This window comes from Clostridium estertheticum, assembly GCF_011065935.2.
Taxonomy (GTDB): domain Bacteria; phylum Bacillota; class Clostridia; order Clostridiales; family Clostridiaceae; genus Clostridium_AD; species Clostridium_AD estertheticum_A.
Map to the genome: position 1 here is coordinate 4,528,026 of NZ_JAAMNH020000001.1, position 57,671 is coordinate 4,585,696.

Genomic DNA, 57,671 nt, shown 5'->3' on the forward strand with positions numbered 1-57,671 from the left:
ACCGGGGATTTAATTTTGGGGTGAAGCTTTATAATAAAGCGGGGTTCCTCTACCCTAACCCGTCAACTAACCTGGGAGGCATAAGGAGGATACATAATGATCAATTTTAGACCACTAAAAACAATTTTTCTAACATCAGTATTAACAATCGGTATCCCAATGATTGCATCACAAAATGTATTTGCAGATACATTAACAACCAAACCTTATACTGTAAAAAGTGGGGATTGCTTGTCTGTGATAGCTCATAATTTTGGAGAATCATTAAATAATTTAAGGGAAGCTAATAACAAGTGGAACGATCTTATTTTTCCGGGACAAGTTCTCAAGGTTCCTGAAACAACTAGCTCTACTGCAGCGCAAACCAAATCTACGGCTATAAAATATACAGCAAGTGATTTGGACATGCTAGCTAGATTAATAACGGCCGAAGCACAAGGAGAGCCTTATAATGCTCAAGTTGCTGTAGGTGCAGTAGTTGTAAACAGAGTTAAGCACAACCTCTTTCCAAATTCAATAAGTGCTGTTATTAATCAAAAAACAAATGGTAATTATGAATTTACGCCGGTACTGAATGGTAACATTAATAGACCTGCAAGTGAAAGTGCTGTGAAGGCTGCACAGGAAGCACTTAGTGGAAACGATCCAACAAATAGTGCATTGTTTTTTTACGATGGGGTTACTCCCAAGGCATTGACTTCACCACAACCAGTTTCCATAGTAATAGGGAATATGACATTTGTATACTTGATAAAATAATAAAAAAAGGGATAGAAGATTCATAGTTTACTATGAATCTTCTATCCCTTTTTCAAGTTAATTGCACGCCACTAGTGTGAGAAACATTATCTTTACATTTTTCTCATCTATTTGTATAAGATCTCTATTAGATAAGTTTTCTAATAAACCTTTTACAATCTCTATAAAAGCTTCGATGTTACCATTCATTCTCATTTCATTTACTGCAATTCTAATCTTTTGAATTTCAATATTATAATCTTCACCTATCTTTTGAAAATACTGTTCCCAATAAATCGTTTTTATCACATAATTAGGTATCTTTAATACAGTTCCAAGAGGACCTGATTCTTTTATCGTAAGCATTCCAACCCCTAAATATAGGATACAATCCACTTTAAATCCGCATAAAATGACCCATTCTCAGAGCCTTTCAGTCTTTCGTTATCCTGTTAAATGTCCTCTACCCTTTTGTGGACTTTGCCAATGATGTAAGTTTGTTATTTATTATATACCTTCTGCTACTTCAACTTCTATAGTATATAAGTTTCCCTTATAGAAACCTGTTACAGTTGTTTTACCAGGTTTTACTGCTGTAACGATACCAGTTGCATTTACTGTAGCTACTTCATCATTAGTAGAGGCCCAAGTTGTCTCAGCTTGTACTTCTTTTTCAATTCCGTACTGATCTTTACCTAATAAAACAATCTGTCCTGTTGTCTCGAGATTAGCATTTCCATCTTCATCTTTACCAATTAATAACTGTACTCCTGCTACATCTTTTCTTTCATCCACAGTGTCTTTGATTACAACTGTTGATTTATCAACTATTAATGCATCATCAGAGAATGTTAAATATATTGAAGATGTTTTTCCATTAGCTGTAAGAATGCTTATTGTTATAAGTGAATCTTTATCCCCAATACCTGTTGTAGCATCATTTGCTTTAGCTTTAACGCTTATTGTTGAACCAGCTTTAGTTACAGTAACTAAACTTGAATCAGCAATTACACTAATTGCACTTGCAGGAACGTCTATTGCTCCACCATTTACTTTATAAGTTAATAATACTGTTTGATCCTTAGTATCATCAGTTGAATTGTATACTTTGTAATTATTCGCATCAAATGCTATTGAGTTTATATTTGTGTTATCCCCAATAGTTACATTTACAGTTAATTTTATAGCATCATCAGCCATTGATTTTACTACTATTGTATCAGTTCCTGTTTTTTTACCAGTGTATGTTACATACATCTTCTTAGCTAATACATCATAAGAAACTACTGCGCTAACTTTTGTTCCATCTGCGGTTGTAGCTGTTACCATTGCAGGATCAGTTATAGCTCTTGCATATTGATCAAGTATGACTATTTCTTTTTTAACAGTAGCTCCAGGAATTATTGCAATGGTGGTGTCTGCTAATGTTATAGTTTTTACTGTACTCTTAGCTTTTACAGTTACATTTAATGTATCTTTAATGACCCCCGCTCCGTCTATTGCCTTACTTCCAACGATTACCGCTAATGTTGTGTCTACAGCATAATTATTTACTGATGCTGCATTTGGAGCGAATTTTACAGCTATTCCTTCAGCATCCACTGATGTAGCATCTATAATAAGTCCTTTTTCATTATGCTTATAATAAACAATACTTGCAAAACTCGCAATAACATTTGCACCATTTTTAGTTGAGATAGTCCAATCTTTAGTATCAGGAGTTATTTTATCACCTTTGTTATCTTTTACACTTATTACTCTGTAAACAGGGGCTACCGCATTAGCTACTATACTATAGTCTGCAATGTTATCCCCAAGTTCTATTGATTGAAGTGATGTAACTTCTGCAGAAACTACTACATCATAAGTTGCAGCTGTTCCATTAACATTTACACGTACTGTATAGTCTCCAGCCTCTATAGCCGCAAACCTTAATGATTTAACTGCCTCTGTAGTTGCTATCTTGCCATCTTTATCTAATTTTTCGACTATTACTTTGTTAGATACTACCCCATTTTTTAAAACTGAAACGTTAACATTATTAGAAGTTACGTCTATAACTTCATTATGAGTATTTCTTATCACTAAATTTGATGTTTGTTTTATATCAACTTTAAGTTTTGATAATGTTATTGCATTAATCTTTGTTGCAACTGGATTTAATGTAGTTACTACCTCAAATTTTTCAGATTTTATAGTTGCTTCTGCATCAAAGGCCGTCCCTACATATGGAGTAACTTCATATCTTCCGACTTTTGCTGTTTTAGCACTGATTACTATATCACTTTTATCAGCACTAGTACCACCTCTCAGTGTGGCTGTAACTGTTATATCACTTGCAACTGTATTCACAGTTTTAGCGGTTACATTGAATTTAATCATATTTGGTGTTAATAAAACACCATCATTTCGAGCTATTTTATTATATTTAATATCTTCATTATTAAACTTAGTAACTGGATTTTCTGAAGTTAACCTAACTGCTGTAAGTTTAGCTTGTCCTACTTGAACTGTATAAGTAGCTTTAGCGCCATTAGCAATATTATATGCACTTATTGTTATTTTGCCTGGTTTTATAGCTTTGAATGTTACTTTATTTAATTGTGTATCATTGTCAGTTTGCGATTCATTTCCCAGTATTCCAGTATCATCAATTAAATCCATACCTGCATCTACTACCCATCTTACTAAGGTTTTATCTGTACCTGCATCTGACATTGGGTTGTTAAATTGATTTCTTATATCAGCTGTTAAAGTTACCCCTGCATCCCCTGCTAAGATAGTATCTACGGATGAAGATACCCCTATAATTGACTTAGGAGAAATGATTCCATCTTTTGCCACTATGTATGCAGAGCTTATTGAAGTTATTAATTTAGCCGTTTTATCTGTTGCATCTTTATCAAATTTTTCTACTTTAACAACTACAGCGTCATTTTCAACCAATTCTTTTGCTATTGTGATTTTTGCCATATTATTCTCTGCCCCTAATGTTACTTCTCTTGTTAAAGGCATGCCATTTACTGTTGCTGTTACTTTATAAGAAGAATCTGTTACTATATTATAAGTCTTTCCATATTGATCTACTGCTGTAAAATAAACAACATTGGATGTATTGGTAATTGCATTTGTTATATTAGTAAATGTTGCTAGGTATGATGTATCCTTAACACCTGCTGCATCTTTATCTGCAGCATCAAATTTAATTTCTTTTTCAGCATTCTTATAAACTACAGCTGGTATAACACTAGCTTCTACTTTTAATCCATTTGTATTGTTAATCCAATCCCCTTGAAAATTTTTAACATAAACTGCTCCACCTGCAACTATCGCACTACCTATTTCAACAAGGTTTGCTTGGTCATTAACATAAGCTAAGTCAAAAGCTTTGCTACCTATTACAACTGTACCACTCGGCATTGCAGCAAAAGCTGAGAAAGATGTTGATCCCGCTATCATTAAAGCAGTAAGAACAGAACTTGTAATTCTCTTGTTCATATATTTGTACCCCCATTTATTTAAGTTTAATTTATATACTTTATTAACTATCACTAATCAAATATTAATTATTGTTTTCAGTTCTTTTAATTTAAGTTAGTTATATTTTGTGTCTTATACTCAATATCTAATTTTTAAAACTAGTTTTCTCTACTTCAGAATTAGCTATGTTACCTTATGCTCCAACACCTATTACTAATATAACTCAAATTATACCATTAAAGTTTAAATTATACTATACCCAAACTTCACACAACTTTTATATGATTTATGTAGTGAGCTAGAAAAAGAGACCCGCCACCGAAATTCGGTTTTGAGGTGCATGGTGACTAAATAGCCTGTGAAATATCGTTATATTTCACAGGCTATTTAGCATAGATATTGGCATTTAAAGAAGAGTAATTTTTACAATAAAAAATTGTATGAATAGTAAATTTATGGTATATTTAATTTACAAAGTCAATTAGAATCTGAATAGTATCTTATGAAAATAAATATTGCAGGAGGATAAGTTAATGGAACGAGAAAAGAAATGTCCAGACTGTGGCTGTGAAAAAATTGCACAGGCTAAACTTGATATTAATGCAAAAGTATACCCTATTGACGCATTTTTCAAAATTATGAATGGTTCAGAAGTGAGTGCAGAGATATGTACAAAAAAATCAACTTCACTAAATTTACATTTATTTGACGATGAAGAACCTACCCTCCCATATTTTTTTCTTTTATAACTTATACCAAACATAATTAACTATCCTTTATTTATTCTATTATTCAGCTTAATCAATGGATTTTTATCGTTGCACACTATCTGGGTCACCACCTGTTAATATTGCTAGTGATGCCTTGTGGAGTCCATTGAGTCATACCTTCAACTTCCATAATAGATAGTGTTTCTATTATAACCTCCCTTTTTCCTTTTATTAAAAATAAAATTTCTTCTAAGTTCTTAGGCTTATTTCTTAGTAAACTCAATATTTGATTTTGCAATATTGATAAATTATAAGAATCCACATCTTGGCAAGTACTTATATTCAAACAATTTTTCTTATCTACTAATTGATTCGGTGTTAAATATATTTTAGCTCCTTCTTCAATTAACTTGTTAGTTCCTTTACCTTCTTCAGCATAAATATTATTTGGTGCTGCATAAATCTCAGTTTTATTTTCTTTGGCGAATTTAGCAGTTGTTAATGCTCCACTTCTTTCACTTGCTTCAACAACCAGCAGCTTTTCACACCATGCACTTAATAGGTAGTTTCTCATTATAAAATTGCTTTGAATTGGCTTTGTAGATGGTAAAAACCCAGAAATCACAGCTCCATTTTCTATTATCCTATTCATTAAGACTGAATGTTCGCAAGGATAACATATATCCACACCACTTCCTAAAAAAGCAAGAGTGTACCCACCACTTTTTAGGCAACCTGTGTGAGCGTAGCTATCAATTCCCTTTGCCATTCCACTTATTACAGTTACATTATTTTGAGCTAAATATTCGCCTGTTTCTGCTGCGACCTTTTTACCATACTCTGTACATCTTCTTGCTCCTACAATTCCAACACTTAAATTTTCTTTTATAATAGTACCCCTGTAAAATAACACAATTGGTGATTTCGAGCATAGTTTCGCTTTTTCTTTATACAATTCATCACTACAAGTAAGTACTTTTATTTCTCTTGCTTTACATTCTTTAATTATATTCTGTGCATTTTCCAAGGATTTTGAAGTAATTAATTCTTCAAGTTGATTTATATTTAATACATTAATATTTTCTAATTCATCTTTAGTTGCATTGTAAATACAATAGGGGTTTTTGTAATGTTGTAAAAGTTTTTTAGCTGTAACAGGTCCTATTCCCTTTATTAAGCTTAGCCATAGCCAATATACTTCCATAATGTTCTCCTTAAGTTATAAATTAAATCATAGCAATCATTTTTGATTGTTCCTTATCCAAATCTCTGCACATTAATGCTTTCGCTACATGGGTCTTTTTAATATCCTTAGAATTGTCCATATCTGCAAAGGTACGTGATAACTTTAAAAATTTATGATAGCTTCTCGCACTAAAATTAAATCTATCAAAAGCTTTTTTCAAAAATTCTATACTCTCTTTGTCTAATGAACAAAATTCTTTAATGTGAGAGGTTGTCATTTGTGCATTACGATTTATGTTCTCTATTTTTTCAAATCTTTTCTGTTGAATCTTTCTTGCATTCTCTACTTTTTCTCTTAGCTCTTTTGATGTACTACTTGATTTACTATTTGAAATATCTATGAAATTAACTGGCTGAACATATTTTTGTATATCTATTCTATCTAATATTGGTCCTGAAATTTTTTCTCTATATCTAAGCACTTCATAATCAGTGCACCGACATCTACTTGTTCCACGATAACCACAGGGGCAGGGGTTCATTGCTGCAATCAGCATAAAATTAGATGGATATGTATTGGTATATTTTACTCTTGATATAGTTACATTACCATCTTCTAATGGCTGTCTTAATGAATCTAGAGCTTGTTTATTAAATTCTGCTATCTCATCTAAAAATAAAACCCCATTATGTGCTAGAGATATTTCTCCTGGCATAGCGTTATTGCCCCCACCTATAATTGAATTCATTGATGCATTGTGATGTGGCGCTCTAAAAGGCCTTTCTGTTATTAGATTACCTTTACTTTTCAAAAGTCCTGAAACACTATATATTTTTGTTACTTCTAATGCTTCCTGCTCATTCATGCCTGGAAGTATTGTTGGAATCCGCTTTGCAATCATTGACTTTCCACAGCCCGGTGTTCCTGTCATAAGCATATTATGTCCTCCTGCAGCTGCTACTAATATAAATTCTATAATTCCTTCTTGCCCTTTTACATCTTCAAAATCTAGCAAATTTGTTCTTTTTATCTTTTGATTAGCTTTGCCGCTTATTACAGGTTTATATGGATTAACCCTCTCTATAAATTCAATAACTTCTTGTAGAGTTTCAAAAGCAAATATATTAACATCTTTAACTAAGGATGCCTCTTCCATATTTTCTTTAGCTACCACTATATTATTTATTCCACTATTTTTAGCAGCAATAACCATGGGCAAAATTCCACTGCATGCTCTTAAATCTGCATTTAAAGAAAGTTCTCCAATAAATCCGATTTTTTCTATTTCATTAACAGTTATTTGTTTTGAACGTATTAAAATCCCTATAGCCATACCTAAATCAAAATGGGATCCACTCTTTTTTATATCACTTGGAGATAAATTAATTACTATTTTCATTTTCGGTAATTCATATTTAGCATTTTTTATTGCAGCTTCTAACCTTTCTTTTGATTCTTTTACTGTGGTATCTCCAAGCCCTACAATATTAATGCTTGGCTTTCCATATATAGTGTCTGTTTCTATTTTAACAGTATAAGCATCTATACCTGCTAACGAAAAACTATTAACTACTGATGCCATCTATCTCATCTTCTCCCTTTTTTAATTTATCCATTATAGCGGTTTCCACAAATTTTTTATATAATTCTCTTTCTTTGCCTTTTTTAAAATATGAAAGCACGTCTTTTGATGTTATTAATTTCTCTTCTTTTTCTCCGATGTACATACTATAGCTACTCCAGTTATAATCCTCAGGTTTTTCAACCATATTGGCTTTAACAGGGTTAAGATGAATATATCTGCTTGTATCAAGCATTTGTGAGTCCGATTCTATAAGCTCTGCAAAATATCTATCTTGATATAAATGGCCGATATAATTATATTTATCATTAAAAAACTTAGCGTAGATACTGCTTACCCTGGCCATAAAGTCTTTCATATGTCTTTCTTTTGTTTTTAAAAGTATATGTATATGATTATCCATTAGGCAGTAGCAAGTTATTTCGTAATCATTATTAAAGTGTTCTATAGCTTCTTTAATAATTTCTAAGTATACCTGGAAATCTTCATCATCTTTAAAAATATCACTTCTTCTATTACCTCTACATGTTATATGATAGCTTGTGTTTCGATACCAAATACGTGCAAGATTTGTCATGCTGTTTATTCCTTTCTTTAGATTTACATTTTAATTCTTGACACCTTTTTCTTTTTTATACCTTGAAAAAATAAAAAATCACCCTCATGGCGAAATCCATAAGAGTGAATTAATTCGTGTGTTTTCATGTCTTTCTTTCATTATTCATTTTGCTATTCTTGCTAAGTTTAGACACCTTTCAGTTTACCCTAGAGGGTTTTAAACTTGCTACCTAAAATAAAAACAAGGCCTGTACAAGCCTTGTAATGGAGCTTAAATTTTGTTGTTAAACTGGTCTACGCTTTAATATTTCAATAATCTATTTGATTTCTACCTAGTAGATCTTTCATTACATCTATGTTTTCTTTGACTTCCTTAACGTCCTTTGAAATGCTCTTTATTGAGGTTCCTTGAGGTTCCAAATAAATCCACTTTTTCTTCTGTTAATGAACTTGAATCTTTGAAAGCTATTTCATTTTGTTCTTTATGTGCTGTTTGTATTTCTGCTATCACATCTATCTTTGCTTCTATGGATTCAAGTTTAATTGAGTTCTTTTTTACTTCGGTTTCAACCCTGTTTTGTCCTTCTAGTAGTTTTACAAACATAGCTTTTATTTCATCATCCATTTTCTTCACCTCTCATTATAGTATATCTTCAAAATTCTTTTAAAATATAATTTATTAACAAACTTTTCACAAATTATTTTAAATGCCTTTCGGGTTACCCCGGGGGTTTTTGTGAGACCCGAAGGGTTAAACTTGCTACTAGTTTAATATTATATTTGAGCGAAATTGCTAGTTGATATCTCTATTCCGGTTTTTAATATTTCTTCAACTATACCAATAGGTTCTTTATAATCTGCTGATGTAAATGCAAGAGGTTCTAAATCTGCATCATATTCAAGAGTCTGCATGAATAGAAATTTAAAGGCATCAACACCTTTCATTCCTTCAAAATAGTCAGAGAAAATTGCCAAATCTATATCACTGTCTTTGTCATAAGTTCCCTTCGCATAAGAACCAAACAATATTACTTTACTTATTGGAATCTGTGCACCTATTTTTTGCACATACTTCTCTTCTATATTTTGTACTGATTCAGAGACTTTAACCATTTAAATACCTCCTCTGTTCTATCCAATACTTTTTTTCCATTATCCTTAGAAATAGTTGATGATAATTTTTCTTTATAGGATGGATACCTTTCAGCTATATAATTATATAATAATATAGTAACTCTCCAAAGAATTCCATGTACTCTTGTGACTTATTATTGAATTTTTGATCATTAATAACTTTTATATTTTTATCCTCATTGAATATTTTATTATATACCCTTGCTATATTGTGAGTTCTATCTGCCTCTTCTCCTGTATATAGAACATAAAGACCCTTAACTAGTTTTTCTACTGCTTGTTGGCACATAAATACTACATATAGATATCACTATTATATCGTCTTTTCTTACATTATTCACTATTTACCTAGACACTATAATCAATCAATATTCTATAAATGTCGTGAAATAGAACTTTAACGACGAAAAAACTGCTCAAATATATTTTCATATATTTGAGCAGTTCCCATTCCTGGCTTCCGCCAAGTTTTTTTGTCCTTATTCTTTTCTAAGTCTCTCAACTTTTCTAACCAACTTCACATCTGCTAAATCCGCATCAGATGTCCCATCTTCGCCTAGCTTTCGCTTGCCCTCCACGACAAATACAGAAAAAGAGAACCATCATTTCTGACGGTTCTCTCTCTTCTTAATATTATTGTTTAATTGTTGTTAACATTCTAACTCTCTCGTTTTGACACCTTTCGGGTTACCCTCGGGGGTCTTTGTGAGCGAAGTGAGCTTGCTACGAGGGAGGTATGACTGAGCTTGCTCCTATTTTGAAATTGTCATTGTCAATGTTGCTGTTGTAGCTGTTGCAGCACCTTTTGACAATCCTACTGTGAATGTGTAAGTTCCATCTGTTGTACCTGCTACAGCTGGTGTGTAAAGAACTTTTGTTACTGTTGCTGTTACGCCATCCATTGCCAATGTTGCAATTTTAGCTTCAATCGCTGCTTTTACTGCAGGTTCATCTATAGCTAATATTGTAGTCATTGAATATGGTGCTGCAGCTACTAAGCCTTTAACTGTTGATACTGATGCTGCTGCTGATGCTGCTGCTGCTCTTGCGTCTGATGCTGTTTTTGCTGTTGCTATTGCTGGAGTTACTGCATCTTGTATTTTTGTTTTTGTTGTTAATGTTGCTTTAGCTGTAAATAATGCTGTTGCTACTTCCGTTTTACCAGTTGCATCTAATCCAGCATAATTTGTTAATGTTAATGTCATTTCATTTGCATCTAACAATGTTCCCACTGCTGCTGCGTTTGTTGCAGTTGTAAACTTAGCTACATTTACTGCTTCAGCTGCTGCAGCACTTATTGCACTTGCTAATGTTAAATCTGCTACTGCAAATAGATTGCTTTGTGGTAAAGCATAGACTGCATCGTAAGCTTCTGTATCTTGGATATATTTTGCATCAGATTTAACTGCTACTCTATATTTTCCATTTTCAGCAGTATTTCCACTTACTGTTATCTGTACCTTTGAATTGTCAGCCATTAAATTAGTAGTATAATCAGTGTTCGGACTTAATATTTTTCCATCTGAGTCTCTAGTAACTACAAAGTCTTGAGCATAGAATTGATCTACACCTGAACTTACAATCGCATCTCCTGCAAGATTTTCAGTAAATCCAACAGTTATTACTTGTTGTGCTATAGTTCCTGATACTACGAATTCTGTTATAGCTGGTGATGCGGCTAATTGAACTCTTGGTGCTAGTTCATCAATTATACCTGTAGCGTTTATTGTTAAAGCAGTTTGTGAACCAATACCTATTTGACCCGCTACAGTATTAATTGTTGAATCAGTTCCTCTTATTGTTATAACCGGTTTAATTCCTGTATTAACAAGAGGATTTTTTAAATTAAGTGTTACTACATTTGTATTATCTGTTGTTACTGATTCTACATCTGATCCTACTACTGTAAAATCATTAGCACTAGCTTTTGCAATACCCTGATCAAATGATACTTTTATTGTTTTTAATCCTGTTATAGCTGCTGCTTTAAATCCTGCTGCAGATGTAGCTGTTGTATCTTTGTAGTAAGCTTTTAAATTCACCGTTTGAATAGCTGATATGCCTACTGGATATACAAAACCATCTAACACATTTCCTGCTATATCTTTAACTCCCATTACTTTTACTTCAGTTAATCCTGAAGCACCAAATAATAACTCTTCATTATCAATTCTGCTTGGAAAGTCAATAAGGATTGCTTTAGAATCTTGTACTACTGATAGCGTTGCATCTGATGGTAATGTTCTTTGAACACCATTATAAGTCATAACATAGTTACTTGGGTTTGCAAGAGTTGCTGCATCCATTTTTTCGTTAAATGCAACTACTACTCTTCTAACACCTGTTGTTGGGCTATAAGCTATAGAGTGTGAAGCATACTTAGGTGCAGTTGTATCTCCTAATGTTAATTCTTGTGTATAATCTAGCATAGTGTTTTGTAATGTAGTTGCATCTTTAATTCCAGAAACCTTAACTGTATTAGTTCCTTGTGGTAATGCTTCATACATTGTAACAATAACTGCGTTACCATCTTCTGTAACTAAAGATGCAGTATTAATACTTCTAACCTTACTATCTTTATCAGTAACTACAACAAAATCTCTATATGAACTTAAAACATTAATCTTCTTGTTGAATGTAATTTTAAATGATTTATTATCAGCATTTGCTTTAATCTGAAGCACTTCTGGTCTTGTTTGATCTAAAGTTGCTTTAACTAACTTTGTAGTTTCAGTTATAACATTTCCGCTATAATCTTTTATACCTTCAACATTTACTACAGTTTCATAAGATGGTAGTGATTTGCCAACTCCTATGAATTCAAAATCATACTTGTTTCCTGCGACTCTAGTCTTTGCAGTTGCTTTTATCTTAGTATCTCCTGATTTCCAGTATACATTAGCAACGTCTACTGTATTAGGATCAACATCTTCGCTAAATGTAACAGTTAATTTTTCTAAAGTAGCTGATACTTCAGTCATAGTAGGTGCGACTTTGTCTTCTACTACTGTGAATTTCTGTTCAAAGTTTAAAGATTTTAAACCTGAGAAGTCTTCTGCTCCAACTATTGTTAAAGTATGCTCTCCAACTGTTAATGTAGTTGTGTCATAAGGAGTTAATGTAACTTCTCTATCTCCAACTGAAGGTGAACCGTAGAATGCTTTTCCATCTAATTTGAAACTACCAATTGATGCAGTCTTAATTGGTTCAGAAAAAACTACCTTTACCGCTTTAGTTCCTAGTGGAACAACACTAACAACTGTTGGAATCGTGCTATCAACTGGTGTAAATACCATGTCCTTAACATCTAAAACTTTATCTCCTGCTTTAACGCCTTTGATAGAAATCTTATCTGCTTTTTGATTTGCAAGATAATTACCTGCAACAGAAGCATCAAGGGTTAATCTAACAGTAGTACCATCTTCTAATAATGAAGCTGTTTTTATTGTTTTAGCTGAAGCTATTGTATAATTATCTTTATTTTGTGCAGTTGCTTTATCTACAGATGTTGAGAATTTAACTTCTACTTCTAAAAGATTAACAGCAGTTACTGATGCAACTGTTAATGTACTTACAGCATCTTTATCTGCAGCATCAAATTTAGTTTCTACTCCAGCAGCACTTTTATAAGTTACAGCTGGTATCTTACTTGCATCTACTTTTAATCCTGAAACATTGTCTATCCAATTTCCAGCGAAATCTTTAACGTAAATTGTTCCACCTGTAAGTATTGCATTAGTGATTTCAGTAACATTTTTTACATCATTAACATAGTTTATGTCAAATGCTTTGTTACCTATTACTACTGTACCATTAGTCATTGCAGCAAAAGCTGAGAAAGATGTTGATCCTGCTACCATTAATGCAGCAAGAGCTGAACTTGTAATTTTCTTGTTCATATATTTCTACCTCCATTTAATTTGGTTTTATTTTAATATTTTTTATTAACTACCCCTAATTAAATTTTAATTAAGGGTTAAAGTTCTTTTAAAAGCTATTATTTAGCAGCTACTAAAACTACTGCTTCTGATGTTCCAACTACTGTTCCAGCTGCATCAAATAATTTAACTGTAACTTTATCTCCAGCAACTTTTGCTGGGAATATTGTTGTAGTTGCTCCTAATTTAACGATAGCTGAAATAGGATTTACGCCGTCAAGTATTTGATAACTAACTGCGTTTGCTTGAGTTGAAGTAACAGTTCCTAATGATCCAACTCCAGTAGTAGATGGTTTTACTGTTGCAGTAACTTCTGATTTAACAGGTGGTACTGTTGTAATTGTTCCTGATTGTCCTAAAGCTACTGGTATTTCTTTAACTAATACTGAACTTGCATCTAGTAATTTAACATTTACTTTGTCTCCTGCAACTTTTGCTGGGAAAACTGTTGTAGATGTTCCAAGATCAACGATAGCTGATATAGGAGTTACTCCATCAAATATTTGGTATTTTTTAGCTGTAGCAAATGTTTTAACGCCATCAGCTGTTAAAGTTACACTTCCTATTGCTCCAACGCCAGTAGTAGATGGTGCAATAGTAGTTTTAAATATTTCTGTTGTTGAATCAGTAACAGTTACCATTATTGTTTTCCAAGCCTCATATGTTCCATAAGTTTTACCTTGGTTTTTAATAGTTTTATCTGTTTCTGCTAAGTAATTTTTCCAAGTTGTTGATTTTGCTGTATTTGCATGTACAACAACCATGTAAGTTCCTGCTTTTTCAAATGTGTATGATGGAGTTGCAGAGTAATCTGATACTCTATTTGTCCATACTCCAGTTGTTGGATTGTATATATGCATTCTGTATAGGTATGGTCCTTCGATTCCGCCTATTCCTTCTATTCCGTTGAATTTAACTGTTAAACCGCTAGTTTCAAAGTTAGCTTTTCCATTAGCGTATACTCTGTTAGAATCATTTTTAGAAACACAGTTAAGTGAAGCTGCATAGTAAGTATCAAAATCGCCTAGGCTATTCTTTTGAACGCCTGTTGTTCCAGCTTTTTTTACCCATACTGAAAGTTTGTGTTGTCCTAATGTATATTTTGCTGTTTCTGGTAATACATAAGGTGTTTTAGCATTAACTGCTTCTGTGTATCCTTTTGTTAATTCTGTCCATGCTTTACCATCGAATTGGAATGCTCTGTACTGAACATCACCTGTATAGTTTGAAGTTACTGTAAAATTTTCAGTATCTCCAACAATTAGTGGTGAATGGCTTATTCCAACATAATTTACTGTTGGATTAACTACAGCTAGTATTGGAGTAGCTGTTGCAGCTTTTGCAGTAACATTGCCTAAAACTCCGGCCATTACAAATATTGCTGCCATGAATATGCTTAGTGATTTTTTGATTTGTTTCATATAGTTTGTCCCTCCCATTAATATATACTTTTTATTTTGTTAAAAATAAAAACATGATTATGATTGTAGTCTCTTTTAAAGATTACAATTCCGTCTTCTTTAACTACACCCCCTAGAGAGCTATTTTTTTGTTACTATAAAACTAAGTAATTATGTTTTAAAGTAACAAAGTAATTAAAGACTTAAATGTGTTTGTGATATTTTTAGAATGTATGGCGTTTGTTTACCATATTATGAAATGCCATGAGTTATTTATGATATTGTAATACATTTACATAAAATTCATGGTATATGTATTATATAACTCTTTTGGTTAAATTTCAACTTTTTTATTAAAATTTAACTTGATTCCATTTATTTTCATAACTTACACTTATATAACGTTTATGGTTATATTTTAGTTGCAAGTTTTTGAAAACTTTTTTACTTTTATTTACTTGGATTAATTTTCACATAGTTAACAAAGTTTCCTCTATTTCATATGTTTTCTAGTTCCACACTTATATAACGTTTATCTTTGTAATTTAGTTGCAGTTTTTTGAATCTTTTTTACTTTTATTTACTTGGTTTAATTTTCACATATATATTAAAATTTTCTCTATTTCATATGTATTCTTGTTTTACATCTATATAACGTTTATCATTACAATATAGTTGCACTTTTCTAAATATTTTTATAATTAAAATCACAAAATACACATATATACTTTAGTGTATTTTTAGCCCTTTATATGTCTATTACAAACAACCATATTTTATTCCAACTAATTTCAGTAACCTTCCAGGAATTTTCTTCATATATTAGTATAGTAGAAATATTTGAAGGGAGCCTTTTATGTTCTATTGTCCAAAAAATGTTTATAATCCTTATTCTCTATATCGTGTAAGCCCTGCGACTTCATATTTTAGAATTCTTCACGCTTCACCTAAATCACCAGCTGTTGATGTATATATTAATGATATATTGAAATTTAATAACCTTGCCTATGCCTCTTTTACAGATTATATAGAGGTTATCACTGGTGATTACAATTTAAAACTCTATCCAGCGGGTACTAAAACTACCCCAATACTTAATAAAAACCTTTTTGTTCCACCTGAAAAAATTTATACTGTTGCAGCTATAGGTTTATTGCCTAACATTGATGTACTCCCTGTTCCTGAAACTAAAATTATAAAACCTGCTGATATGGTATATATTAAATTTGCTCATTTATCACCTAATGCTGGCCCTGTAGATATTGTATTACCAGATGGTAAGATTCTATTTAAAAATATTAGTTACAAAGCATTTACTGATTATATACAAATTCCTGCGGGCACCTATACTTTAGAAGCTAGACCTACTGGCACCAAAACTACAATTTTATACATTCCTAATGTAAAACTAAAATCTCAACGTTTTTACACCGTTTATGCTATAGGCCTACTCAATGGTCGACCAGGCCTTCAAGCACTAATTCCTCTTGATGGTAGTTCTTATTTAGAAGTACGCGAAGACTAGTTATACACCACATTTTTCATATCACAGACTTTAAATATTTGTAAAAGAAACTTTAAGGCATAAAGTTCTAGGAAACCTTCCTGGTGCTTTATGCCTTTTTTAATTTGTACTAGGCTTCATACTTTTTTCATAGTCATATTGATGTGTTTATAAGAAGATGTTATAATATTGTGAGTTGTGTATGTATATTCACTGGTATATACTTATGTATAGTTTGTACCAATTATATTTTATTTTAGGAGGATAACTCATGGAAAAATTAAAAAGCATTATAAAAAAAGGAATTAATAGATATTTATTAGGCGCCTTAAGTGCTATGGCATTAGGTCTATTTGCTTCATTAATCATTGGACTAATAATAAGCCAATTATCAAAAATTCCAGGACTTGACTTTCTTAAAGAGTTTGCAGCAATCATTTCATCTAAATCCCCCGTAGTTGGCTGCGCTATAGGTGTTGCTGTTGCTTGGGGCTTAAAGGTTACCCCACTTGCAATGTTTTCCTCAGCTGCCACTGGTGCATTTGGATATATGTATATGGGCGGTGGACCAGTAGGTGCTTTCGTCGCTGCAGTAATAGGTGCCGAACTTGGAAATTTAGTGTCTGGAAAAACAAAGCTTGATATTGTTATAGTTCCCATTGTTACTATTGTTACTGGAAGTATAGCAGGCAAATTTGTTGGTCCTTATATATCAGCCTTTATGATAGGTTTAGGTGCACTCATAAATTCCGCTACGAGTCTTATGCCTATTCCAATGGGTATCGCTGTATCTACTTTAATGGGCATGACGCTCTCTTCTCCAATTAGTAGTGCAGCCATAGCAATTTCACTTAATATGTCAGGCCTTGCAGCCGGTGCTGCTACTGTAGGTTGTAGTGCTCAAATGATTGGCTTTGCTGTTTCTAGTTATAGAGAAAACAAGGTAGGTGGTTTACTATCTCAAGGACTAGGCACCTCCAAGTTACAGTTACCTAACATAATACGCCGTCCTCAAGTTTGGATACCCCCTACCCTAGCAGGTGCAATCTTGGGACCTCTTTCTACAACTATTTTTTCCATGAAAAATAATTCACTAGGTGCAGGTATGGGCACAAGTGGCCTTGTAGGTCAATTCGGAACTCTGGCAGCTATGCAAGGCAGTGAACCTACCTCCATAATAGTATTAAAAATAATACTTCTACACTTTATAGCCCCTGCAGTCTTAACCTTAATTTTCTCAGAGCTTATGAGAAATAAAGGCTGGACAAGAGAAGGCGACTTAAAGCTTGAACTTTAAGCTGGTGCCACCCACGTGGCAAGTGGCATGTTTAGATTTAAGAAAGCTCTTAAAATACATGGATGTATTTTAGGAGCTTTGATTTTCTCCTCTATTATAAGCGATACTTATTTCCAAATTAATCTCACACCATTGGTGTGTGAAATTAGCTAGAGTATGCATATTGTGGATGAAAATGGTTTTTACGCGTTAACCTACTTTTCTTCTCCTCATACCACATATTTAACACCCATAATATCACCCTTGATATCGAAACAATGTACGTCAGTGCTCAGAGATTTTCAGATAGCTTCCATATAAATTATATAAATAGCCTTTAATTCATTTAAAAGATTATTTTTGGTTTCAACTTTATTTTAATGGTTAAAAACTAATGTAAACAAAAAATCGATATAATATAATAAGAGTAATTAACGAAGTACAAGGAAGTGAATAACTGATGATAAAGAAACATGATTTTGATGCAGCATGGAAATCAATTTTGGAAGCATTTGAAATAGAAATAGTCGAATTACTTTTTCCAGAGATATTTAATAATATAGCTTGGGAACTCGGAACAGAATCATTAGATAAAGAATTGCAAGAAATACAAAAGGATATATTTGATAAAGATAGTAGTGAAAAAGTAATATCGGATAAAATAATAAAAGTGAGATTAAAAGATAAAGGAAGCAAGATATTATTTATACATGTAGAGGTACAAAGTTATGGCAGTGGGTATGAAGTTTTTGGTGAAAGAATGTTTAGATACTTTTATAGTATATGGGACAAATTTAGATATAAGTATAAGGATAACTCAGAAATAGTAGCTGCTGCAATTTATACCTATAGTGGTGACCGTGGAAAGGATAAAAGCTATGTTTATAAACTACCAGAGATAGAAAATACTATACTAACATATAACTTTAAAACTATTGATGTAGAAAAAATAAAGTTTGAAGAAATTAATGATGATAACCCCTTAAAATTAGTTTTTAAAATGGCAAAAAATTTATTAGAAATAGGTGCAAGAGATGAAGATATATTAAAGGCAAAAATAGAATTAGGTGAAGAATTATCAACTTATGATAAAGTTAAAAATAGTGAACAAATAAAATCATTAGTAGATTTTTTAGAATACTTATTTTTACTCCAAGATCCGGAGTTAGAGAAAGAATATGAAAATTTCAAAAATATAAGAGGGGGTGCATTTAAAATGAGTATAGAGGAAATTAGGAAATTGCACTATAAGGAAGAAGGACGAGAAGAAGGACGAAAAGATGAACGAAAACAATTAATACTTAATCAATATAAAAAGGGACTTTCTATAGAATATATTGCAGAAATAAATGATCTTGATGTTGAATATGTGAAAGAAATACTAAAAAATAGTCATCAGTAGAATAACTTCACTACGGTACCAATAGATTCCTGGGATAGCATCAATATAAATTATAAAAAATAACCTTTAATTATTTAAAAGGTTATTTTTTATTTTAATAACGTATTTCAGGAAATCCATTAGAATTTCAACCATAGAGGATTTTGAAACTAAATTGCACAAAGCCATAGAAAATATATAAAATGCAAAAAGTTTATTATAACCCTGTGCAAGCGGTGAAGGTATCTAGCAGGCAAAAATTATCTCTAGTGCCACCCACGTGGCAAGTGGCATGTTTAAAGTTAAGGAAGCCCCTATAATACATGAATGTATTGATAAGACCAGAAGATTGGGTAGAGCTTTTAGTTCCTGGTTGCGAATCAGAATGGATTAGCGAGATGAAAACAGACGTAAGGAGGGAAATACTTATGGGATCTCCACTTTATAATGAATGGATGGAAGTTTATATTCCACGAAAGGTATTAAAAAATCCCTATATTTATTTATAGGGATTTTTTGATTTACATTTTATTTCCCTTCCATATACTGTAGCTTATATAAATTGCTATACAATCCTTGTTTTTCAACTAACTCCTCATGATTTCCTATTTCTCGTATCCTACCTTTATGCAGCACTATTATCTTGTCTGCATTTTTAATAGTAGATAATCTATGCGCCACAATAATTGTAGTACGATTTATTGTAAGCTTATTTAATGCATCTTGAATTAAGCTTTCAGTTTCTGTATCTATATTAGAAGTAGCTTCATCTAATACTAGTATTGGTGGATCAAAAGCTATTGCTCTTGCAAAGGCTATTAACTGCCTTTGACCTTGTGAAAAAGTTGAACCTCTTTCATTAACAGGGGCAGAATATTTCTCGGGCAATTTTTCAATAAACTTATCAGCATTCACATATCTACAGGCTTTTATTATATCCTCATCAGATATATTTTTATTATTTAGACGTACATTACCTTTTATGTCCCCTGCAAAGAGAAATACGTCCTGAAGTACTGTAGCTATGTTTTCCCGTAGCTTTTCTTTTCTCATATGCTTGATATTCTGTCCATCCACCAATATCTCACCCTTTTGAATGTCATATAATCTGGTTATAAGGTTTATAATGGAGGTTTTTCCCGCACCTGTAGCTCCAACAAAGGCTATTTTCTCACCAATTTGTATGTTGAAACTAACATCTTTTAAAACCCAATCTTCATCTTTATATGCAAACCAAACATTTTTAAACTCTATATTTCCCTTAAGTCTATCCACTTCCACTGGATTTTTAATATTATTAATTTTTTCCTGATTATCCATAAGCATAAAAATTCTTTCTGAGGATGCCATGGAGGATTGGAGTATATCGTACTTTTCTGTAAGGTCAAATATAGGCTGGAAAAACTGCATTAAATAACTAATGAAAACAAATAACACCCCTAGTTTTATATTTCCATCAATTGCCCTTATTCCACCAAACCATAAAAGTACTGCCAAGGTTAAGGAGGAAAACAAATCCATGGTAGGCCTAAAGATTGCAAATACTTTTATTTGACCCATGGTGGCTTCTTTATAAGATTTATTTACCTCTGCAAATTCCTTATATTTTTTCTCTTCTTTGCCAAAGACCTGAACGGTTTTCATACCAGATATATTTTCTGATATAGAGGAATTTATCCTTGCAAGTCTAGCTCTTACTTTTCTATAAGCTTCCCTATCATATTTCTTGAACAGATAAGCCGTGAAAATTACAAAGGGTAGTGACCCTACAGTAATTAGTGCCAATTTAACATCTAGTATGAACATAGCTATAATTATTCCCACTAGCATGAACAAATCCTTAAATAAATTAACAAGTACTGCTGTATACATTTCATTTAGCGTTTCCACATCGTTTGTTACCCTAGTCACAAGGCGCCCCACAGGGTTTTTATCAAAGAATGATAGTGACAAGCCCTCTACCTGTTTAAATACTGCCTCCCTAATGCTAAACACAATCTTTTGCCCTGTATATTGCAATATGTATGTCTGAATATAATTAAGTATAAAAATCAGAATAGCTATTATAACAATATATACTGCAGTTTTTATAACTTCCTGTGCATCGGTTTTTCTTAGTATTTTCAAATCCGCAGGCTTTATAATATCTGCCTTATAGGAAGCGCCTCCTTGCGTAAACCTATCAACTTTTATACTAAATTCAGTGTTTTCTTGTACTTTTGCATGGATTATATAGTAACTGTTATTATGATATACCATAGAGCAGGGTTCACCAACTCTATGATATCCTTGAACTACATACTTATCGCCTAGAGGGATACTATTCTCTAGAGGCTTTGCTACAATGGTGTACTCTTTATTGTAGCCCATTAGATTATTATCTATAGCATTCTTTATGAGGTATGGACGAGCTAAATCCATAGCTGTTACTATTAACATTATAAATATTACAAGGATTATGTACCACTTGTATGGTTTTGCAAATTTTAGAAGTCTCCTCATAAGCTTTGAGTCATATTCTTTAGTTATATTCTCTTCCTCATTATTATAATTTTCCATTAGCTGCCACCTCCTCCTCAGACTGGATTCGCTCCTCTATAAGTTGCTTTTCATAAATGTCTTTGTATATGCCAACTTCATTTATAAGCTCCGCGTGGGTTCCTCTTTGAATGATTTCTCCCTCTTCTAGCACAATTATTGCATCTGCATCTTTTACGGCAGAAATTCTGTGAGATATTATAATAGAGGTTTTTTCCTTCATTATTCTTTTTAGGTTTTGAAGAATTTTAACTTCTGTTTTAGCATCTACTGCAGATAAGCAATCATCCAAAATCAGTATGTCTGGATTTTTAATAAGAGCCCTTGCTATAGAGGTTCTTTGCTTTTGTCCACCGGATAGTGTTACTCCTCTTTCTCCAACAATGGTTTCAAAGCCCATTGGGAAATCCATTATATTATCATAAATGTCTGCGTCTTTAGTGCTTTGAATTACTTTATCCATGTCTAGCTCTTCAAAGGCTAAATTTATATTCTCTGATATTATATTAGAGAATAAGAAGGAATCTTGAGATACAAAACCTATATTTTCTCTTAATGTATTTAATGGAATCCTATTTATATCTTCATTATTTATAAAAATTTTACCGTCTTCTACGTTATAAAGCCTTAAGAGCAATTCAACCAAGGTAGTTTTACTACTGCCTGTGCGTCCTACTATACCTAATGTTTGTCCTGACTTTACAGTTAAACTAATATCAGATAAGGCTGGTTTTTCCATAGTTTTATACTTAAAGCTCAAGTCTTTAATAACAATATCGCCTTTAAGTGTTGCGGAAGCATTAGTATTCACATCAAAAATTTCAGGTTTTTCTTTTAGAATTTTCTCTATTCGCTCTAGTGACGCAAACCCTCTCTGAATAAGATTAATTACCCAACCTATAGCCATCATTGGCCAAATTAGATTGGCAAGATACATATTAAAGGCTATGAAATCCCCCAGAGATATGTTTCCGTAAATTACATATACTCCACCTAAGGCTACTAATAGTACTAGCCCCAGGGACGCAATAAATTCAATAAGTGGTGAGAACAATCCCCATATTCTAATAAGGGACATATTAGCTTTAAAATTATTGGTGTTTTCTACATCAAACTTCTGAAACTCACTTTCCTCTTGCACAAAGGATTTAATAATTCTTATGCCAGAGAAATTTTCTTGAACCATATCCGTAAGCTTTGAGAAGGCTTCTTGAACCTTAGTAAATTTTCTGTGCATTATCTTACCAAATTTAAGTGATACTATGCTTACAAAAGGAAGTGGCAAAAGTGACAATAGCGTAAGCCGTACATTTATGCTAAGCATAATAACAATAGTTGCTATAGTTAGAACTACGGCATCTATAATCATAATTACGCCCTGTCCTAGAGCCATCCTCACCGCATTAAGGTCATTTGTGGCTAGCGCCATAAGATCTCCTGTTTTATTTTCATCATAAAAGTTAGTAGACAAACTTTGTAGATGGGTGAAAAATTTGTTTCTTATATCGTATTCCACGAATCTTGAACTACCCACAATGAAAATTCTCCACACGTATCTACCTATTGCCATAAGCGCTGCAACCATTACTATGAACAATATGTATTTTAATAGTAAACCTTTACTTGCTGTACCCTTAGAAATATTGTCTGTTATAAATCCTATTAATTTTGGCGGTATTAGTTGACATATATCAACTATTATTAGAAATACAATTCCAAACAAATACCTTTTTCTATAATCGTAGGTGTATTTAAAAAGTTCTCTGATTTTTTTCATGCTTTCCCCCTTTTGGTCTGGTGCCACCCACGTGGCAAGTGGCAAGTTTACACTTGCCATTTTCCACGTGGGTGGCAGCGATGGCTTTTTACTTTTGTCGCCTCATCGGCTGCGATGACATTATGTTTAGACACTCTAATGAAATTTCATATGTAATATCTTCTATATTTATCTTTAAATTCCTTCTTATTTTGTAAATATTAGTATAGTTTAAACCACATCTATAGAATAACTTAGGGCATAGTTCTAGACCTACTGATTCTCTAATTATGTGAGAATTTAATAGTAAAATTGTAATTGATGTTGGGAACAGAGGACAGATTTACAAATAATACTTTCACCACCAACACTGAACGTACAAAAGGAGCCGCAAGTGAATTCACCTGCAGCTCTTTATTTTATAATATGTTATTTATATAAATCACTATAAATTATCTTAAATACTTCTAAAGCTTCTTCAATTTTATCTTGCAATAAGTATTTTTTATTTTCTAGTTGCCTTATGCCTTCGGTGGTGATTTTATAGATTTTCTGTGCTTTCTTAGAACTACTCCATTCACCAACCACTAATTTTTCCTTTTCTAATCTTTTTAAAAGAGGGTATATTCCGCCTGTACTAGGAACCCAAAGACCATTTGTTCTCTCTCCAATTTTATGAGATATATCATTTCCATTAGTTTCGCCTAAACTTAGAATAAATAACACGTACAGTGGTAGTAATCCTTTTGTGAATACTTGCCCTACCGCTTCTTTTTCCTTTTGGACCTTTCGAAGTTCTAAAAGTTTTTTCTTATATTCTTCATAAAGCCTTTTTTCTTCAGACCTAATGTTTATCTCACTTTCTTTAATCTCTATATCAGCCATCTATATTTAAGGTTCCTCTATACAAACCATTCCTACTAAACCTGGTCCACTATGAACTCCTGATACAGGGCTGATATATCCACCAAATTCTATAGAAATAACGTTTGGATGAGGACGTATACTCTCCATTACTTTTTTAGCCTCTTCTTCTGCATGGCCGTGAAGCATATAAACTTTACACTTCTTTTTATCCAAAATATTGTTTGTAAGTTCTACAAGTTTATTAAGGGATTGCTTTCTACCCCTTACCTTTTCACTGGTAATATACTTACCGTCAGTATCTACAGTGATAATAGGCTTAATGTTTAAAAGCTCTGCTATAGTGCCTGAAACCTTGCCTATTCTTCCACCTCTTTTTAAGTACTCTAAAGTACCTACTACAAAATATAGATGGATTCTCTTTTTAATAGATGGAATAGCTTCAACAACTTCTTCAAAGCTCTTTCCTTCTTCTATGAGTCTTCCACATTCAGTTACTATTAATCCTTCGCCAAGGGCTATGGATTGTGAATCACATAAGTGAGTAATAATACTTGGATGATTTTCACTTGTAAGTTTTATAGCATTAAATATACCTGATAGCCCAGTGGATAGCGTTATTGCTATAGCATGAGTATATCCCTGTTCTTCTAATTTTAAAAACAGCTCCTCCATATCCTTCATTGATGGTAATGAGGATGTAGGTACTTCGGTCTCCATATTTTTATAAACTTCTTGTGGAGTAATATCCACATTGTCTAAATATTCTCTATCAGAATAGATAATCCTAAAGGGTAATACATTAACATTATATTTCTCTATGAATTCTCTACTTAAATCGCTTGTAGTGTCTGTAATCAGTGCTATTTTGTTCAATTTAACTCCTCCTTTATTGCATTATATTGCCATTATATCACTATAGATTATATGTATCAATAGTGATACATGCGAAAAGTAATTTTATTATGTGGGGGTGGGGTGGGGACAGTTAAGAATTAATTTAACTCTGTGTGCTTGGGGACAGGAAAATTTAAATTACACAATTTGCGGGGACAGTTAACAACTAATTTAACTAAGTATACAAATTTTGGGACGCTTAAAATTAATTCAACTGGATACGAAAATTGGGTGAGACAGTTAAATCAACAAATAGCACATAAAAATAACCCACTTTAGCTGCTATAACGCTAAAGTGGGTTATTTAAGGAAAATTCTATTCTAACTCCATGTACTCGCCTATAATATCTAATAGATTTTCGCAATCTTCTGCCTCAACTAATTTCCCATTTATTCTGGCAATTAGAGTATTTCCACATTTATCGCAGGCACCTATACATTTATTTGTGGTAACTGTACATTCTGGGTACTCATTTCTAACAGCTTCGACAACTTCTTCTATTCCTTCATTATTCTCACAAAAACTAATCTTCATATGTGCAATCTCCTTCTGTTAACTTTACTAAATCTAAAATATTTTCTACTAATGTATTGTACCAAACATTTTGGATAAAAGGAATATAGTTAATTCTTTTTCTTTTCACCTATTTAAAAATCTCTTTAAACCATTCTAAATTGCCGAAAAAATGCACATGTCCATAGGCTGCTAAGGTATTTTTCATAACATATCCACATTTCCAATCTTTCAAGCTACCATCATAAACCTGTTTAGAAAGTTTAAAGACTTTTTCTGCCTCGAGCTTAACAATAGATTTATGAAACTCATGACAGTTTATGCTCATGTTTTTGGATATAATATTATTTTCTACATTTACCTTAATTTCTGCATATCCAAAATTCTGAAGTGTTTTTGTCAAAGCATAATAACCTTCAAAAAAACCAACTGCATTGTGTGCTGTCTGATCTTCCACTCCTAGTTTTTCTCCCTGAGGTTTTTCACCTAAAGTAAGGTACATTAATCCGCCACATTCCGCATAACAACGCAGTCCATTGTTGAGAGCTATTTTTATACTATCCAGCATAGATGTATTTTGGGATAACTCCCCTATAAATACCTCTGGGTAACCTCCACCGATATAAAGAAAATCAATATTACCTGGCAACTCCTTATCCTCAATGGGACTAAAGTATATAACTTCTCCCAATTCCTCTAGAAGCTCCAAATTTTCCTTATAATAAAAACTAAAGGCTTTGTCATAGGCCACAGCTATTTTTTTCCCCTTATTCTCCACATGAAAATTATCTACATACTTTTCACTTTCCTTAAATCCATCTAATAACAAATCCATGTCTAAATGCTTTTCTAATAACTGGGCACATATTTCAATTTTTCCTTCTAAATCCTCTACTTCACTGCTTTGAATTAGCCCTAAATGCCTACTTTTCAAATCTAATCTCTCATCTTTAGGGAGATAGCCTAAAACCTCCAAGTTACAGTTTTCTTTAATAGCGGCTTTAAGTAAATTATAATAACCTTCTGTAATATTATTTAGAATTATACCCTTTATATTAGCATCTCTGAAATTCACTATTCCATTTATTTCTGCACAGAGAGTTGCTACCTGAGCCTTTGGCGACAACACAAGTATAATAGGTAAGTCTAAAACCTTTGATAAATCATAAGTAGAATATGACGTATCTGTACCTTTGCCATCATATAAGCCCATAACACCTTCAACTACTCCTAAGTCTCCCTCGCCTCTAGAAAAACTAGCCTTAACTCCATTTTCACCCATAAGATATAAATCTAAATTTCTTGAATCACTACCGGTTATTTTTGTATGAAAAGCTGGGTCTATATAATCAGGTCCCACTTTATACCCTTGTACCTTAAATCCTCTATTTTTTAGTGCTTTCATAATTCCTAGTGTTACTGTGGTTTTACCACCGCCACTGCAATTCGAAGCTATAACTATACTCTTCATTTTACTACCCACATCCTTTTTCGATAAAGTTCAAATAGTTGTTAACTGTCCCCAATGTTTTTTAATTATTACCTGTCCCCACCTAATTAAACTTTCTCTCTCAAACTTTCTAGCATTGCTATCAGTTTTTCATTACTAATCCTATCCTTAATAGCTAGCCTTATATACTGTTTATCAAGTCCTCTGAAATTGCCTGCTTTTCTTATGACAAAGCCTTGATCTAGGCAAATCTTGTATAATTCCTCTGAGTCTATTCCTTTTTCAAAGGCAAGTCCACTTTCAAAGGCTAGTCCTTTTAACTTGCAAAGTACATAATTTCCATAGGTTAAAAATACTTTTTCTATAAAGTAAATACTTTTCAATTCTTTTAGGAACCTAGGTCTTTCCTCGCTTATCCACTCTCTGCTTTTTTCAATGTATACACTATCCTTTAACACATGGCGTGCTGCAACTTCTGCAAAGCAATTTATGTTCCAAGGGTTTTGTTTTTCTTTAATATTTTTTATTAAAGTAGCATTACTACTTATTCCATATCCAAACCTTATACCAGGCATTGCAAAAAATTTGGTTAAAGCTCTTATTATAAATAAGCACTTGTACTTTTTAACTTCTTCTACAAAACTATGCTCCGAATCTCCCGTAAATTCAATAAAAGCCTCATCTATTATTATTACTTTATTGTTACTTTCACAATATTCAAGGATTTTTTGAAACTCCCCTCTATCAATGATATTGCCATTAGGATTATTGGGATTACCTAAAACTAAGGCTTCTACCTTTTGTAATTTATTTAAGATATCTTCATAATCATAGGAAAGCTGAGCATATTCACTCTTTAATGAATCCTTATAAATACTCTCCTCTTTTAAGTATGAATACTCTATATTACAACCCCATTTTTTAGCATCAATTTCATACTCTACAAAAGAAGGCACAACAATCAGTAAGCTTTTATGACAAGCTATAACTAAATCAATTATTTCTGCAGCCCCATTGCCTAAAACAAAATACTCTTCCGAGCAATCAATGTATTCTTTTAAACCTTTTAAAACACCCCTATATTGAATATCTGGATATCTTGTTAATGCATCTATTCCCTCATTAATATTATCAATGAAGCTTTTAGGAACCCCTAATGGATTTATATTAGAACTATAATCTATTAATTCTCTTCCCTGAAGTAATCCATCAGTATAAACATCTCCACCATGTATCATTAAATACCGTCCTTCCTATTTACAATTTTCCAGAAGTCCCCCAGCTCCTTTCATATACTACTTTTTTAGAGCACAAAAAAAGTAGTAAGCTTAAGATAGCGACTACTTTTTAATTAATTCACAATTAAATTAACTATATTAAAAAGCTATTTCCCTCCGAAATCTTTGTTAAAATCATTTAGGCAGGTCTCCTGGCTTTTGAAGAGTTATCCTCAATTACAGTAGCGGGGGCTGCTGCGGATTTAAACCGCATTCCCTTTTCACCTATTAAAAGGCACCTAAAATTCTATTCTATTTTAGCTATAGTTTATTATAATTATGTTCTGCTGTCAATATTGGAGGGAAAACAGCTGGGGACAGCTAACAACTTTTTGAACTAAATGTTTGGGGACAGTTAATAACTTTTTAAACTATGATTATCTTCACCAAACAAAGGCAATAATATAAAAAAAATTGTTTGGAGTGGTGATTTTTATGGCAAGAAAGGCAAGATTAAAAGCAGATGACGCTATATTTCATATTATGTGCAAAAGTATCAGCGAGGTAGATTTATTCAGAGATGATGAGGATAAGGAAAAGTATTTATCCCTTGTAAAGAAATACAAAGATCTCTATCATGTTAAAATTTACGGGTACTGTCTTATGGATAACCACTCACATCTATTAATTTATGCTAATGGCGCGGACATATCCAAAGTCATGCATGGAATAAATTTTTCTTATGCAATGTACTTTAATAAGAAATATAAACGGGAGGGCCACCTTTTTAAAGACAGATTCAAAAGCAAAATAGTTGATAATGATAGATATTTGAGAACTGTATCGCTATATATACATAATAATCCTACAGATATAGGTGAATTTAAAGATTGCCCTGAAAAATATGCATATTCTAGTTTAGGAATATATATTGGAAAAACACGGGATCATTTCAACTTAGTTGATTTCGGATTTGTCATTGGCTTTTTTGGAAATAATCTTGATTTTGCAAGGAAACATTATTATAGCCTTGTCTTTGGATGCAACGACGAAAAATTAAAAGAAGAATTTGAATTTAAACATGAAAAAACAAAGTATATCAGTGAAAGAAAATTACTTGTAAGAAACTTTAAGTCTGAAGATATAATGGAATTTATAGCAACAAAGATGGATATATCAAAGTTTCAACTTCATATGAAATACAGTAGAAAACTTGTAGAAGCAAGAGCATTAACCGTTGTTTTAATGAGGAGTATCTGCAATTTAAACTCCAGCGATATATCCGTCGTTCTTGGAAACATTACACCGGCTAGAGTATCAAAATTAAGCACTATTGGTATAGAATTAATTGGATCTGACAAAAAATACGAAAATATCCTTCAGGAATTTATTAAATACTATGTTCACTAATTAATTTTAATACTTTATTGTAATTTTAAAAAAATAAAAGATAGATATATAACTATTTTTAATTAAATAAATTAAGACAAGCTTATAAAATACAGTATCTTATTAAGATACACTATAGAAATAATGAAAATAAGTGCTGAAAATATTATTAAACAATTAAAAGGTACAAGCCTTCATAAAATTCTTGTACCAAAATAAAGTTTAATTAATTATTAATTAACCGTCCACTACTTAAGTTTAATTAAATGTTAACCGTCCCCAAGCTCTCTCTCTTATGCCTACTTAACTCATAGCCACAAACAAAATCATAGTTAGAATTTCAACTAATTCATTATTAGCACCTAAACTATCTCCTGTAAGTCCAGTAATTTTGCTTTCACAAAACTTATTAAACAAGAAACTTAAAACAAGCCCTGAAGCTATTAATATACCGCTTTTATTAATGCCTATTAATAAAGTCCCAAATGCGATGGTTGTAATAGCTGTAATTGCTAACCTTTTCAAATCAATATTTCCAATAAATATATTACCTGAGCCCTTTTCTTTAGCATTTTTTCCAATAAAAGATAAAAACACCACGGTAAATCTTGCAATTATTGGCGTAGCAATTAAAATAAGTGGTGAATTTATTGCTATTATAGTGCACACCGCTGCATATCTTGCTAACATATCAAATACTATAGCAATACTTGCATACGTACCTACTCTGCTGTCCTTCATAACCTCTATTATTTTATCTTTGTCACCTTTCAAGGAAAAGAACCCATCGCATGTGTCTCCTAGTCCATCTACATGTAATCCACCAGTAATAATTATTGGTATAATAACTACAAATACTGCTGTAATATTTATTGGCAGCACTTTTATTAATATATAATAAACTACCCACTGGACAAGTCCAATAAACAATCCTACCACAGGAAAAAATATAGATCCGCGTCTAAAGTTTTCTTTTTCACATTTCAAATTTTTATTTATAGGTACACGTGTAAAAAACTGAAAAAACAGTAAAAAATCATTTAAATATTCTTTCATTTTATTTGCTTGCAAAGACTTACCCTTGCAAACTTCACCTCTTTCCTAATTATGCATTTTGCATTATGCATTATGATTAATGGCATCAATATATAAATTACCATATTCATATTTTATAACGCTTATGTCACCATTTTTACAACCAAATTTCCAAAATAAATCTATATTCTCATTCATAACATAACAATATATAGCTCTTATGACTCCAGAATGAGTACAAATTAAAATATCGTCACATTCTAACTTTTTAATGTCCTCCATAAAGTGCTTAACTCTTTCACATAACTCAATATAGCTTTCACCCCTAGGAGGTACAAATTCCATCCAATTATTTTGCCAACAGACACTTTCCTTAGGATAGAGCGTCTTAATTTCCTCGTAGGTCTTCCCTTCAAAATCTCCAAAGTTAGTCTCATTTATTCTATTATCCTGTATAATCTGGATTTCCGCTTGTCCTAAAACTAAATTTGCCATTTCTGTGGTTCTTTTTTTTTCACTAACATATACCCTATCTAATTTTATATCATTAAAGAAAATTTTAGCTTTATTTCCTTGAATTATGCCAATTGCATTTAGGCCTATATCCAAATTACCATAATAAGAACCTCTTCTATTTTCTTCCGTCTGACCATGCCTTAGCAAATAAATATTCATAGTTTATCACCTAAATCTTACCCTACGGTATTATCCCTTATATCTATGTACTTTTTGCTATCCAGAGTTGCCTCTTCAAATGTTCCCATATTATTCATTGTGAACAGCGCCGCTTCAATTATATTAAAAGCAAGAGGGCACCCTGAGCCTTCTCCGAGTCTCATATTCAAATTTAGCATAGGTGCAAGTCCTATTTCCTTCATTATAAATGCTGCTCCCGGTTCAGCAGATAAGTGAGATGCAAATATATATTCCTTCACTAAGGGATTTAATTTATAAGCACAAAGTGCAGCTGCTGATGCTATAAACCCATCAATAACAATAGGTACTCTATTCTTCGCTGCTGATAGGAAGCAACCACATAGTCCCGCAATATCGAATCCTCCAACTTTTGAAAGTACATCAATAACATCATTTTTATCTGGTTTATTTACCTCAATAGCCTTCTTAATTACTCTTTTTTTATTAATAAATTGCTCCTCCGTAATTCCCGAGCCTTTACCTACTGCCATATCTACCTCTAGGCCTGAAAAAACACTTAGAATTGCTGCACTTGTGGCAGTATTTCCTACACCCATTTCCCCTGTGCCGAACAAATCGTAGCCTTTGGATGCCAAATCATCAATTGTTTCTATGCCAACTTCTATAGCTTTTATTGTTTGTTCTCTGGTCATTGCGGGCCCTTCCATCATATTCATGGTGCCGTATGCAATTTTTCTATTTATAATTTTAGGATTATTAAAGTCCGCATCAACTCCTACATCTACAACTGTAATGTCACTTCCAGCAAATTTTGATAAAACATATACGCCGGTAATTTCTTTAGTGAAATTATTAGTAACTGTAGCCGTTACACTTTTAGGGCAATTAGACACTCCCTCTTCCACAACTCCATTATCTCCACACATTATAACCACATTCTTTTTATTAATCACATTATGTATCTCTCCAGTAATACCTGCCATCTTGGCTATAATATTTTCTATTTCACCAAGACTTCCTATAGGTTTTGTTAGACTATCAAGCCTATCCCAGGCCTTTTTCATAGCATCTTTATTTGCTGGTTCAATATTCTGCAATGTGTTTTTTAGAATTTTCATCTGATTATTCCCCCTGTTCTGATCAAAGTCTACCTTATAATTTTAACACATAAACCCTAAAGAGTGTTTATTAGTTTAATTAGTTGTTAACTGTCCCCACTAAATTAACCTAAATTAAATTTACTTGTTAACGTCCCCACTAAACTTAAAAAGCAGGGACAACCTAATGTCCCTGCTTTTTAATAGATTTCGTTATCGTCTATAACTGGCAAACTGTCTAAATTATTGGATTTATCTCCATCAGGTAAACTTCTTAAGAATTCTTCACCTTTTTTCGACGTTGATATAGAAACTCCACCGATATTACCTTGCTTAGCCAAAATGACCGCTTGCTCTTTTGAAACTATTTCTCCATTTTCAAATTCATAAGCTGTTATTTCTCCACTATTGTCCTTAACTACTCTACTAATCATATGAGTTGAGTTTTCTCTTTTACCCATAATCACACTACCTCTCTTAATTAATTAAACGCATAAAACATGTGTTTTTTATTGTAGATACCTAAGCATATTAAATAGATTAAAAAATTAAGTATCCACCTATACAGTTTTACCAATTATATAATTATTTATGAAAGATATTTATAATTTATTTATCAATTATACAAAGACAATTATTGCAAGTTATTCCCACTTCGTTGTATACTGTTTGTTATTAGAATTATTGTCTTATCCTACCGTGTAAACTTTTAGCTAGGAGGATTAAAACCATAAATTTAAACACATATTATCGCATATGAATCTAAATGAAAATAAAATGGAGGTAATTATTATGATCCAAGCTATAAATTCAAGAAAATCTATAAGAAATTATAAAGACGCGAGTTTATCCCCAGAAGATTTACAAAAAATTAAAAATATTATAAAGAATGCAACGCCACTATTTTCCCATATACCTATGGAATCATTCCTAATTGAAGATGGAGAAAAAATCCATGCTACCTTTAAGGGCCTTATGGCTAAATATACAAAAGTTGAATCTCCCCATTATCTAGCTTTTACTTCAGAAATCGCAGAAGGTCATTTAGAGAACATAGGTTTCATTGGTGAGGACATAGTTCTTAAGCTAACACAGCTTGGAATCGGAACTTGTTGGCTCGGAAGTGCCATAAAGCAAGAACTATTTAAAACTATAGTCAAAGTACAAGATAAACAGAGTTATATAATTTTAATCGCTCTTGGATATCCCACTGAGCAATTGAAGCTAGTGGAAAGTAGGAAAAGGTTAGATAAAAGCAAAGTAATTAATGGTACTTATGAAAATCAATATGAACCTATAATACAAGCATTTATTGATGCTCCCTCTGCGGTTAACTCTCAGCCTTGGAAATTATCAATAAACAATAATAAATTTGACTTATATTTAGAAAACAGAAATATGTTAACCAAAAAGATGCTTAAAGACATGAACCGTATAGATATGGGCATAGGGCTTAATCATTTATATAACTCAGCCATTGAGCTAGGCTATAACGTGGAATTAAAACAGGCTCCTCACAATGAATTAGGAAACTCTCTTTATATAATAAGTGCAATATTAAATAAGGGTTAGTGTAATCCACCATAAATAATTGCATTTTTATATAAAATAACAAAAACTATGAAAGGCATTTATACCTTCCATAGTTTTTGTTTTTATAATTTACATATATATATTCACATTTTTTTGTTAAGTCTTTGCGTCGTATAGCATTTTCTCATCATATTTTATTCTTCCCATAAGCCTAAAAATAATATCCGCTCTATTAAAGCCTTTATCATTTAACTTACAGTCCTTAAAAAGTCTTTTAATCATACCCTTATTTATATTAAGCAAAGGTTCTAATTCCTCAATGAGATAAACTTCCTTTATTAAAATATTTTCAAGTTTTCTCTGCATATTGAGCTTATATTTTAAATCTAGTATTCTATTTTTGTGAGGTCCAGTGTTTCCTCTATGATGAAGCGCGCAAAGGTATCTAAAGTTAAGTGGAAATTCAATACCACCTTGACTTTTATAAACTATATGATGTTTATCTGCTGGCTTTCCACAAACTTCACACTGAAACAAATTTTTACCCTCCTTATAGATTATGAGGCAAAACAATTATTAGTTGTTTTGCCTCATAGTCTTTACTAGAATATATAATTTTTATTCGAATTTAAAATCCTTAAATTTATCTTTTAATATATCTCCTAGAGTTAAGCCTTGCTCTTCCCCATTATATTTTGAAAGATCACCATAACTTTTATCTGCTGCTTCTTTTATACTTAAACTTATTCTTCTATCTTTTTCATTGATATCACCAATTTTAACTTTTACAACATCTCCAACCTTTAATACATCAGAAACCTTTTCTATACGATCTTCTGATATTTCTGATAAATGAACAAGTCCATCTATACCTGAAGGTAGTTGAACAAAAGCACCAAATTCCATTATTCTTACTACAGTTCCCTCTACTATATCATTAGTTTTATATATGCTTGATATATTATTCCAAGGATTCCCTGCTGCTGCTTTAAGTCCTAGAGATATTCTTCCTTTTTCTCTATCAAGGTCTAATATACGAACTTCTAATTCCTGTCCAACTGATACTACCTCTGCTGGATCTTGAACTCTTTTCCATGATAATTCTGATATGTGAATAAGTCCATCAACGCCACCTAAATCAACAAAAGCACCAAATTTAGCAAGTCTTGTTACAACGCCTTTTCTCATATCGCCTTTTTTAAGCTCATCCCATACTAAGTTTCCCTTAGCTTCGTTTTCTTCTTTTTCAATCGCTTTTCTAGATAGAACTAACTTTTTGCTTTCTTTCTCAAGCTCTATTATTTTAACTTCCATAGTTTTTCCTTTGAAATCTTGTAAATTTTCTATATAAGCATTTGACATTTGTGAAGCAGGTATAAATGCTCTAATTCCTTCAACATCGGCAGTAGCTCCACCTTTTACTATTTCATTAATTGTTATTTCTAAAGTTTTATCTTGATCTAAAATCTCTTGTAATTTACCCCATATTTCTTCAACATTATCCTCACTGCTAATTGGAACCATAGATTCCTCGATACTGCCCATTACGTCATTCATTGTTACTTCTTCGTTATTTTCTTCTGTTATATTATCTGTTGTTAAATTTTCTGTTGTCATATAATACACTCCTTCTATTAAATAATTATTATTAAAACTATCCTCGAACTACTTATATAGTTTAATATCTAAATCTATATACTCATTCAAATCCTGCTTATTTTGATGATTTCATAAAATGACCACAAAACCAATTTTGTTTATCTGATTTCATTATCATTGTTACCATTTAAATATCACACTATCCATTATACACAAAAAAATCATAAAATACAAAGTTGTTTGAAATTGTTCACAAAATATTGGGGACGGTTAACAACTATTCAAACTATTTTTACTAAAAAGTACATTAATTGTTAACTGTCCCTATAAATTAATAGTTGTTAACCGTCCCTCTGCTCCCATGATTCTAAAAATGCATTTGTTGTTAACAGTCCCCGTCTTTTCCTTATCTTTCTTCCCTAAAATAAGCATTAGAAAGTCCCGCCGGAGGTGAATTTTTGCTAGATTTCTTCATGGAAACAATTACTAAAATAATTATTGTAACTACATAAGGCAATAAATCAATAAGATATTGAGATACTGCAAAATTAGGTAAGCCCTGAAGTCTAAAGCCTAATATATCAAGCCCTCCAAAGAGGTATGCCCCTATAAGTGCTCTATGAGGTCTCCAAGTTGCAAAAATAACTAAGGCAACTGCTATCCACCCTCTGCCTGCTGTTACGTTTTCCTGCCATGCTGGCACATAGACAAGAGATAGATATGCTCCTCCAAGCCCGCAAAGAGCTCCTCCTATTAATGTATTAACATACTTATATAAATTAACATTTATACTAGCTGCGTCAGCGGCTGCTGGGTTTTCCCCCACTGCCATGGTGTTTAATCCCTTAGCTGTTTTATATAAATATATAAATAAAAGTAGAGTTATAATATATCCAAGATATACAAACACATCTTGATTAAAAAATATATCTCCTATAAAAGGTATATGTCCTATTATGGGAATTCTTTTAGGAATAAAAAACATTTTAATTTTTTCTGGGGTAACTTTCCCAATCAATTGTTTACCTACCATACTGGAAAACCCTGTTCCAAATATAGTTAGTGTAAGCCCACATACAACTTGATTTGCTCTTAGTGTTATAGTTAAGAATGCATAAATTAGTGCGCCAAAGGCTCCTGCAATTGCTGCGGCTAACATGGCTATAATTGGACTCCCTGTGCTTAATCCTGCCATAAATCCAACGACAGAGCCCATAAGCATCATACCTTCTACACCTAAATTAAGGTTTCCTACTTTTTCAGTTAATATTTCACCTAAGGTAGCAAAAAGTAGAGGTGTACCAGCTACAACTGCAGCGGCTAAAAATGTTGTTATACTATTCATTTTTATTTTCCTCCCTTTTTCCAGCTTTAGTTTGTCCGGTTTCTTTAATTTGTCCGCTATCGATTTTAACCTTCATTTTCTGTTTTTGAAAATTTATCTTATATCTCGTGAAGAATTCGCTGCCTAATACGAAAAACAGTATAACAGCTTGTATTAGTTGTGCCGCAGCTTGAGGTATTCCAAAGGCTGTTTGAATAAATGAAGCTCCCTCTAAAAGTGCTGCAAAAAGTATAGATACTAATACTATAATAGGTGCACTGAGTGCTGATAGCCAAGCTATAATTATAGCTGTAAATCCAGCTCCACCTGCAACATCTGCAGTCAAAGTTCTGCTTACTGCTGAGGCTTGAATTACACCGGCTATTCCACATAAGGCGCCGCTTAAAAATATAGCTATGTACATGGTTTTTCTAATTTTAATGCCTGCATATATGGCTGTTTTTTCACTTTCTCCTAGTACTGCAATTTCATAGCCCTTTTTAGTATATTTCATAAAAATATAAACTAAAATAACAAGTATAATTGCGATTATCCATCCCATATGTATTCCAAAAACCTCTGGAAGCGTTGCATTTGGAGAGAAATTAGGTATTTTAGGGAACCCCATTGCTCTTTTATCCTTCCAAGGTCCATATTGCAAATAAGTGATAAATTTTAAGGCTATGTAGTTTAGCATTAAGGTTACAATTGTTTCATTAGTTTTCCATTTCCCTTTAAGCAAGGCTGCAATTAATGCCCATAAGCCCCCACCTAAAATCCCTGCGCAAAACATTAGAAGTAATAGTGGTAATTTATTCATATGAGGAAATTTTAAAGCAAAAAAGGTAGCAGCAAAAGCGCCCATTACCATTTGTCCTTCTCCACCAATATTCCAGAATTGCATTTTGAAGGCTATAGATATTCCAAGTGAAGTTATAATCAGTGGTATTGCCTTAATAAGTGTTTGCTTAATACTATAAGAAGAACCCAGACTACCCTTTATAATAGCCGCATATACTTCTATAGGATTAAGTTTAATTAGGAGCAAAAACATACCTAGTACCAAAAGGGATAGGAGGATTGCAATGCATCTAATTTTAAAATTATCAGTTTTACTTATTTCAGCTCTTTTAACAATGTGCATCATCTATATCCCCTCCTCAACTGTTTTTCCCACCATCATCATGCCAATTTTTTCTCTTGAAGCATCAGCTGCGGAAGCAATGCCAGTTACCTCACCATGACAAATTACCATAATCCTATCGCATAATTGAATTAGTACATCCAAATCTTCTCCAATAAATAATACAGCTGTTCCTTTTTTCTTTTCTTGGCTTATTAGGTCGTAAATCGTATAACAGGTGTTAATATCCAGCCCTCTTACGGCATATGCCATAATAAGAATTTTCGGATACATGCTTAATTCTCTTCCCACTAATATTTTTTGAATATTTCCACCAGATAAATATTTTATTGGGTGATATATGTCTGGAGTTTTAATTTCAAACTTGTCCACCATTTTCTTAGCCTTTTCGATAACTGGTTTTCTATTTATAAATAGTCCCTTTTGTTTATGGTAATCCTTTAGTAAAAGGTTATCCACCATGTCCATAGATGCAACTAGGCCCATGCCTAATCTATCCTCTGGTATAAAACTCATGCTTATACCTTTATTAATAATATCTCTAGGAGATTTTCCTACCAGATTCTCCCCTTCAAGAAATATTTCACCCCCTGAGGCCATCTCAATTCCTGCAATAGCTTCACATAATTCCTTTTGTCCACTACCCGCGATCCCAGCCACACCAAGAATTTCACCTTCTCTTAAGCTGAAACTCATATTTTTAATTATTTCAGCCTTTTCAGCATTTAAAACTTTCAAATTTTTTACTTGTAATAATATTTCTCCTGGCTCTCTATCCACACGATTTATAGATAAATCTGCCTTGCGCCCCATCATGAGTTCTGTTAACTCTTTTGGAGTGGTTTCTTCCTTTTCTACTGTTTTTACAGCTTCACCTTTTCTTAAAACAGTAATCTTGTCACAGATCTCCATTACTTCATCCATTTTATGACTTATAAATATAATTGCACAGCCTTGCTCTTTCATCTTGTTCATTATTTTAAATAATTTGGCTGTTTCACTTTGTGTAAACACTGTAGTAGGCTCATCTAATACTAAAATGTCAGCACCTCTATAAAGCACCTTCAATATTTCAAGATTTTGCCTCTCTCCTACTGCCATATCTCTAACATATTTATTTATATCTATCTCCAACTGAAATTTTTCACATATATCATTGATTTTTTTAATTTCTAACTTGTCCTTAAAAAATATTCCACTATTTTGACCTAGTAATATATTTTGCTTAGCTGTCATTTCCTCAACTAGTTTAAAATGTTGATAAATCATTCCTACTCCGGCTTTAATAGCATCCTTTGGGCAAGTGAAATTCATATTTTTCCCGTGAATAAAAATAGAACCGCTATCCGGAGTATATACCCCGGATAACATGTTCATGAGAGTGCTTTTACCTGCCCCATTTTCACCTAAAAGTGCATGGATTTCTCCACCATTCACCGTTAAATTCATATTCACATTAGCTACTACTTTTCCGAAGGTCTTACTAATATTTTCTATAAATACATAAGGCATTTTATCCATATTTAAATTCTCCAATACTCTAGATTTTCTATTATTTTTCTATTTTTCCTTCTACACCTTTTACAAACCAATTAAATTGAAGTAATTCCTCATCTGTCATTACTTTGCCCTGTGCAACTTTAACCGCTCCACTTTGATCCTTTAGTGGACCTTCAAATATTTTATTTTTACCACTCAAAATAGTTGCCTTAGCTTTTTCTACAGCATCTTTTGCTCCAGTTGGTGCATTTGCGGTTAGTGGTGCAAGAGAAACAATTCCAGACTCGAGGCCCTTCCAATAACTTCCCGATTTCCATGTACCTGCTTTAATAGCTTTTATTTGCTCCACATAATATGGTGTCCAATTCCAAACTGGTGATGTCATATATGCTTTAGGTGCTTTAGCTTGCATATCAGTATTATATCCAATAGCGGATATTCCAGCTTCTTCTGCCGCTTGTAATGGGCCTGCGGTATCCTGATGCTGAGTAATTACATCTACCCCTTCTGCAATTAGTGCTTTTCCTGCTTCTTTTTCTCTAGCTGGGTCATACCAAGTATTAGTCCATTTTACCTTTACTATTGCTTCTGGTTTAACAGATTGTACTCCTAGAGCAAAAGCATTTATTCCTCTTATTACTTCTGGAATTGGATGTGCTGCTACATATCCTATTTTATTAGTTTTTGTCTTCATCCCAGCAACAATACCTGAAAGATATCTTGCTTGATACATACGTCCAAAATAATTTGACATATTTTCTGAAGTTTTGTACCCAGATGCATGGAGATATTTAACATCAGGATGTTTAGCTGCTGATGCTTCCATTCCATCCATAAATCCAAAGCTTGTTCCTACGATAACATTAGCTCCTTGATTAATCATTTCTTCGCATACCTTATCTACTTCTGCTAAATCCTCTTTTACTGATTCTTTAAACAGCGTCTTTACTCCTAGCTGTTTTTCAATCTCTTTTCTTGCCACATCATGAGAATAAGTCCAACCCTCATCGCCTACTGGTCCAACATATATAAATCCTACAGTTATTTCCTTTTTCACGCTATCTTTTGTCTCAACTTTTTTCTCACTACTACATCCAGTGAGCCCTAAAGACATAATAAAAGTAAACGCTATTAATAAACTGCCAAGTTTTTTCTTCATTATAATTTCCCCCTTTAGTTGGGGACAGTTAACAACTTTTTGATATTTAAAATTTTAAAAGTCTATTAATTGTTAACTGTCCCCACTCTTTACTCGCTCTTTAAAAGTCCATTAATTGTTAACTGTCCCCGCACCTTAACCGTCCCCGCTTCCTATTTAAAAACCACCGTGTTATCTTTTATAGATTTTACTATGGCTAGTGACTCTACCCTAATACCTTCTTTTTCTATGCGGCTGCGTCCATCTTGAAATGCTTTTTCAATTACAATTCCCACTCCAACAATCTCGGCTCCCGCTTGACGTACAATTTGTACAAGTCCCATTGCCGCATTTCCATTTGCTAAAAAGTCATCAATTATTAAAATTTTATCTTCCGGATTTATGTATTTTTTACTAGCTCTTATCTTATAATTCTTATTTTTTGTAAAGGAGAATACATCCGCTTCATATGTGTCAGAATCTAAATTAGCAGCTTCATGTTTTTTTGCAAAAACTACAGGAACATTACCGAAATGTTGGGCTACAATACATGCTATTCCTATACCAGAGGCTTCAACTGTTAGTATCTTTGTAATTTCATGACTCGCAAATCTTTCTTTAAACTCTTGTCCGATTTCATTAAAAAGATTTATATCAATTTGATGATTCAAAAAGCTATCAACCTTTAATATTTCACTGCCTATTATTGTTCCTTCTGCTAATATTTTATTCTTTAATGATTCCATAATTTTTCTCCTTTATTAATTATATTTTTAACATACTTTAAACAACAAAAAAACTCACCAGTTAATTTTAACTAGGGAGTTTATAATAAAAATAATAAACCTAAAATATACAAATAAAAAAAGTAATTTCTTTAATCTTAAAGAACAACTTCTTTAACTTTGAAATAAAGGCAATAACAATAATATCTCTTAGAATTATTGCATTGTTTTATTAAAACACCCATAGTCAAGTATTTTACGGTTACTTGGTAGAAACGCTTAGTCCATATTTCTAAGCATATATGAGTTTACGAATATTAAGTTTTATTTTCTTGTTAATTGTTCGTTATCTATTCCTTATAATAATATTACAACATTTTATTTATTAATTCAACATTTTTTTTATTAATTCGACTTGTTTTAAAAAATATAGAAATAATTTGCACTAAATAATTTATACTCAATATTTATTTATTATGCCACTTTTATATAACCTTTAACAAGTCGGCATGCTATCCTATAGGCTAACATACCGACTTGCTATTTATTAAAGTCTATATAATTATAATTTAATCCTAACCGTTGGTGTATCCCAAATTTCTTTGGCATATTGTTTTATAGTGTTATCGCTGGAAAATATACCAGACTTCGCAATATTTATAATAGCCATTTTTTGCCAAATAGACTTTTGTCTAAATAATTTATCAATTTCACTTTGAGCACTTACATAAGAATCAAAATCTTTAAGCACAAAAAACTCATCATTGTGAGGAATCAAGCTATCATAGATACTCATAAATTCCATTTTATTAGTCTGTAAAAATCCATTTATTAGCTGATTTACAATTGTATTTAATCTCATATCACTATTATAAATATCAGAAGCTCTATAGTTTTTATTCTTATAATATTCTATTACCTCTTCTGAAGTTAGTCCGAATAAAACAATATTTTCTTTTCCAACTGCATCAAAAATTTCTACGTTAGCCCCATCTAAAGTGGCTATTGTTATAGCTCCATTCATCATAAATTTCATATTACCAGTTCCAGAAGCTTCTTTCGACGCAGTAGATATTTGTTCACTAACATCAGCACAAGGAATAATTTTCTCCGCTAGTGATACTCCATAATTTTCAAGGAATACTATTTTTATTTTATCTCTAGCTATAGGATCATTGTTTATTTTTTTAGCTAGCGTATTAATAAGCTTAATATTTTGTTTTGCAAAATAATAACTTGGCGAAGCCTTGGCACCAAATATAAAAGTTCTCGGAACTATATCTAAACTTGGATTTTCGCGAAGTTGGTTATATAAATGCATTATATTGAATATATTTAAAAGTTGCCTTTTATAGGCATGCATTCTTTTTACGTGAACATCAAATATAGAATTTGGATCTATTTCGGTATCATAGTTCGCCATTATATAGTTTGAGAAACTTATCTTATTATTTGTTTTTATATCTTGTATTTTCTCTTGAAAAGCAGTATCTCCTGCATAATCCATTAATTTAACAAGTTTATTTGGAGACTTTATCCACTTGTCACCTATGGTGCCCGTTATAAGGTTTGCCAGTTCCTCATTAGAATTTAATAACCACCTTCTATGAGTTATGCCGTTAGTTTTATTATTAAATTTTTCCGGAAAGAATTCATAAAAGTCGGAAAGTTCCTGATGCTTTAATAATTCAGTGTGTAATTTTGCAACTCCATTAACAGAATGACTTCCTACAATAGCCAGATAGGCCATTCTAATATATCCATCATGAATAATGGACATACTATTAACTTTATTCCAATCTCCATTGTATCTATGATAAATTTCATTACAAAAACGCCTATTTATTTCTTCTATAATCATATAAATACGTGGAAGTAATTTTTTAAACATATCTACAGGCCATTTTTCTAATGCCTCTGCCATAATTGTATGGTTAGTGTATGCCATTGTACCAGTTGTAATAGTAAAGGCTTCATCCCAAGTAAGTCCCTGCTCATCCATTAGAAGTCTCATTAGTTCAGCCACAGCTACAGCTGGGTGGGTATCATTTATCTGTACTGCCACATGCTTATGAAATTCACTAAGTGAGATCTTCATCTTTTTATAGCTTTTCATAATACTTTGCATTCCAGCGCTTACAAAAAAATATTCTTGCTTGAGTCTTAGGAGCCGTCCTTGTTCATAGCTATCATCTGGATATAAAACTTGTGAAATAGCCTCCACTGAATATTTATCCTCACCTGCTTTTGCGTAATTTCCTTGACTAAAGGATGAAAAATCAAAATCTTCTTCCATAGTCTCAGCACTCCAAAGCCTTAGGGTATTTACAGTATTATTTTTGTATCCTTTTATTGGAGTATCATATGGTACCGCTCTTACAGATTGATAATTTTCATGGATAACTTTCATTTCTCCATTTTCTTCCTTTAAATATACATCTCCAGAAAATTTTACTTCTACAGCCTTATTTTCTTTTCTTATTTCCCATACGTTACCATTTTTTAGCCAATTATCAGGAACTTCTACTTGATAACCATCTTCTATCTTCTGCTTGAATAGTCCATATTTATACCTTATACCGCAGCCATGACCGGGCACCTGCGTAGATGCCATAGAATCTAAGAAGCACGCTGCGAGCCGTCCAAGACCACCATTCCCAAGTCCAGCATCGAGTTCTGTGTCTTCTATCTCTATCCAATCAATTCCTAGTTCACCAAATGCCTCCTCGCAAATATCCCTTATACCTAAATTAACTAAATTACTATTAAGTAACCTGCCAACTAAGAACTCCATAGAGAAATAATACACCTGTTTTGTTTTAGTCGCTCCATACTCTTTATTAGTTTCTATCCAAGCTTTAGAACAATAATCTTTTATTAATGCACCTAATGCAACATATTGATGTAGCCTTGACGCATCCACTGCATCTTCTGCAAACATAGTCTGTAACTTTTCTATATAATCTATTTTAAACTCTTCTTTATCTATCACCACAATATTCACCGCCTAGAAATTTTAAGATATACAACAAATAAAAACTTACTCTATTAAATTACTATATAAATCTATATAGTTTTTAGCTGAATTTTCCCAGCTATTGTTTGAAGTCATAGCATTGTTAACTAATTTATTCCAGGAATCTTTGTCTTTGTATAAATTTATAGCCCTATTTATAGCATCCATTAATTCATCACTACTGTAATTGGTAAAAGAAAAACCATTTCCATTACCAGTATATTTATTATATGGTGCAATGGTGTCTTTCAACCCTCCAGTTTCACGTACAATTGGAATACTTCCATATTTAAGAGCTATAAGCTGACCAATCCCACAAGGTTCAAATAAGGATGGCATTAAAAACATATCTGAAGCAGCATATATTTTTTGTGCTAGCACGGCATCAAAAATAATGTTTGTTGATATCCTACTTGGGTATATAGAAGCATAATATTGGAATATATCTTCATAGTAACCATCACCATTACCAAGCAAAACTATTTGAATAGGAAGGCTAAGCAATTCTTGGAGTTTCTCTACTATTAAATCTAAGCCCTTTTGTTTCACTAGTCTAGTGACAATTCCTATCATTGGTATACTTTCATTTACAGTAAAGCACAGTTCATATTGAAGCTTTAATTTGTTTTTCACCTTTTGCTTTAAAGAGTTTTCGTCAAAATTGTATACTATTTTTTTATCCACTATAGGACTGTAGAGTTCGTAATCTATACCATTTACTATGCCGTAGAGTTTTTCTGATTTTAAGCTTAACAATCCGTCTAGTCCTTCACCATAGAATGGAGTCTGTATTTCCTGTGCATAAGTTTCACTTACAGTAGTTACAACATCTGCGAAAACAATTCCACCCTTCATAAAGGATATTGCATCATAAAATTTCAATGCATCATCGCTAAAATATCCCTCATTTAAATTTAATAACTCACCAAGTATTTCTTTTGGAAATACTCCTTGATATTTTAAATTGTGAATAGTAAATACACTTTTTATTTCACTGTACATTTCGTCATTACTATAGTTATCTTTAAGCAGTGCTGGTAAAATTCCGGAGTGCCAATCATTGCAATGAATTATATCCGGCACAAAATCCCCCATGTATTTTATAGCTTCTAGTACTGCTTTTGAAAAGTAAGAATATCTCTCTCCATCATCATAACATCCGTATATCTCAGGTCTTTCAAAATAGTATTCATTATCTACAAAGTAATAAGGCACCTCATCATAAGTTAAATATTGTAAACCGCAATATTGATTTCTCCATCCAACTGGCACCGTAAAGCTAGCTACATTTTCCATACAATTTTTAAAGGACAAGGGAATGCCACTATACTTAGGTATAATAACCCTTACATCAATACCCATCTTTCTTAATGCTTTAGGTAGTGCAAATGCTACGTCACCAAGACCTCCAGTTTTTATAAAAGGATAAGCTTCCGATGCCACAAATAATACTTTCATACTAAACCTGGTTTCTTAAACCTAAACATATCTGAACATTTAAGTTTAAAAACCAGTATTCACCTCACTTTCTATTTTTTTAATTTATGAAAACCGTATACTATTTGGTCTTGAAATAAGGCTAAGACTTTTTAATCCGTATCTTTTAAGTACAATATCATCTTTAGTTGTCATGTTAAACTGTTTCTTAACTGGATACAATGCTGTGATATATCCAATATAACTTATGCCATTTCGCTTTGTATATTTAACATAATCTCTTAATTTAAATCCATCAATAATCGTATCTGTATCACCCTTTGATTTCTTACGTAAAGCTCTTATATACCAGTCTTTAATGTTGATATCAGTAGCTTTAATTTCAGTGTCACAAACCACTAAAGCATCATTAGAATGACTTTTTTCTATATTCCAGTCTATTCTATGATTTGCAGTATCAGCTCCTGTAGTCAAAGATATCGGTGCTATTTTTTCAAGTTCCACTTGCAGATATTTTTTACCTTGCATAACATGCATTGGATGTGTAAGACATAGATTCTTACCTTTAATCTTAGTTAAATATCCATCCATCATCAGCAACTCTTTGCCAAAAGTTTTCATGTGGCATTTTTCGCATAGAGTTACACCATTATAAATACTATCTGCTCCACCACTATTTTTGGGTTTAGCGTGGTGCATTTGAAGTTTGGTGTTAGAATTACAGTCTACGCATTTAAAGCCATCTCTCATAAATACAGCTAATCTGATGTTATTGTCAAGTCTATTTGACTTTTGATACTGCCATTTGTATAGAGCTTTACCTTCAACCATAGACCTTATGTCTATAAGAACATCTTCAAGATATATAGCATCTATCTTAGTCCATTTTAACAGTTTATTTACAACCCTTAATATAGACTGTTTTTTTTGTAGTATAGTTGGAACAAGTCTATTCTTGCGTTTAGATGCGCTTCTGTTATTAAATCTCATTTTACGATACCTTTTATGGTATCTATGATACATTCTATAGCCCTTCCGTACAGTCATTTTTTTAGAAACATCCTGCCTTAATTCTATAGTTCCTTTAAAAATTGTTCTAACTTTTGTTTTACATTTTTGAATTATTCCGAGCCCAACATTTTTACTTCCATCATCAATTCCAAGATAATTTTTAACATCATCATTCTTGTCATCCTTAACTGTTTTTTGTAACTGTATTACCATTGGAAATTTATTAAGCATTTTAGCTTTATTTTTACGAATAAGATAATATGCTTTATTTTTGTTGCAGGGACTTAATCTGTTGCCAGATAAGTCCACTACAAAAGAATATTCGACCATCTCTAGTCATCCTCCTAGTGGGTATTTTTCTTCTTGCCAATGTCAAATGGTGGTGTATTGAGTTTTGATGTGTCTAACCATAACAATGCCTTAGGTTAGTTTCTTTCTAACTATCGTAGTGCTTCAGACTGAAGTACATCTAAAGGTACGTCTTTAACCGATCATCTAACGTAGTTCATCGTGCTATTTCCTTTTCAAAAAACTACACTCACTTAGGCTTGAAAGCAACATTCACTTCTTACAATTTGTATATTTTTGTTAAATATTGTTAGTATTTTGTAAGCAGTTTGGTAGCTCCTTTAGACACATTAAATTAAATAAATAGTCAGCGCTGAAGTCCTTTCTAGCCTGGCTATTTATTTAAAAGTGCCTTATCTTTATTATTCCAATCTGGATTTTTTCTCTATAACAACTGGGAACTCTTCATCCCCTTTTAATACTGTGTTCTCATTTACAATAGTGTTTTTGTCAATTATAACATTAGTTAATTTACATCCTTGTTTGATTATACAATTTTCAAATATTATACAGTTTTTAAGTTCTGCACCGGCCTGAACTGTGACCCTTCTTGAAATTATACTATTCTCTATACTTCCTTTTAAAATACATCCATTGGATATCAGTGCATTCTTAACTTTTGACCCATTAAAGTATTTAGTGGGCGCTCCATCTTTACTCTTTGTATATATTAATCCATTGTTAAAAAATAATTCCTTGGTTACTTTTCCATTTAGCATATCCATACTAGTTTTGTAATAATTTTTTATAGAATTAACACATTGAAGGTATCCTTTAAACTCAAATGCATTTACATTCATTTCCGAAACGCTATTATAAATAGTTGCTTTTATTGAATTATGAGAACCTGTTTGAACGGCGTTGTTTATAATAGTTATAAGGGTACTTTTTTTCATTATAAACATTTCCATGGATATATTGAGTTTGTCCTCTGCTCCAATGTTTTTCCCAATGCTCAAAACTTTATTTTCCTCATTAATATACAGTGTACTGCTATTTATGTAATGCTTTTTCCCATTCACTGTTTTTTTGTATAATAAGGTTATATCACTACCTGATTCTTCGTGATACTTAGCAGCCTCATTGTAATCCATATTACATAACATATATGAAGAAGATATTATTACATAGTCTTGCTTTGTTCTATGAATATATTCCATATTATCACTTAATGCATCTATATCTCTTAATTGTGATCCGTCTGTTGAGAAATTAAACAAAAATAACCCGTTTATTTTCCTATCTAAATCCCAAGATTTACCTGAACCTAAATGATCCACCAGTGATCTAGTTTTTGTGTTAGCGAATATACCTATATTATGAATACCCGAATTAACCATATTTGAAAGTACAAAATCAATAATTCTGTATCTTCCGCCTATAGGTATAGATGCTATAGGCCTTGATTTTGTAAGACTTTTAATATTATCTTCATTCTCATTTAACATTAATATTCCTATATAGTTTTTAAGCATACTAGCACCCCCTATAATTTAGTTGAAATTTTCGAATCAACCTTAATGTCTTTTCCTTGTTCTATAACAATAATATCTTCTCCATTGCCAATATGTGAATTACGTCTTATGCAGACATCGCTTCCGATAATAGCTTTATCAATAACCACATTATTTCCTATTTTTGTATTTGGCAGAATAACTGAATTAGTTATCTTTGAATTTTTACCTACATGTACTCCTTGGAAAAGCACACAATTGTTTACCTCCCCAAAAACAGTGCAGCCCTCATTTACCATAGCATTACTAATACTCGCCTCAGGTCCAATATACTGTGGTGGCAGCATAGGGTTAATGGTATATATTTTCCATTTAGTATCGTGTATATTCAAATCATTATCTTCAGAAAGCAAATCCATATTAGCTTCCCAAAAGCTTTCAATAGTACCAACATCTCTCCAATATCCTTTGAAAGGATAAGCATATAGCTTTTGATTGTTTTTTATCATTTTGGGTATTATATTTTTTCCAAAGTCATTATCAGAATTTTTATCAAGGTTGTCCTCTTTTAAAAGTTGTTTTAGAACAGCCCAATTAAAAATATAAACTCCCATAGATGCTAAATTACTTTTTGGATTTTCTGGTTTTTCTTCAAATTCATAGATAGTGTCATCTTCCCGTGTGTTCATCATTCCAAATCTACTAGCTTCCTCCCTAGAAACTTCTAGTACAGCAATAGTAACATCTGCAGCTTTTTCTTTGTGATAATCTAACATTTTGGAATAATCCATTTTATAAATATGGTCTCCTGATAAAATAAGCACATACTCTGGATCATAGCTATCAATGTAATTTGTATTTTGAAATATAGCATCCGCGGTACCATTGTACCAATTGCCTCCGTCTTCACTTTGGTAAGGGGCAAGCATGCTTACACCACCATTTCTTCTGTCTAAATCCCAAGGTGCACCTATGCCTATGTGAGAGTTTAGTGCCAATGGTTGGTATTGAGTAAGAACTCCTACGGTGTCTATATTAGAATTAGAACAATTACTCAGTGAAAAATCAATAATTCTATACTTTCCTCCAAAGGGAACTGCTGGCTTTGCTATTATCTTAGTTAATTGTTTTAGCCTGGAACCTTGACCTCCTGCGAGTATCATAGCTATCATTTCTTTTTTTAACATGCTAGTTCTCTCCTTTCTAAACCGTAGTGTATGCTTAAATATATATTCGTTCACAACAAATAAAATTTGAAACCTATATCTAAAAAAATAAGCGTTCTACATACGTTAAATTTTTAGTAATGAAAATTTATTTTTTTTTCGTATCATTTGTTAGAATATTTCTAATAATAATAATAATATATTTAAAATTATAACATATAAACGTTAAATAACGGTTAAAAAATTCGAAGTTTTTATTTATTCTGATTGTTTTGAATTAAATAAAAACTGAACATACTAATAGAGATTAAATTTCAAAAATTAGAGCTTATAGATTTTAATTTATAGGCTTTTTAGCAAACTTTTATTAGTGTAAGGAGAATAAACTATGAAAACTCTAAATATATCATCTAGATTTAAATTTATAATACTACGTATGCGCACATTCCTTATATTAAAGTACAAAACTATTCTTAAAATAGCATTTTCTATACTTATAGTCCTTTTAATTTATTTCGAAGGTAAAAGTGAATTATCAAACCTTAATTTAGCAGATTCCCTTTCCCTATTAAGAAGTTTCCAGCCTATAAAGCTTTTACTATTTTTCATTGCAGGCTCTCTGGCTGTAAGCTGTATGACCCTTTATGATTATTTTATAATCAAAAATTTAAAGTACAAAATATCAATTTTAAAAACTTGGAGGATTTCTTGGATCTCCAATACCTTTAACAATTTTCTAGGCTTTGGTGGATTAACTGGTGCAGGCATTCGTACCATGCTTTATAAAGAAGAGAATGTGTCCAGCAAAGAATGTTTATTTATAAATGTTTTACTTGTTCCAGCAACTACAACTGGTCTATCAATACTTGCCTTACTTGGTATATTTAATATATTACCTATAAAACCAATTTTATCGGAGCATAAATGGTTTTCCATAGCTGTAATTGCTTTTGCCGTATACTTATTCATATACCTATTATTATTTAAAATTAAATGGATAAGAGACAAGGTATTGCCTGTTGGCATATCTGTTGAATCTTCAGCACCACTAAGAATAAAATTAATTTTTGCTTCAATTTTAGAATGGGGTGGAGCTGGCTTTTTCCTTTGGTATATAAGTTCAAACTTTATAAGCAATATTAGCCCTCTACAAGTGTTTCCGATACTTACAGTAGCAGCTTCTGTAGGAATATTAAGTATGGTACCTGGAGGCCTGGGCTCCTTTGACTTAGTTACTATACTGGGTTTCCAATTAGTTGGTGCAACGCCAAGTGTTGCTCTTGCAATATTATTTATTTATCGTGTTTTCTATTATATAATACCTTGGATTTTGGGAGCTATAATGGCTGTCATTGGAATGATTACTAAAAATAAACAAGCTGATGTGGCAGTGCCTTCCCTATTAAATAAATTTCTTGATTTTCCCAGTGAAAATGTCTTTCTAAGTGATTTAGGAGTATGGGCGCTGTCTTTAATGGTATTTGTCAGTGGTATTGTTTTATTATTTTCAGCAGCCTCACCAAGCATTACTGGTAGAGTTAAGCTACTAACAGATATTAGTGCCTTCCCTTTGATGCATTTTTCGCACAGAATTTCCATTGCCATAGGCCTCATGCTCTTAGTGCTTTCCTGGAAAATCAAAGAAAGATTAAAAAGAGCTTTTAATTGGACCTTAGTTTTATTAATAATAGGCGCACTTGCCACCTTTATGAAAGGTTTAGACTTTGAGGAAGCTATATTCTTATTAATTATTGCCCTATTATTATGGTTATCAAAATCCCGTTATTATAGAGAAAGTGCACCTATTAAAAAAACAACTGTAGCACTGTATTTGCTTATAACCTCAGTTAGTATTTTTCTCTATGTGCTTCTTGGCAACAGTATTCATGCTGATTTTATCAAATCTGACAAAGCTTTTTATATACTAACAGTACGTCCACGTACCTTTACTAAAAATGCAATCTTTGCCTTTATCCTCTGCTGGATATTTTTGTTCTTCCTGCTAAGTACAAGTTTTAATACAAAATTTAATAATAAACCAAAACAAGAGGACATTGAAAAACTAAAACAATTCCTTAAAAAATATAAGGGCAACTATCTTACACATCTTATATTTTTAAAAGATAAAAATCTTTATTGGGCTCAAAATGACAAAGTACTTCTTGCTTATGGGGATATTGGTAATAAATTAGTGGTGCTTGGTGATCCCATAGGTGATCCTTCACTATTTAAAAATGCCATTGAGGATTTTCAAATCTTTGCAGACAAATTTGGTCATACCCCTGTGTTTTATCAGGTTAGTGAAAAGTATTTTAAGCACTATCATGAAAATGGATATTATTTCTTTAAGCTAGGTGAAGAAGCTGTAATTAACCTGGAGTCATTTAGTCTTGCGGGAGGTGGGCATAACCAATCTTTACGTTCTGCAAAAAATCGTCTAGAAAAAGAAAATTTTAAATTTGAAATGTTAAATCCACCATTTTCTAGTGACATGATTTCTGAAATGAAACATATATCTGATATTTGGCTAGGAAAAAGAAAAGAGAAGGGTTTTTCACTAGGTTTTTTTAATGAAGATTATATACAATCCTCCCCTGTAGGGGTCTTTAAAAATGATTATGGCATCATTGTAGCTTTTGCCACTATAATGCCCGCTTATGATGATGTTTCTATGTCTATTGATTTAATGAGATTTGACCATAACGCTTGTCCAAATGGCACTATGGAAGCTCTTTTTATAAACCTAATTAACTGGTCAAAAGATCAAAATTTCAAGTATTTTAATATTGGTATGGCTCCTCTTTCCAACGTAGGCCTTGCACCATTTGCACATGACCAAGAAAAATTAGCAAAGTTCGTTTATAGATTTGGTAACTATTGGTATAAATTTTCAGGACTCCGTAACTATAAAGAGAAATTTCATCCTGACTGGGAGCCTAGATATTTGGCTTATCCGAAATTTATTTCACTACCGACATTATTAATAGAACTTACTGTTCTTATTTCCAAAAATGCAGAAGAGCTTTAGCCGTAGAATAATTAATTTATTTCTTATATCAATAAATTACTTGAGAATAGGGGTGTTAATCCCTCCTTGTGCAGGAATTATTGGAGCTAAAAAAAGCTAATAAGAATAATTCTTATTAGCTTTTTCCTGTTTTTTCTTTTATTCTAGTACATTTCTCTGCTTCTTCTCCAATTATCCTTATACCTTTTTCTATATCTTCCGCGGATAACCTGGAAAACCCCAATCTTATAGTATCATCTCCACTATCATCAATATAAAATATATCTCCTGGAGCAAATATAACCTCTCGCGTGTAACATCTTTCTAATAACTCTCTTGCATTAATTCCATCTAATTTTACAAATATATAAAGTCCACCATCACCTAATATATATTTATGTGGTATATGCACTTTAGACAATCTTGTGATTAACTCATACTTTTCTTTATATATGTTTCTTGCTTTTTTTACATATCTTTCAAAGCTCCCACTCTTCATATATTCATATAAAATTGCTTGATCTAGTGATGAGGTGTGAATGTTTCTACTTCTCTTTACACATTCGAGTATATCTATGAGTTTTTCATCAGCAAAGATCCACCCTATTCTTATTCCTGGAAACAGGATTTTTGATAAACTTCCTATATAAATCACTGAGTTTTCCTCACCACTAATGGATACTATAGGAGCAATATGTGTGCCTAAATGTTGAAGTTCCTCGTTAAATCCATCTTCAATTATTGGTATGCCCTTCCCTTTTAATAATTTATAGATATCTTCTCTTTTTTTATAAGGCATCACCATTCCAGTAGGATTATGATAAGATGGAACTAGATAAGCAGCCTTTATGTCACAACTCTTAAGTGCTTCTTTTAATTTATTTGTGCTTATGCCTTCCTTATCAACCTCAATGCCAATTATATCTAACTCATGAAGCTTCATTAACTTTATGGCTGTATTGTGGGTAGGGTTCTCACATATTATTTTGTCTCCACTTTCAGTAATTGAAGATAAAACTATATCAAAGCCTTCTGTAAACCCATTAGTTATTAATATGCTTTTATTAGTTGTGTTAACCCCCTTTTGCCTCATATACTCCAGCAGAAAATTAATTAATGGTTTATATCCCATTGCATAACCGTAATTAAGTATTTTCCCACCTTCAATTGAAATTGTGTTTAGGAAAGCTCTTTTAAATTCTTCAACATCAAATAAACTTTCATCCGGTGCTATAGTTTTAAAAGAAATCATACCCTTTTTATATAATTTTTCATGATTCATAATATCTAATTTTTCAGCATAACTGGCATAACTACTAATATTATTTTCCCATTTCATATTCCATTCATTATTTTTATTTATAGCTATCTTAGAGACAAAGGTGCCCATGCCGTCTACAGTGTAGGTCAAATTATAATCGCAAAGAAGTTCATAGGCTCTCATTATAGTAGTTCGACTTCGCTTCATAAGCGACGCCATTTCTCTTGTTGAAGGTAGCTTGCTTCCAGGGGGAAGCATGCCATCTTCAATCATTTCTTTCATATAATTGTAAATCTGAATGTAAATAGTCTCATGTTTGTTAAACTTTATATCAAAAAACATTGGTGCACCTTCCATCTACAAAAATAAAACTTAGTTACTTAAAAGTATAGGAGAATAATAAGACTATTATTATTAAATAATATTATTCAATCAGAGAATACTGAATTATTTTATCTAAAAGCTGACTAAAATTTAGTCCATAGGCATTAGCACTTTTAGGAAAAAGGCTATTTTCAGTCATCCCTGGGAGAGTATTTATCTCCAGCACGTATACTTCTTCATCCTTTATTATCATATCAATTCTAGCATACACCTTTAGCTTAAATGTATTCCAGCATTTCAAAGATATTTGTTCAACTTTCTCTCTTATGGCTATAGGCAGTTCAATAATTTTTTCTTCTGCACCACCATTATCATATTTTGAGCTATAATTAAAGAATTCTGACTTAGGATTTATAGAGATTACGGGAAGCACCTCCCCGTTTAATATTGGGCAGGTTATTTCTTCACCTTTTATATATTCTTCAATTACAATTTCATTATCATACTTTAAAGCTTCACAAACCCCGTCTTTAACTTCCTCTCTAGAATATGCTATTATAGTTCCAATGCTTGAGCCTCCACTATTAGGTTTTACAATTATCGGGTATCCTATATTATCTATTATACTATAATCTATTTTATTTTCATCTTTTACTATTATCCACTTTGGAGTTTTTATTCCTTCAGATGCAAACAATTTTTTACTTAAATTTTTATCCATGCATAAGGCACTAGCTAAAACGCCACAACCTGAATAAGGTACTCCTAAACTTTCTAGTATGGCTTGAATTCTTCCATCCTCACCAAATTTTCCATGAAGTGCAATAAATACAAACTGTATTGATTTAACACTATCTATAAAGTCATATTTATTATTTATTAGAATAGGGACAATCTCATATTTATCTTTATTTAAGTTTTCAATAATCTGCTTTCCCGTGTTTACCGATACTTCCTTTTCTGCTGATATTCCACCCATTATAACTCCTACTTGCATACACTCACCCCTAAATTTATTTTCTTAATATTATTGTATGGGATGTATGCTATTAAAGTAAGAACCACTACATCGTTAATTTCATGATGTAGTGGTATCTATATTCAATAATATTCATAATTTTTGATTCTATTTACTTTAATTTGCCTTTGTGCTATTTTAGTGGATTTTAAAGAAATCAACCATTAGAAATGTCCATTCCATAAAATATTTCCACCATTTCCTTTTTTAATTTCTCTATAATATCAAGCTTTTCATCCTGGTTTAGATCTTCTTCTCTAATCTCAAATAAATAATTATCAAGCTCAAAATCATTTAATATCATTTTTGTATGAAATATATTGGATTGATATATATTCATATCAATTAAGTTGTATCTATTTATGGTTTCACTTGCTATATAATTTTGTATAGAATTAATTTCATGATCTATAAAATGCTTTTTACCATCCATGTCTCTTGTAAAGCCACGAACCCTATAATCAATAGTAATAATATCTGAATCAAAGCTACTTATTAAGTAATTTAGAGCTTTTAATGGAGATATAGTTCCACAGGTGGCCACATCTATGTCAACTCTAAAGGTACTTATATTATTTTGAGGATGGCTTTCAGGATAAGTATGCACTGTTACATGACTTTTATCTAAATGCGCCACAATATTCTCACGAATTGGCGTTAGAATTCCTCTATTGCAAGAGGGATCTACCAAATATAGTGGGATTTCTTCCTCTGAAATAAGTAATGTTACGCTTGCTCCTTGAGGGTCATAGTCCTGCTTCGCAATGTTCAGTACACTAGCGCCTATTATTTCAGTAACATCAGTAAGAATTTTTGTTAACCTCTCAGCATTATATTGTTCATCAATATATTCTATATATTTCTTACGATCTTCTTCTGTCCTTGTATAGCAAATATCATAAATATTAAAACTTAATGATTTTGTTAAGTTGTTAAACCCATACAGCTTTATCTTATTTTTATCACTTTTATCGTTTTTATCATTTTTGGCCAACTTTATTCCCCATTTCTCTTAGACATCTTCTAAAAAAATTATATATCTTATAGCTTCATTGTCAAGACATAAATTTATGCACATAACCATTTTATATAATTTTTTACTTGAAGTATATACTTTTTAACATTATAATCATTAATAATAGTAACCTATATATAATTTTATGTTTATTATTATTACTATTAACTTTATAAGGCGAATTTGAATATATATAAATATAGCATTTATATTTTATCACAAATCTATATCATTAGAAAATGGAGGTATCAATACAATGGATAAAAAATTAAAAGTTGGTTTATTAGGTGGAACTGGATTTGTTGGTCAACGTCTTGTTACACTGCTAGCAGATCACCCTTATTTTGAAATAGCTGTTATTGCTGCTAGTGAGAACTCTGTGGGTAAAACTTATTTTGAGGCTGTAAATAATAGATGGAAATTAGACATGCCAATGCCAGAAAGTGTAAAAAAAATAGTAATAAAAAATATAAATGAAGTAGATTTAATAAGCAGTGAAGTAGATTTTGTTTTCTGCGCAGTTAATATGCCTGCAAATGAAATTAGAGAAATTGAAGAAAAATATGCAAAAGCTGAAACTCCTGTAATTTCAAATAACTCTGCACATCGCCATACATCTGATGTTCCAATGGTTATTCCAGAAATAAATGCTGACCATTTTGAATTAATTAAAGTTCAACGTAAGCGTTTAGGCACTAAAAAAGGCTTTATTGTTGCTAAGCCCAACTGCTCAATTCAAAGTTATGTGCCTGCTATAAGTGCACTTATGCAATATAAGCCTAAAAAAATATTGGTTTCTACCTATCAAGCAATATCGGGCTCTGGAAAAATATTTTCAGACTGGCCAGAAATTAGTGATAATGTAATACCCTATATAGGTGGAGAAGAAGAAAAGAGTGAGCAGGAGCCTCTAAAAATTTGGGGTCATATAGAGAATGATAGCGTGGTCAATGCTACTGAACCTATAATTTCAACTCAATGCATTCGTGTTCCTGTTTCAGATGGCCACTTAGCTGCAGTGTTTGTTTCTTTTGAGGATAAACCATCCAAAGAAACCATTTTAGAACATTGGGCGAATTTCAAGGGCAAACCTCAACTTTTAAAACTTCCAAATGCCCCAGAACAATTTTTAACCTACTTTGAGGAAAATGATAGACCACAAACTGGGCTAGATAGAAATATTGAAAAAGGTATGGGCATAGCAATTGGAAGACTACGAGAAGACAGTTTATTTGACTATAAATTTGTTTGCTTATCTCACAATACCTTACGTGGTGCAGCCGGTGGTGCAGTGCTTACAGCTGAACTTTTAATGGCTGAAGGATATTTGACTTCAAAATAGTATAGGCT

General features: G+C 32.1%; 44 protein-coding genes, 2 pseudogenes and 3 riboswitches (1 of these 49 only partly in view). Of the genes and pseudogenes, 10 read left to right on the plus strand and 36 right to left on the minus strand.

Features of this window, described 5'->3' with window-relative positions:
* Positions 1 to 95: riboswitch (cyclic di-AMP (ydaO/yuaA leader) on the plus strand; it begins 32 nt to the left of the window's first position.
* A gap of 1 nt (position 96) precedes the next feature.
* Positions 97 to 759, plus strand: coding sequence for a cell wall hydrolase (locus G9F72_RS21545; RefSeq protein ID WP_164958264.1), 663 nt, complete (start codon positions 97 to 99; stop codon positions 757 to 759).
* 69 nt (positions 760 to 828) lie between these two features.
* Here the strand turns inward: G9F72_RS21545 and G9F72_RS21550 are convergent.
* Both G9F72_RS21550 and G9F72_RS21555 read right to left on the minus strand, forming a co-directional pair.
* Positions 829 to 1,110: pseudogene (locus G9F72_RS21550) on the minus strand (hypothetical protein); the annotation flags it as partial.
* A 135-nt stretch (positions 1,111 to 1,245) separates the two neighbouring features.
* On the minus strand, positions 1,246 to 4,236 hold the full coding sequence (locus G9F72_RS21555; RefSeq protein ID WP_164958263.1) for an Ig-like domain-containing protein: 2,991 nt from the start codon (positions 4,234 to 4,236) through the stop codon (positions 1,246 to 1,248).
* Between the two features lie 515 nt (positions 4,237 to 4,751).
* Here G9F72_RS21555 and G9F72_RS21560 point away from each other — a divergent pair.
* A complete protein-coding gene (locus G9F72_RS21560) occupies positions 4,752 to 4,967 on the plus strand; it encodes a hypothetical protein (protein ID WP_224676210.1) in 216 nt (71 codons plus the stop codon).
* 85 nt (positions 4,968 to 5,052) lie between these two features.
* Here G9F72_RS21560 and dprA read toward each other — a convergent pair whose 3' ends face one another.
* The 8 genes and pseudogenes from dprA to G9F72_RS21600 all read right to left on the minus strand — a co-directional run bounded on the left by dprA (position 5,053) and on the right by G9F72_RS21600 (position 14,747).
* Entirely contained in the window at positions 5,053 to 6,132 is a 1,080-nt protein-coding gene (gene dprA, locus G9F72_RS21565) for a DNA-processing protein DprA (protein ID WP_164958262.1), read from the minus strand.
* Between the two features lie 22 nt (positions 6,133 to 6,154).
* Positions 6,155 to 7,696 carry a YifB family Mg chelatase-like AAA ATPase gene (locus G9F72_RS21570; protein WP_164958261.1) on the minus strand — a complete coding sequence of 514 codons (1,542 nt, stop codon included), beginning with the start codon at positions 7,694 to 7,696 and terminating at the stop codon, positions 6,155 to 6,157.
* A complete protein-coding gene (locus G9F72_RS21575) occupies positions 7,680 to 8,273 on the minus strand; it encodes a transposase (protein ID WP_164958260.1) in 594 nt (197 codons plus the stop codon). Before G9F72_RS21575 ends, G9F72_RS21570 begins: the two co-directional genes overlap by 17 nt.
* 354 nt (positions 8,274 to 8,627) lie before the next feature.
* Entirely contained in the window at positions 8,628 to 8,888 is a 261-nt protein-coding gene (locus tag G9F72_RS21580) for a hypothetical protein (protein WP_224676211.1), read from the minus strand.
* A gap of 140 nt (positions 8,889 to 9,028) precedes the next feature.
* Positions 9,029 to 9,367 (minus strand): nucleotidyltransferase domain-containing protein, encoded by a 339-nt coding sequence (locus tag G9F72_RS21585; protein WP_164958258.1) that lies wholly within the window; start codon positions 9,365 to 9,367, stop codon positions 9,029 to 9,031.
* 94 nt (positions 9,368 to 9,461) lie between these two features.
* Positions 9,462 to 9,683 (minus strand): annotated as a pseudogene (locus G9F72_RS21590) (HEPN domain-containing protein); the annotation flags it as partial.
* A gap of 457 nt (positions 9,684 to 10,140) precedes the next feature.
* Complete coding sequence (locus G9F72_RS21595; protein WP_164958256.1) at positions 10,141 to 13,287, minus strand: hypothetical protein; 3,147 nt, start codon at positions 13,285 to 13,287, stop codon at positions 10,141 to 10,143.
* A gap of 98 nt (positions 13,288 to 13,385) precedes the next feature.
* Positions 13,386 to 14,747, minus strand: coding sequence for a hypothetical protein (locus tag G9F72_RS21600; RefSeq protein WP_164958255.1), 1,362 nt, complete (start codon positions 14,745 to 14,747; stop codon positions 13,386 to 13,388).
* Positions 14,748 to 15,582: 835 nt separating this feature from the next.
* On the opposite strand from G9F72_RS21600, the gene G9F72_RS21605 reads away from it, so the two are divergent.
* The 4 genes from G9F72_RS21605 (at position 15,583) to G9F72_RS21620 (ending at position 19,396) form a co-directional block, all read left to right on the plus strand.
* The gene (locus G9F72_RS21605; protein WP_164958254.1) at positions 15,583 to 16,251 is read left to right on the plus strand and encodes a DUF4397 domain-containing protein; all 669 of its coding nucleotides are present in this window, start codon (positions 15,583 to 15,585) and stop codon (positions 16,249 to 16,251) included.
* A gap of 250 nt (positions 16,252 to 16,501) precedes the next feature.
* Positions 16,502 to 17,527 carry a PTS transporter subunit IIC gene (locus G9F72_RS21610; protein ID WP_164958253.1) on the plus strand — a complete coding sequence of 342 codons (1,026 nt, stop codon included), beginning with the start codon at positions 16,502 to 16,504 and terminating at the stop codon, positions 17,525 to 17,527.
* A gap of 439 nt (positions 17,528 to 17,966) precedes the next feature.
* Positions 17,967 to 18,908 (plus strand): Rpn family recombination-promoting nuclease/putative transposase, encoded by a 942-nt coding sequence (locus G9F72_RS21615; protein WP_164958252.1) that lies wholly within the window; start codon positions 17,967 to 17,969, stop codon positions 18,906 to 18,908.
* A gap of 302 nt (positions 18,909 to 19,210) precedes the next feature.
* Entirely contained in the window at positions 19,211 to 19,396 is a 186-nt protein-coding gene (locus G9F72_RS21620; RefSeq protein WP_164958251.1) for a hypothetical protein, read from the plus strand.
* Between the two features lie 19 nt (positions 19,397 to 19,415).
* Here G9F72_RS21620 and G9F72_RS21625 read toward each other — a convergent pair whose 3' ends face one another.
* From G9F72_RS21625 to G9F72_RS21655, 7 genes are all read right to left on the minus strand, one after another.
* Positions 19,416 to 21,446, minus strand: coding sequence for an ABC transporter ATP-binding protein (locus G9F72_RS21625; RefSeq protein ID WP_164958250.1), 2,031 nt, complete (start codon positions 21,444 to 21,446; stop codon positions 19,416 to 19,418).
* Positions 21,433 to 23,202, minus strand: coding sequence for an ABC transporter ATP-binding protein (locus G9F72_RS21630; RefSeq protein WP_164958249.1), 1,770 nt, complete (start codon positions 23,200 to 23,202; stop codon positions 21,433 to 21,435). The genes G9F72_RS21625 and G9F72_RS21630 overlap by 14 nt, the downstream gene beginning before the upstream one ends.
* Before the next feature lie 408 nt (positions 23,203 to 23,610).
* Positions 23,611 to 24,066, minus strand: coding sequence for a PadR family transcriptional regulator (locus G9F72_RS21635; RefSeq protein ID WP_164958248.1), 456 nt, complete (start codon positions 24,064 to 24,066; stop codon positions 23,611 to 23,613).
* Between the two features lie 6 nt (positions 24,067 to 24,072).
* Positions 24,073 to 24,921, minus strand: a complete 849-nt coding sequence (locus G9F72_RS21640) for a DegV family protein (RefSeq protein WP_164958247.1) — start codon at positions 24,919 to 24,921, stop codon at positions 24,073 to 24,075.
* A 337-nt stretch (positions 24,922 to 25,258) separates the two neighbouring features.
* Positions 25,259 to 25,477: a DUF1450 domain-containing protein gene (locus tag G9F72_RS21645; RefSeq protein ID WP_164958246.1), complete on the minus strand. Its 219-nt coding sequence runs from the start codon at positions 25,475 to 25,477 to the stop codon at positions 25,259 to 25,261.
* A gap of 109 nt (positions 25,478 to 25,586) precedes the next feature.
* Positions 25,587 to 26,927, minus strand: a complete 1,341-nt coding sequence (locus tag G9F72_RS21650) for a cobyrinate a,c-diamide synthase (protein WP_164958245.1) — start codon at positions 26,925 to 26,927, stop codon at positions 25,587 to 25,589.
* 86 nt (positions 26,928 to 27,013) lie between these two features.
* Positions 27,014 to 28,144 (minus strand): pyridoxal phosphate-dependent aminotransferase, encoded by a 1,131-nt coding sequence (locus tag G9F72_RS21655; RefSeq protein ID WP_164958244.1) that lies wholly within the window; start codon positions 28,142 to 28,144, stop codon positions 27,014 to 27,016.
* 163 nt (positions 28,145 to 28,307) lie between these two features.
* Positions 28,308 to 28,441, minus strand: a riboswitch (cobalamin riboswitch).
* Between the two features lie 177 nt (positions 28,442 to 28,618).
* Between G9F72_RS21655 and G9F72_RS21660 the strand changes: the two genes are divergently transcribed.
* Positions 28,619 to 29,533, plus strand: a complete 915-nt coding sequence (locus tag G9F72_RS21660) for a transposase (RefSeq protein WP_164958243.1) — start codon at positions 28,619 to 28,621, stop codon at positions 29,531 to 29,533.
* Positions 29,534 to 29,815: 282 nt separating this feature from the next.
* Here G9F72_RS21660 and cobS read toward each other — a convergent pair whose 3' ends face one another.
* The 4 genes from cobS to G9F72_RS21680 all read right to left on the minus strand — a co-directional run bounded on the left by cobS (position 29,816) and on the right by G9F72_RS21680 (position 32,762).
* The gene (gene cobS, locus G9F72_RS21665) at positions 29,816 to 30,568 is read right to left on the minus strand and encodes an adenosylcobinamide-GDP ribazoletransferase (RefSeq protein WP_164958316.1); all 753 of its coding nucleotides are present in this window, start codon (positions 30,566 to 30,568) and stop codon (positions 29,816 to 29,818) included.
* Positions 30,569 to 30,631: 63 nt separating this feature from the next.
* Positions 30,632 to 31,222, minus strand: coding sequence for an alpha-ribazole phosphatase (gene cobC / locus G9F72_RS21670; protein ID WP_164958242.1), 591 nt, complete (start codon positions 31,220 to 31,222; stop codon positions 30,632 to 30,634).
* 17 nt (positions 31,223 to 31,239) lie between these two features.
* Positions 31,240 to 32,322, minus strand: a complete 1,083-nt coding sequence (cobT, locus tag G9F72_RS21675) for a nicotinate-nucleotide--dimethylbenzimidazole phosphoribosyltransferase (protein ID WP_164958241.1) — start codon at positions 32,320 to 32,322, stop codon at positions 31,240 to 31,242.
* Positions 32,323 to 32,501: 179 nt separating this feature from the next.
* Positions 32,502 to 32,762 carry a DUF3892 domain-containing protein gene (locus G9F72_RS21680; protein WP_164958240.1) on the minus strand — a complete coding sequence of 87 codons (261 nt, stop codon included), beginning with the start codon at positions 32,760 to 32,762 and terminating at the stop codon, positions 32,502 to 32,504.
* Positions 32,763 to 33,093: 331 nt separating this feature from the next.
* On the opposite strand from G9F72_RS21680, the gene G9F72_RS21685 reads away from it, so the two are divergent.
* Positions 33,094 to 33,873 carry a nitroreductase family protein gene (locus G9F72_RS21685; RefSeq protein ID WP_164958239.1) on the plus strand — a complete coding sequence of 260 codons (780 nt, stop codon included), beginning with the start codon at positions 33,094 to 33,096 and terminating at the stop codon, positions 33,871 to 33,873.
* A gap of 117 nt (positions 33,874 to 33,990) precedes the next feature.
* Here the strand turns inward: G9F72_RS21685 and G9F72_RS21690 are convergent, their stop codons facing one another.
* The 12 genes from G9F72_RS21690 to G9F72_RS21745 all read right to left on the minus strand — a co-directional run bounded on the left by G9F72_RS21690 (position 33,991) and on the right by G9F72_RS21745 (position 49,717).
* Positions 33,991 to 34,371, minus strand: coding sequence for an HNH endonuclease (locus G9F72_RS21690; RefSeq protein ID WP_164958238.1), 381 nt, complete (start codon positions 34,369 to 34,371; stop codon positions 33,991 to 33,993).
* Positions 34,372 to 34,452: 81 nt separating this feature from the next.
* Entirely contained in the window at positions 34,453 to 35,451 is a 999-nt protein-coding gene (rpsA, locus tag G9F72_RS21695) for a 30S ribosomal protein S1 (protein ID WP_224676212.1), read from the minus strand.
* A 388-nt stretch (positions 35,452 to 35,839) separates the two neighbouring features.
* On the minus strand, positions 35,840 to 36,778 hold the full coding sequence (locus G9F72_RS21700) for an ABC transporter permease (RefSeq protein WP_164958237.1): 939 nt from the start codon (positions 36,776 to 36,778) through the stop codon (positions 35,840 to 35,842).
* Positions 36,771 to 37,904 (minus strand): ABC transporter permease, encoded by a 1,134-nt coding sequence (locus G9F72_RS21705; RefSeq protein ID WP_164958236.1) that lies wholly within the window; start codon positions 37,902 to 37,904, stop codon positions 36,771 to 36,773. Before G9F72_RS21705 ends, G9F72_RS21700 begins: the two co-directional genes overlap by 8 nt.
* Positions 37,905 to 39,422 (minus strand): ABC transporter ATP-binding protein, encoded by a 1,518-nt coding sequence (locus G9F72_RS21710; protein WP_164958235.1) that lies wholly within the window; start codon positions 39,420 to 39,422, stop codon positions 37,905 to 37,907.
* 31 nt (positions 39,423 to 39,453) lie between these two features.
* The gene (locus G9F72_RS21715; RefSeq protein ID WP_164958234.1) at positions 39,454 to 40,560 is read right to left on the minus strand and encodes a BMP family ABC transporter substrate-binding protein; all 1,107 of its coding nucleotides are present in this window, start codon (positions 40,558 to 40,560) and stop codon (positions 39,454 to 39,456) included.
* Between the two features lie 152 nt (positions 40,561 to 40,712).
* Positions 40,713 to 41,285, minus strand: a complete 573-nt coding sequence (locus tag G9F72_RS21720) for a xanthine phosphoribosyltransferase (protein WP_164958233.1) — start codon at positions 41,283 to 41,285, stop codon at positions 40,713 to 40,715.
* A 203-nt stretch (positions 41,286 to 41,488) separates the two neighbouring features.
* Positions 41,489 to 41,590, minus strand: a riboswitch (purine riboswitch).
* A 236-nt stretch (positions 41,591 to 41,826) separates the two neighbouring features.
* Positions 41,827 to 44,259 (minus strand): glycogen/starch/alpha-glucan phosphorylase, encoded by a 2,433-nt coding sequence (locus tag G9F72_RS21725; protein WP_164958232.1) that lies wholly within the window; start codon positions 44,257 to 44,259, stop codon positions 41,827 to 41,829.
* 45 nt (positions 44,260 to 44,304) lie between these two features.
* Entirely contained in the window at positions 44,305 to 45,738 is a 1,434-nt protein-coding gene (gene glgA, locus G9F72_RS21730; protein ID WP_164958231.1) for a glycogen synthase GlgA, read from the minus strand.
* 84 nt (positions 45,739 to 45,822) lie between these two features.
* Positions 45,823 to 47,058: an RNA-guided endonuclease IscB gene (gene iscB, locus G9F72_RS21735; protein WP_164958230.1), complete on the minus strand. Its 1,236-nt coding sequence runs from the start codon at positions 47,056 to 47,058 to the stop codon at positions 45,823 to 45,825.
* Between the two features lie 380 nt (positions 47,059 to 47,438).
* Complete coding sequence (gene glgD, locus G9F72_RS21740; RefSeq protein WP_164958229.1) at positions 47,439 to 48,551, minus strand: glucose-1-phosphate adenylyltransferase subunit GlgD; 1,113 nt, start codon at positions 48,549 to 48,551, stop codon at positions 47,439 to 47,441.
* 11 nt (positions 48,552 to 48,562) lie between these two features.
* The gene (locus tag G9F72_RS21745; protein WP_164958228.1) at positions 48,563 to 49,717 is read right to left on the minus strand and encodes a glucose-1-phosphate adenylyltransferase; all 1,155 of its coding nucleotides are present in this window, start codon (positions 49,715 to 49,717) and stop codon (positions 48,563 to 48,565) included.
* A gap of 367 nt (positions 49,718 to 50,084) precedes the next feature.
* Between G9F72_RS21745 and mprF the strand changes: the two genes are divergently transcribed.
* Positions 50,085 to 52,724, plus strand: a complete 2,640-nt coding sequence (gene mprF / locus G9F72_RS21750; RefSeq protein WP_164958227.1) for a bifunctional lysylphosphatidylglycerol flippase/synthetase MprF — start codon at positions 50,085 to 50,087, stop codon at positions 52,722 to 52,724.
* Between the two features lie 115 nt (positions 52,725 to 52,839).
* Here the strand turns inward: mprF and G9F72_RS21755 are convergent, their stop codons facing one another.
* The 3 genes from G9F72_RS21755 to speD form a co-directional block, all read right to left on the minus strand.
* Positions 52,840 to 54,306 (minus strand): PLP-dependent aminotransferase family protein, encoded by a 1,467-nt coding sequence (locus G9F72_RS21755; RefSeq protein ID WP_164958226.1) that lies wholly within the window; start codon positions 54,304 to 54,306, stop codon positions 52,840 to 52,842.
* Between the two features lie 82 nt (positions 54,307 to 54,388).
* A complete protein-coding gene (locus G9F72_RS21760) occupies positions 54,389 to 55,285 on the minus strand; it encodes a D-alanine--D-alanine ligase (protein ID WP_164958225.1) in 897 nt (298 codons plus the stop codon).
* Between the two features lie 178 nt (positions 55,286 to 55,463).
* Positions 55,464 to 56,300 carry an adenosylmethionine decarboxylase gene (gene speD, locus G9F72_RS21765; protein WP_164958224.1) on the minus strand — a complete coding sequence of 279 codons (837 nt, stop codon included), beginning with the start codon at positions 56,298 to 56,300 and terminating at the stop codon, positions 55,464 to 55,466.
* A gap of 277 nt (positions 56,301 to 56,577) precedes the next feature.
* Between speD and asd the strand changes: the two genes are divergently transcribed.
* The gene (asd, locus tag G9F72_RS21770; protein WP_164958223.1) at positions 56,578 to 57,663 is read left to right on the plus strand and encodes an aspartate-semialdehyde dehydrogenase; all 1,086 of its coding nucleotides are present in this window, start codon (positions 56,578 to 56,580) and stop codon (positions 57,661 to 57,663) included.
* The last annotated feature ends 8 nt before the right edge of the window (positions 57,664 to 57,671 follow it).

Coding starts and splice junctions, on each gene's coding strand:
- G9F72_RS21720 (WP_164958233.1), bottom strand. CDS start 41,285: ATGGAATCATTAAAGAATAAAATATTAGCAGAAGGAACAATAATAGGC.
- asd (WP_164958223.1), top strand. CDS start 56,578: ATGGATAAAAAATTAAAAGTTGGTTTATTAGGTGGAACTGGATTTGTT.
- G9F72_RS21710 (WP_164958235.1), bottom strand. CDS start 39,422: ATGGATAAAATGCCTTATGTATTTATAGAAAATATTAGTAAGACCTTC.
- G9F72_RS21660 (WP_164958243.1), top strand. CDS start 28,619: ATGGCAAGAAAGGCAAGATTAAAAGCAGATGACGCTATATTTCATATT.
- G9F72_RS21760 (WP_164958225.1), bottom strand. CDS start 55,285: ATGCAAGTAGGAGTTATAATGGGTGGAATATCAGCAGAAAAGGAAGTA.
- G9F72_RS21615 (WP_164958252.1), top strand. CDS start 17,967: ATGATAAAGAAACATGATTTTGATGCAGCATGGAAATCAATTTTGGAA.
- G9F72_RS21610 (WP_164958253.1), top strand. CDS start 16,502: ATGGAAAAATTAAAAAGCATTATAAAAAAAGGAATTAATAGATATTTA.
- G9F72_RS21700 (WP_164958237.1), bottom strand. CDS start 36,778: ATGAATAGTATAACAACATTTTTAGCCGCTGCAGTTGTAGCTGGTACA.
- G9F72_RS21600 (WP_164958255.1), bottom strand. CDS start 14,747: ATGAAACAAATCAAAAAATCACTAAGCATATTCATGGCAGCAATATTT.
- G9F72_RS21685 (WP_164958239.1), top strand. CDS start 33,094: ATGATCCAAGCTATAAATTCAAGAAAATCTATAAGAAATTATAAAGAC.
- G9F72_RS21605 (WP_164958254.1), top strand. CDS start 15,583: ATGTTCTATTGTCCAAAAAATGTTTATAATCCTTATTCTCTATATCGT.
- dprA (WP_164958262.1), bottom strand. CDS start 6,132: ATGGAAGTATATTGGCTATGGCTAAGCTTAATAAAGGGAATAGGACCT.
- G9F72_RS21630 (WP_164958249.1), bottom strand. CDS start 23,202: ATGAAAAAAATCAGAGAACTTTTTAAATACACCTACGATTATAGAAAA.
- rpsA (WP_224676212.1), bottom strand. CDS start 35,451: ATGACAACAGAAAATTTAACAACAGATAATATAACAGAAGAAAATAAC.
- G9F72_RS21625 (WP_164958250.1), bottom strand. CDS start 21,446: ATGGAAAATTATAATAATGAGGAAGAGAATATAACTAAAGAATATGAC.
- iscB (WP_164958230.1), bottom strand. CDS start 47,058: ATGGTCGAATATTCTTTTGTAGTGGACTTATCTGGCAACAGATTAAGT.
- mprF (WP_164958227.1), top strand. CDS start 50,085: ATGAAAACTCTAAATATATCATCTAGATTTAAATTTATAATACTACGT.
- glgA (WP_164958231.1), bottom strand. CDS start 45,738: ATGAAAGTATTATTTGTGGCATCGGAAGCTTATCCTTTTATAAAAACT.
- cobT (WP_164958241.1), bottom strand. CDS start 32,322: ATGAAAATTCTAAAAAACACATTGCAGAATATTGAACCAGCAAATAAA.
- G9F72_RS21755 (WP_164958226.1), bottom strand. CDS start 54,306: ATGTTTTTTGATATAAAGTTTAACAAACATGAGACTATTTACATTCAG.
- G9F72_RS21650 (WP_164958245.1), bottom strand. CDS start 26,927: ATGAAGAGTATAGTTATAGCTTCGAATTGCAGTGGCGGTGGTAAAACC.
- G9F72_RS21575 (WP_164958260.1), bottom strand. CDS start 8,273: ATGACAAATCTTGCACGTATTTGGTATCGAAACACAAGCTATCATATA.
- G9F72_RS21585 (WP_164958258.1), bottom strand. CDS start 9,367: ATGGTTAAAGTCTCTGAATCAGTACAAAATATAGAAGAGAAGTATGTG.
- G9F72_RS21705 (WP_164958236.1), bottom strand. CDS start 37,904: ATGATGCACATTGTTAAAAGAGCTGAAATAAGTAAAACTGATAATTTT.
- G9F72_RS21560 (WP_224676210.1), top strand. CDS start 4,752: ATGGAACGAGAAAAGAAATGTCCAGACTGTGGCTGTGAAAAAATTGCA.
- G9F72_RS21620 (WP_164958251.1), top strand. CDS start 19,211: ATGAATGTATTGATAAGACCAGAAGATTGGGTAGAGCTTTTAGTTCCT.
- G9F72_RS21555 (WP_164958263.1), bottom strand. CDS start 4,236: ATGAACAAGAGAATTACAAGTTCTGTTCTTACTGCTTTAATGATAGCG.
- G9F72_RS21570 (WP_164958261.1), bottom strand. CDS start 7,696: ATGGCATCAGTAGTTAATAGTTTTTCGTTAGCAGGTATAGATGCTTAT.
- G9F72_RS21745 (WP_164958228.1), bottom strand. CDS start 49,717: ATGTTAAAAAAAGAAATGATAGCTATGATACTCGCAGGAGGTCAAGGT.
- G9F72_RS21680 (WP_164958240.1), bottom strand. CDS start 32,762: ATGGGTAAAAGAGAAAACTCAACTCATATGATTAGTAGAGTAGTTAAG.
- cobC (WP_164958242.1), bottom strand. CDS start 31,222: ATGAATATTTATTTGCTAAGGCATGGTCAGACGGAAGAAAATAGAAGA.
- G9F72_RS21645 (WP_164958246.1), bottom strand. CDS start 25,477: ATGAAGATTAGTTTTTGTGAGAATAATGAAGGAATAGAAGAAGTTGTC.
- glgD (WP_164958229.1), bottom strand. CDS start 48,551: ATGCTTAAAAACTATATAGGAATATTAATGTTAAATGAGAATGAAGAT.
- G9F72_RS21715 (WP_164958234.1), bottom strand. CDS start 40,560: ATGAAGAAAAAACTTGGCAGTTTATTAATAGCGTTTACTTTTATTATG.
- G9F72_RS21635 (WP_164958248.1), bottom strand. CDS start 24,066: ATGGCTGATATAGAGATTAAAGAAAGTGAGATAAACATTAGGTCTGAA.
- G9F72_RS21595 (WP_164958256.1), bottom strand. CDS start 13,287: ATGAACAAGAAAATTACAAGTTCAGCTCTTGCTGCATTAATGGTAGCA.
- G9F72_RS21545 (WP_164958264.1), top strand. CDS start 97: ATGATCAATTTTAGACCACTAAAAACAATTTTTCTAACATCAGTATTA.
- G9F72_RS21655 (WP_164958244.1), bottom strand. CDS start 28,144: ATGATACATGGTGGAGATGTTTATACTGATGGATTACTTCAGGGAAGA.
- cobS (WP_164958316.1), bottom strand. CDS start 30,568: ATGAAAGAATATTTAAATGATTTTTTACTGTTTTTTCAGTTTTTTACA.